Below are 57,671 nucleotides of genomic sequence, written 5' to 3'. Positions count from 1 at the left end.
AATTAATTGGAATCTAGAACTTCCCAAGACTTTTCGAATTCCGATTTCCTTGTTGCGCTTCACTGCAGAAGCTGTGGTCAGGTTGATGAAATTGATGCTGCACGTAAGCAATAAGAAGGTTCCAATCACAGAAAAGGCTACCTGAGCCATAAATGGCATCTTTGTATTATAATTGCCAAACCGCATGTCAGAATGAAGATCTGCAAGTGGCTGAATCACGAAGCTTTTGCCTTCTTTGTTCTCATCGCCGTTTCCATAGTGTTTTGCCACAAATGTTGGAAGTGCTGATTTTACTGCGGAGATATCGCTTTCTTCCTTGAGTAGGAAATAGCAGTTATCCGAATCCGATAGGCTTCCCCATCCCCTTTCCTCCATTTCATCCTGGATCGTAGCATAAGAAAGCATCAAGTCGAAAGGTAGATCGGTAGTAATCGGATAATTTTCGACCAATCCCTCTATCTCGTAAGTCACATTGTCATATTGAATTTCTTTGCCCAGTACATCTTTCGACTTAAAAAATTTTTCTGCCCAAGCTTCAGAGATCAATGCTGTATTGGGTTCAGTAAGGACTTTTTTGTCATCTCCGCTTAGCAGCTTTCTGTCAAAAATTTTGAAGAAAGAATTTTGGGTGAAAGCCACCCCTTTGGCTTCCTTCTGCCTGTTTACAGTCCCATCTGGCTTTGTGATGCCGATCAGATTATTCCTGTGATAGGAGGTAAAGACAACTTCTTCAATTTCCTGAAAATCCGATTTGAGAGATGCCGGTAGTACTGGGGGCACGGCCTGAGTGAATGATTCTCCTCCATTTGCTTTGGATGTGGAAACCATCCGAAAAATTCTATCCTTGTTTTCATGGTGTTTATCAAATTGGTTTCCCTGGTGGACCATCAGGAATAGAATTAGACTACCGGTGATGCCAAGTGTAAGTCCTGCGATATTTAAGATAGAATTAGTGCTTTCTCGGAAAAGATTTCTGAAAGCAGTAATGAGGTAATTGCGTAACATAGGCTGTCCAGCTTTTATTTCTTGAACAACTGCAAAGTGAACGCCAAGTAAAAAAATTGTTTGAAGGACTGAAATGAAGGATAGTTGAATTTAGCTTGTTCGAAAGCGGAGCCCATCGTCCTCTAACGGACAAAATTATTTAGGGAAAAGCAGGTTTGTTGTAAAAAGAGTGAATTAAGAAATTGAACCTTACCCGACCTTCATTCGGAGCTCACCTTGACGCTTCACCACTTTGCATTCGAAGTGCTGGTTGATGAAGGCTTTGCAGTGGTTTTCTGCCCATTCGGCGCGAGACTCAGTGTCAAAAAGCAATGTCATTCTCAGCATCGTTTTCACGTATTGTCCATGAATGCCTAATTCACGCACATATGAAATAAAAGCGACGGACCAATCGTCTTGGAATTTTTCCAAATGCGTGCGTCCATCAAAAAGCATTTCCAGCTGATTATCACCATGTTTGTAGCGATAAATGCCGCAAAGTTGCCGATAGATCATCCTTACACGCTCACGGGGAAACTCAAACGTATCAAGAATCTGGGCGTAAGTGGTATCCATTAGCTGAAGCGGATTATACAGGGAAGTGTAAGAGCGCTTCAGTTCAAAAATCATCCGATCAATCAACTCCTCTTCAAGCACAGATTGCGCTTGGCGCAAAATGTAATTTTTGTCGAGTGGGAAGAGTTTCTGGATCATAACTGTGCAAAAATAAGAAATTATCTTTTTAGGATGATTTTAAATTATGGATTTAATATCCGCGGTGTTCAGGAGGGTATCGCAGGAGAACGCAGATGTCCTGCTTCCCCGGAAGTTGGATTTACTTTCCATCATTATGCTACCTTCCTACAGCATGCTAGTTTGTTGCCCTAGATTTCCCACTAAGGGAAACTACTCAGCCTGCCAACTGATCAACTGATATCCAGCATCTGGCACCCTGCATACAAGAAAAATCACAGGGGTGTAGGAAGAGCCAAGAATCAGGTAAAAAGGCAATAATGTGGTGATAAGTGAAAAGTAACCAGTGTCCGTTCTCAATCATCAATGCTGTGCCTTTTGCTGCTGACTTTAACCACTAACAGCCTACTATTCACCGCTATATTCAGCTTTTATCAAATCGGACACCCTACTTCCGGTACCGAGCCATCCCATATTTCACCAATCTGCCGGTCTCCTTGCCTCATAGGCTTCAATTTGATCCAGCAAATCCGAGGGATCATCGGAAACAATCAATAGCTCCTCCTGTTCTGGATACATAAATCCCTCTTCCATGGCGTGATTCAAAAAAGCAAGCAGTTTATCAAAGTAGCCATTCGCATTATAAAGCGCCAGCGGTTTTTGGATATAATGAAGTTGATTTAGCGTCATGATCTCAAAAAGCTCTTCCAATGTCCCGATTCCGCCAGGCATCGCAATAAATGCATCTCCACGTTCAGCCATCAGCCACTTCCGATCACGCATAGTCTCGACAATAATTAGTTCTGTACAACCGCGGTGGGCTACTTCCCGATCTACCAGTTTCTGGGGAATTATCCCTAATACTTCCTTGCCCGCTCTTAACATTTCATCTGCAATCACTCCCATCAAACCCACTCTTCCTGCCCCGTAGATCAAAGAATGATCGCGTTTGATCATCTCTTGTGTCAATGCTTTCGCGGCTGTTTCATAGACGGTACTGTCTCCCTTTCGGGAACCACAATAAATAGTGATTTTCTTCATAGGACTGAATTCAAAGTGAAAACCGAAATTAAGGGATTCCGGTTTTAATGCACAGAGAAGCCTTAGGTTTTACAGAAGCTTACTTGGACAAGTGTGAAGAAGCCCGGAATTTTGGAAAAAGGAATAGCTCAGGTGAGCATTAAACCGTATTTTTGAAACATGAAAATCTGCTTTGCAACCAACAACCCAAATAAAATCATGGAAGTAAAGGCTGCTCTTGGGGAGCGGTTTGAAATTGTCTCCCTTCAGGATATTGGTTGCCTGGATGAGCTTCCGGAAACCGGTGATACGCTTGAGCATAATGCTTTTCAAAAAGCGAAGTATGTAAAAGAAAATTTTGGAGTGGATTGCTTTGCGGATGATACAGGTCTGGAAGTAGATGCGCTGGAGGGAGAGCCGGGTGTGTTTTCCGGAAGATATGCAGGAGAGCCCCGAAGTGATGAGCGAAATATTGATCTCTTGCTCAAAAACCTTGGAGACTCCTCTATCCGGACCGCCAGATTTAAAACCGTCATTGCGTTATTGTTAAGCGGTGAGGAATACAAATTTGAGGGCGTGGCAGAAGGGGAAATCCTTTATGAACGAACCGGAAGCGCTGGATTTGGCTACGATCCCATTTTTCTTCCAAAAGGCTACACGAGGTCTTTCGCGGAGCTAAATCTCATAGAAAAGAATGCAATCTCTCACAGGGGAAAAGCCGTCAGCGAGCTTGTTGCCTTTCTAAGCCATATATAATTCTGTGAAAAGCCGAAAATCACTATAACTTTGCCTCATGAAAAAACCATTCATCGTTGGCATTACTGGTGGTTCTGCTTCAGGAAAAACACTCTTTTTAGAGCGGTTGCTTAGTTCTTTCGAAGACGGTGAAGTTTGCCTGATTTCACAGGATAACTATTATAAACCCAGAGAATTGCAGCCAGTTGATGATCATGGGGTGTATAATTTTGACCGGCCTGAGAGTATAGATTTTGAAGAATACGCGGCTGATATCCGTAAAATCCAGGCAGGAGAGACCATTCAGCGTGAGGAATACACATTTAATAACGCTGCAAAAACACCGAAGATGCTGACCTTTGCTTCTGCGCCCGTAGTGGTGGTAGAAGGGATTTTTGTACTTTATTATCCAGAATTGGCTAATCTACTCGATTTGAAAGTTTTTATTGATGCCAAAGATCATATCAAGCTAAAACGGAGAATCATCAGAGACAAGGTAGAGCGTGGATATGATTTGGATGATGTGCTTTACCGCTATGAGCAGCATGTGATGCCTACTTACGAGAAATACATCAAGCCATTTATGAATGATGCAGATTTGATCGTACCGAACAATCAGAATTTCGATAAAGCACTGGAGGTCATCCGTACCTATTTGAGGGCGAGAACAGTATAATTTACCAAGGGTATATTTTGGTAACTGATTGATTTTTAATAATATATTTTGATTTTATTGTCAGCTATCAGAAATTTAAGGAAGAGAATCACTCATTTTAAATAATTGGCTATATTTGCGCCGCATGAAAGAAAGAAACAGAAATAGTAACTTATTCCAACAGCGCCTGACGGTGATGCTGGCATTGCTGCTATGTTTGTTTATTTCCAGTGTGGAGTATATTCCTGAGGCAGGGGGAGCAGATAAAGTCGAGAAGCATGACAAGACTCCTTCAGGTGATCAGGATCAGACTTTTTTGAATGTGGCAGTGGATGCGGTAGTTCCATTTTTGGTGCATGTATCACAAAATGCCCTTCACCTAATTTATGAATTAGTACATTTTGAGGAATCTGGTTTCATTACTGAATCCACTACGGTTTTTCAGCCAAATCAGCTCGTTGAAATACTTTTTGAGCGGATAATCTCCACCAAAGGACCCTGAGCCTGAGGTATTCCCTATTCTCCAAGTGCTTTTCTGATATGCAGTTAAGCTACAAATCTGTATTTACTATCAATTAATAATTTCAATTTCTCATGCAAAACAAAGGTGTCATTGTGTTTCTGACAGTGATTGTTACGGTGCTATGCCTGTACTATCTGTCATTCACATTTGTATCAAACAATATCCAGCAGAAAGCCCAGGCATACGCCACCGACGAGTCCGGAAATGTGGATTTTTCAAAAAGACAAAGCTATCTTGATTCTATCTGGAGAGCTCCGGTGTATAATTTCCTTGGCGCTGATTACACTTTTCAGGAAGTAAAGGAAACTGAACTGGGATTGGGTCTTGATCTTCAAGGGGGTATGCACGTTACGTTGGCAGTTTCCCCTGTGGAAATTGTAAAAGGGCTTGCCGGTAACCCAAAAGATGCTGCATTCAATAAAGCTGTAGAGGAGGCTCGCGAGGAAGCGAAAACATCTACTACCAAGTATGTTGATCTATTCTATGCTGCTTACCAGAAAAATAATCCCGGCAAGAAGCTCAGTTCGATTTTCGCTACGGCAGCAAATAGAGGACGTATTTCCCTGGAGTCTTCAGATGCTGAAATCCTTGAGATCATCGACAACGAAGTTGAGAATGCCATTGAACGTTCATTCAATATTTTAAGAACGCGTATCGATAGATTTGGTACTTCTCAGCCAAACATCCAAAGAATTCAAGGTTCTGGCCGTATCCAGATCGAATTGCCGGGTGTGGACAATCAGGAAAGGGTAAGAAACCTGCTACAGGGCGTGGCCAAACTACAGTTCTGGGAAGTGGCAGAAACAAATGAAATCGGTGCTGCTTTAGAGGCTGTGAACAGCGCTTGGGTAGCTGCCAATCGATCAGCAGAGCCTGCTACTGCTGACACACTTGCTACAGAGGATCTTTCTGAAGAGGATTCATTGAAGAACGCGTTGGAAAAGCAATTGGCAGAGATAGACCCTTCCAATTCAGGCAATACTGGAGTTTCACCCTTATTCAGCTTGCTTAAGCCAAATTATGGCTTGGCCTATGAGCTTCGCGATACCATGGCGATCAATCGTATCCTGAAGAATGAGGATTACAAATCCCTGTTGCCTAGAGATATAAAATTGCTTTGGGGCGTGAAGCCGTTCAAAGCAGAAGATGGCACTGAAACGTTGGAGCTTTATGCAATTAAAACTGAAAGAGGAACAGACGAAGCACCCTTGGAAGGTGATGTGGTGACAGATGCCCGTCAGGCATTGGACCAATCTTCAAGACCTGCTGTGTCCATGCAAATGAACGCGGAAGGAGCTAGAAAGTGGAGGAAACTAACTGCTGAAAATATCGGCAGAAGAATCGCTGTAGTATTGGATGACTATGTGTATACAGCACCGGTGGTAAACGGTGAAATCCCATCTGGTCAGTCTGAAATCTCGGGTAACTTCACTCTTCAGGAGGCACAGGATTTGGCAAATATCCTCAAATCAGGTTCTCTTCCTGCGCCTACACAAATCGTGGAAGAAAGCATCATTGGCCCAACTTTGGGTAAAGAAGCGTTGAACCAAGGATTGATATCCATGGTAGCAGGTCTTGCGATTGTTGTACTTTTCATGGTCGCTTACTATTCCAAAGGTGGCTTGGTAGCCATAGCTGCTTTAGTATTCAATATCTTCTTTATCCTTGGAATTTTAGCTCAGCTTGGTACGGCCTTGACCCTGCCAGGTATTGCAGGTATAGTATTGACGATAGGTATGTCCATCGATGCGAATGTTCTGATTTTTGAGCGTATTAAGGAAGAACTTCGGAGCGGAGTCGGTCTGTTGGCTGCAATCAATGCAGGTTATAATAAAGCATTCTCCGCAATTCTCGATTCAAACGTGACAACTTTCCTTACTGGGGCTATCTTGTTTGCTTTGGGACAAGGGCCTGTAAAAGGCTTTGCAATTGTATTGATGATCGGTATCGCGTCTTCTTTCTTCTCTGCTGTATTTATTACCCGGGTGATTGTGTCTTGGATGAGCAAAAAAGGAGATAAAAGCTCCATCAGCTTTGCTACTCCTTTTGCCAAAAATGCATTGAGTGCCTTGAATTTTGATTTTCTGGGCAAAAGAAAAGTGGCTTACCTGATCTCTTCCGCAATTATAGTAATTGGTCTGGGCATCGCTGCTGTCAATGGATTGAAATTCGGTGTTGACTTCACAGGTGGTCGTTCTTATGTGGTAGCTTTCGATGAGCCTATGGCTGCATCAGATTTGAAGTCCGGTCTGGATAGAGAGTTTGACGGATCTGTGGAAGTAAAAACTTACGGTTCTAACAATACATTGAAAGTGACTACTTCCTATTTGGTAAATGAAGATGATGCTGAATCCAATCTTGAAGTAGAAAGCAAAGTAAAAGAAGGAATTGCCGCAGTTACCGGATTGGCATTTACCGAAGATGCAGAATCATTGACATCCGGACAATTCGCGATTACAGGTTCTTCCAAAGTGGGAGCAACTGTGGCAGATGACATTAAAGCATCTTCAGTTGAGGCAATGATAGTGGCATTGATCGCCATCTTCTTATATATCTTGCTGAGATTCCGTAAGTGGCAATTCTCTTTGGCGTCTATTATTGCCTTGATTCACGATACCTTGTTTGTGATTGCAGCTTTTGCTATTGCAAGTGCATTTGGAGCTACATTTGAAATTGACCAGGTATTTATAGCTGCGGTGCTGACTGTGATCGGTTACTCTATTAACGATACTGTGATCGTATTTGACCGTATCCGTGAGAATATCGAAAGCAGGGGGACTAATAAACTGGTGAAAGTCTTCAATGACTCCATCAATCAGACACTGGGACGTACCCTGATTACTTCATTTACCACTTTGATTGTGGTGATTGTACTGCTGGTATTCGGTGGCGAGGTCTTGAGAGGATTCTCCTTTGCATTATTCATTGGAATTCTGGTAGGTACTTATTCTTCCATCTACATCGCTACTCCGATTGTAGTGGATTTGATGAAGCGGGAGATCGACCAGGAAAATGCTGCTAAGGAGGCCAAAAAACTTGCATAACAAGCATTTTGATAAATTTTAAAAGGAGCGGGATACGATCTCGCTCCTTTTTTATTGCCTTCTAGCAGAGAAAATCCGTATCTTTTGGGATGAAATTTATGCTTTATTCTATTTCTTAATCTTATCAGCAACCCAATACATGAAAATTGACAAAAAAGACTTCGAAGCAATGAAAGGTAAGTATGATACCGAAGTCAAAAAAGGCAAACCGGCAACAGGAACTAGAAAGAAAGACAAAAATAATCAAACCGACTGGATATTCTTAGATAGAGAAACACTAGAGGGGCTATTGGCTAAAGCTGATAAAGACCCAAAGGTGGGGGGAATACAGTTTTACTTCACCGAATACACCGAGGAAACTGCTGAAAAAACCCATCCAAAAGAGGGAGCGGCCTATTGCGGGCAGTTAACTTTAGTGATGCGGGCAGCTAACCTAAAAGGGAAAATGCCTTTTTCAGTCGAGCGGGGTGGCATGGGAGATGAATATGAAAATGGAGGAGTCACATGTCCTTTTCACTGTGAAGATGAGCCTACCGGTTCATAAGAATGGGAAGTAGGTTTGTTCAGGTGTTCTTAAAGGAGTATATGATAATAATAGACATACTCGCATTATTAGGTATATTCTTCTTTTTCCGACTTTCAAAGGAGCAAAGAGTTCAATTGTACTTTTGGCTTCCCTTTTTGATCTTAATGTTTACGGTGTTCTATTCAAACATGGGAGCCTATACCCTGTATGATCACGAGTTTAACAGGTCGGTTAACGCCTACCTTGGGAATACGGAATTTCCTAGATATAATCTATGGCTATTTAATGTTACCAACAAGCAAGTATTGACCATACTCTATCTTTTCCTAATAAAATCCTGGCTTGAACCCTCGAAAAAGAAATATATAAACTGGATGCTGACAGGGTTTGTGGTAAGCAGTCAGGTCATACAATTTTCCGGACTTGAGCCTATTTATTGGTTTCAGCCCTTAATATTCACCATAGGGGCTAATATGATTCTGGTGGGTAGTGGTCTCTATTTTGTCGGGTTGATGACAAACGATAGATACCTCAATTCGAATCCCCTGAGACTAACCTCCTTTTGGCAAATGACGTTTATTCTTTTTACCTACTCTTTAACCTACATCAATGACGTCACTAAGCTTTACTTGGTAACTTACAATTATGAGCTTGGCAAATCACTTTCTTATACAGAAATAGTAATGGATGTTTTTAATTTAGCAATACTAATGCTCACTATTGCCTCGCCACTATTGCCGGGAATATTTGAAAAAGAACCATCCTATGAACTTCAGGGACGAAAGAGCGCTTAATTGATGGACAGTAAATTGATACAGGCTTATTCGCACTGGTTCACCATTATTTCTAATCTACTTTTAATTATCGGAATATTTAGTTTTATCAGGTTATCAAAGGAAAGAAGAACGGATATTCACTATTGTCTCCCTTTTTTGATAGTGGTGTTTACTGTCTTTTATGAGAATCTAGGAGCATACACCAATTATAATTTTGAATTCAAAAAAACAGTAAATGCCTATTTGGGGAATACGGAATATCCCAAGTTTAACCTTTGGCTCTTTAATCTTACAAAGAGACAAATAGGTGTAATCCTCTATTTAGTACTGATCAAATCCTGGCTTGAGCCTTCTGAAAGGAAATACATGACCTGGATGATTTACATTTTCATAGCTGTGACAGGTGTAATTCAATTATCAGGTATTGAGCCTCTTTATTTGAATCAGCCTATTATCTTTACTATTGGGGCTAATATGATTTTGATCGGAAGTGGGTTGTACTTCATTGGGTTGATCACTGTTGAACAATATTTGATACGCAACCCATTGAGGTTACTATCATTTTGGCAAATGACTTTTATTATGTTCGCTTTCACTTTGTCATATATCAGTTCAGTGGCCTTATTGTATCTTTATCAGGTAAACCCTGTTTTAGGTAATACTTTACAAGAATTAGGTATGGCGGTACAACTCTTCAATTTAGGAGTTTTTACCCTTACGATAGCATCTCCTCTTTTGCCAACAATATTTGAAAAAGAACCATCCTATGAGTTTTCTTGAAAGCCAAGTTTACATAATTATCTTCTCTACCTTGTTCCTGGGAGGGATTATGTCAACTTTTGTAATAGCTATGGTATTTATCCACAGACAGAGACAGGCTCAAAACCGGCAGAAGGTGGATCAGATCAAATCGGAGCATGAGAAGACCTTGCTGAATATAGAAAATGAAATCCAGCAAGATACCCTTACCCGGATTGGAAGGGAATTGCACGACAATATCGGGCAGCTGCTTTCTTTGGCCAAGCTTAATTTTGGCTCCATCAAGCCGGAGAAGCATGAGGAGGGGAAAATGATCCTAAACCAGACGATTCAGGAGGTTCGTAGCTTGTCCAAAATGCTTAACCTCGACTGGGTGGAGTCAATTAGCATCAATGAATTTATCGAGCAGCAGCTTGAACGGATCAAGGCTACGGGTTTTTGTGAAACCATGTTGGAAGCAGACTTTGAACTTGTTGATTTGCCGAAGGAGCAAAAACTGGTGCTGATCCGGGTAATCCAGGAGTCTCTAAACAATTCAATCAAGCATGCGTTGCCGGATAAAATTCTGATAAGAATCTGTGAGAACGGAAAGGGAAAACAAATCCAGATACTGGATGATGGTAAAGGATTTGACCCTTCCCAACAGACCAACGGCAGCGGAATGCACAATCTCAAGAAGAGAATGAATACGATCGGTGGCGAGTTTGAACTGACTTCTGCTGTCGGAAAAGGAACAGAAATAACTTTAATCTTGCCAAATTAGATTTAAGGGTATAATTTGGAGCTTAATCTCCCCAAAATACTAATCTCCCTACTCATGATCAGGATTGCCCTGGCTGATGACCATAAATTATTTGCAAAAGGAATAGAAGGCCTCCTTGAGGAAGAGCACGACTTGATAGTCGTCGGTGTCTTCCCAAACGGCAGTGAGCTTTGTAATTATATAGCCGAAAATCAAGTGGATGTGGTTCTTACCGACCTGAATATGCCGATAATGGACGGCTTTGGGGTTTTAACCCATTGCAAAAATGAACATCCGGATCTGAAGGTTGTAGTTCTTTCCATGTATGATGAGGAGAAGATTTACAAAAAATGTATCAATCAGAAAGCCGATGCATTTATCCTCAAAGATGCCGACCCTGACGAATTGATTTTTACAATCCGTGAAGTTTTTGAAGGGCGCCATGTCCTGAATTTTGACCGGGTAAAAAAACAAGCTATCCAGGGAGCCTACTATGATGCTTTTAGGCTGAAATATAAACTTTCACGCAGGGAAACCGAAATCATCCAATTGATCAGAGATGGGATTCAAAATAAAAATATTGCGGAAAGACTAAACTTAAGCAGGCAAACTATAGAAACACATCGCAAGAATATCCATCAAAAACTTCGGGTCAGTTCGCGCATTGAGCTGGTAAATAAGGCACACGAAATGAATCTCTAATTATGGGGAATACTATTAAAACTGCCATTATTGGCTTTGGCTCAGTAGCTGAAAAAATGCATGCACCACTTATTGATGTTTGTCCTGACCTTGAGCTTGTAGCTTCTGTGGAGCGCCGTACCAATCGATGTGAAGAATTGTATGCTGGCGTGACTACGTATAGAAGTTTGCAAGAATTGCTGGCTGCAGACGCTGCTGACCTACTTGTGATTACTACTCCAAATGAATTTCATTTTCCTATGGCGATGCAGTGTCTGGAAGCAGGAAAGCATGTGGTGGTAGATAAGCCTGTTACAATATTTTCTCATGAGGCGGCAGAGCTAAATAAGCTAGCTGAAAAGAAGGGTTTGATTTGTTCTATTTTTCATAACCGCCGTTACGATGGGGATTTTATGACCTTGCAGAAATTAGTGCGTGAAGGGGACTTGGGAGATCTGGTTTATCTGGAATCTCATTTTGACCGTTTCCGTCCGGATGTTTCGGAGAACTGGCGGGAAATGGAAGTGCCTGGAAATGGAATCACATTTGATCTCGGGTCACATTTGATCGATCAGGTAGTATTGCTTTTTGGTTTACCAAATTGGATTCAGGCGGATATCCGTAAACAGCGGGGAGGAGCTATAGCAGATGATTATTTTGATATTATTCTGGATTACGGTTCGCTCAAAGCCAGAGTGACAGCGGGCGCCTTGGTGAATGCACCTACTCCAAAGTTTTTGTTATTGGGAAAAAAAGGGGCGTATCAGAAGTTTGGGCTGGATGTTCAAGAAGCAGCTTTCAAGGCGGGCAAAAAGCCTGAAGGATCATCGTGGGGTGTGGAAACTGAGGAGAAGTGGGGAGAAATTTTCCTCAATGAGGAAACAAAGCCCTATGAAACCATTCCCGGCAATTACAGAGTCCTGTATCAGAACGTCGCCGATGCGATCTTGAAAGGAACTACTCTGGACATCACCATAGCTCAGGCCATCAGCGTTTTGAAGATTATTGAAGCCTCTTTTATAAGTGCTGAAGAAGGTCGGAGAATTTCTAAAGAAGAGGGAGGTTGGTAATAATATAAGTTTGGCTCTTTCTTGGGATATAGTATTAGAAATATTTCTAATAACTATGGAATCGAGCATGCCGTAAGCGACACACACCGGGATGATTATTCATCGTGCGAGATTCCATGTGACCTATAAAAATCAAAATATAAACACATGAAAAAAGTTTTCTTATTAGCATTTACTCTAGTTGCTTTTATATCCATTTCTAAGGCGCAAGTATCAGTAGGGATCAATTTCCAGACTTCTGATACTTTTATTACCGTAGGCACGGATACTGATAAAGAATTTTTCGGAGAAGCCAGACTTGGTATCGGTCATGACTTGGGTCTGGAGCTGATGGGAGGCTATAATTTCGTAAGGAAAAGTGAGGTCAATGCTTATGTGGGAGCAGGATTGGGCCTACTGGGGGATCATCATCACAAGCATCATGACGACCATAATGATATTTATGTGGCTATCCCGGTGGGCGTACTGATCAAGCCTTTTAATACCAAAAATCTGGGTTTTTTGATAGAAGCCGCACCAGTAATAGCAAATCATTCCCATTCCTACCTCAGAGGGGGGATTGGAGTGAAATATACCTTTAAGTAAAACAATAGAACCACCAACAACCAAAAGGTCAGCCCAGCGACGGGTTGGCCTTTTAATGTTTTCAGGGATTTTTACATATTGTTTAAAAAGAAGGAGACGCCGAGATTGATGGCGGATGCATTCAGACCAAAATCGAAGGAATTTGAATTTGAGTCTGCAATTATATTATCTGAGTGCGTTAAAGTGACCAGGTTGGTTGAAAGTTCCGTAGCCGGCCAATTTTTAGAAAAGTAAGTAAGACCTGCAAGGAAGAAGCCTTGAAATACAGTATACTTCCCTTCTGACTCGTCAGTAGTTGCGGTTTTTCCAGAAACACTTTTTGTTAGAGTTAAGGTTTTTATGCGGCCTGCGCAATACTCACCTCCCCGAAAGCCGAAAAGTGCTCGCTGAAGGGTATCTATTTTCTTGTAAATACTTCTCCCCCATCAGTTTCGTTTCCTTGGGAATAGTATACAGAAGTAGCGCCTCCCCAGTCTAGTGATTTTTTCAGAGATGGTTTCGAGGCAGACACATTTCCATATACCCCAAAATCCGGTTGTTGTTGAGTGTAAATCCTATTTGGGGGATGAAGGTAAACTGGTTCATCTTTCCATCTGAAAAAGTTGAAAAATCTTCATAACTGGCATCAGAATTTAAGTTACTCTTATTATAAATGATTTTTCCGCATTATGCTAGTTGCATGGTGTTTTGATAAACTCTAAGACTTTGATTTTTCTGCGAGGATTCATTCATTTTCCCTATTTTTGCGCCTATGGCAAAAACTGAAACTCCTGCGGAAAACGCGCAATTGAAAGATATTATTTCCCATGCCAAAGAGTATGGATTTGTTTACCCAAGTTCCGAGATCTACGATGGCTTACAGGCGGTGTATGATTATGGGGCTTATGGTGTCGAATTGAAAAACAACCTGAAACGTCTTTGGTGGGAAACAATGACGCGGGTACAAGACAATATAGTGGGGATCGATGCGGCTATTTTTATGCATCCTACTACCTGGAAGGCTTCCGGTCACGTGGATAGCTTCAATGACCCAATGATTGACAACAAGGACTCGAAGAAGCGTTACCGTGCTGATGTACTCGTTGAAGAGCATGCTGCAGTTTTCGAAAGAGCTGGAGATATAGAAAAAGCGAATGCACTGACAGGTGCTTTGGCGAGATTGCTGGAAGCAGAAGATCTTGCCGGCGTGAGGGATTTGATCGTGAATGAAGGTATCAAATGTCCGATCAGTGGTACTACTAACTGGACCGAAGTCCGTCAGTTCAATTTGATGTTTTCCACTCAAGTGGGTTCTGTAGCTGAGGATTCTACGACGATTTACCTGAGACCTGAGACGGCCCAGGGGATTTTTGTCAACTTCCTGAATGTGCAGAAAACTGCAAGAATGAAGGTTCCTTTCGGAATTGCACAGATCGGTAAAGCGTTCAGAAATGAGATTGTAGCCCGTCAGTTTATCTTCCGTATGCGAGAATTTGAGCAGATGGAGATGCAATTCTTCGTGCGCCCCGGCACCGAGCTGGAGTGGTATCAGAAGTGGGCAGAGACCAGAATGAAATGGCATTTGGCACTGGGAATTCCTCAAGAAAAACTGAGAAAGCATGACCATGAGAAGCTTGCCCACTACGCCAATGCGGCAATGGATATCGAATTTGACTTCCCTTTTGGTTTTAAAGAAGTGGAAGGAATCCACTCCAGAACGGATTTTGACCTGAAATCCCATCAGGAATTCTCCAGAAAGAAGCAGCAGTATTTCGATCCGGAAGTGAATCAGAATTACATCCCTTATGTGATCGAGACGTCCATCGGAGCAGACCGCTTGTTCTTGTTGACACTTTGCAATGCTTATACAGAAGAGAATACAGGGGAGAAAAGCAGAACTTACTTGAAGCTTCATCCATCAATTGCACCGGTGAAGGCGGCTATCCTTCCTATCACGAAGAAAGACGGCTTGCCTGAGAAAGGACAAGAGATCGTTGAACTATTAAAGTATGATTTCAATATTATCTACGAAGATGCGGCATCTATCGGTAAGCGCTACGCACGTCAGGATCTGATCGGAACGCCATTCTGTATCGCTGTCGATCACCAGACTTTGGAAGACAATACCGTGACTATCCGCCATCGAGATACTACCGAGCAGGAGCGAGTACCTATCGACGAACTTCATGGAAGGATCGCTGAAGCCACGAGTTTTAGAAGGATTTTCGAGAAGCTGTAAGAGTTATACAGCCTTATTGAACTATCCACAATAGTCATTTTGGCTTCTCAGGTTTGCAATCCCGAAGCAAAAGCTTAAGATTTTAATTCCACAATTTTAACTTCAGCAACGACTTCTCGGGTTGGTTTAGGAATGATTGGAAATGCTACTATTAAAACCTCTGGATTCCAAGTCCAGAGGAGCATCCTTTATTTGACCCATAAGGCTCCATCCCGTTCATTTCGAAGAGTAGAATTATCCATATAGCGAAATATTATCTGATCGATAACTTCATCAGCCTTTGCTACGATTATTTTCTCACCTCTGATTTTGTAGGTAGTTCTATAGACTATATCACCACTGGGCAAGATATCGGCTACGCCATCAGCAGATAAAGTGATAAAACTGCCGCAGTTTAGTTCAGGATTGTCACCTGGGATGCAACCTTCGGGGATATAAGAATAGGTGCCTAATATATCCGGTTCATCTAGTTTTTCGCAGGAAAAGAATATAAATCCCAGTGCAGAAAGTAGGAGTAGGTTTTTCATAAAAAAGAATTAAGTGTACTATAAGTACGATTACTAAAACAATTTCGCTACAATGATGTTATTCCTGAATTCATAAGGTTGCCTTTGAAGCCATGGGAAAGAAGCATAGGTAGCCCAATTCCCTCTTGCCACATATCGACTTCCAGATGCCCAGGCAGTCTCTTCCTGATAGCATTTCTCTTCCTCTACAACACATTCTCTGAGTGTGTAGCATACTCTAAGATTGCGAAGGCAAGCAGCATCTCCACTGGCATTTTCGGGTGAAGTAAACCCATAATCCTCATAAATACCAGGACCATAGTTGTAAACATTTGCGCCAATGCTGCCTTTAACTATAAAAGCGATAGATTTAAGGCAAAAGCCAGGAGGAGGTATAAAGCTCCAACTCACATTTGTGCCATCCGTCTCAATTGTAAAACCTTCAGGGAAGGCTCCCGAAAATCCCCCATTGTAATCGAATTTACCAGTTGTAAAGTCAAATCCAGGAGAACCAAAATATGCTGCCACCTCATCGCATGTCCTATTGCCGCCAGCGTTTTCTCCAGGAATAATGACAGGTTCCACATTTCCGGCCTTAGGGGATATCCTCTTGCTTCACCCAAATAGTGTTATCCCCTTCCTCTCTAAGCGACCCATCCTCTAGCTTTTTGAAGGTCAGATTCAAACCGAACTGATCATTTTTCTCAATTTTGATTTTATCCCCTTTAATCTTGTAGGAAGTCCGCGAAAAAATATCACCGCCATACAAAACTTCAGCAACTCCCCCGGCAGAGAGTATAATTAATCGGCTACAGTTAAACTCAGGATTTTCTCCGGGATTGCACCCTTCGGGAGTATTAATGTAGTTGCCCAAAATATCGGGTTCATCAAGTTTTTCACAAGAAATAAATAGAAGAGCAAAGAGAGAAAGGAGTAGTAAGTTTTTCATAAAAAAGCAGTTAGGCACTTTACCCTTACGAAGAAAATCATGGGTCTGCTACAGGAACTTTAACTTTTATAAAATTTGCTAGTTTAGAGGTTAGAACAAAAACCCATGACTGGAAAAGCAATTATCATCGGTTCGGGAATCGCGGGAATTGCCGCGGCAATCCGGTTAGCTGTCAAAGGCTATTCGGTGGAGGTTTTTGAGGCTAATTCTTACCCTGGTGGGAAGCTGAACGAAATCCGTTTAGGGAGCTATCGCTTTGATGCCGGCCCTTCACTCTTTACGCTACCTGAGCAAGTGGATGAGTTGTTTCAGTTGGCTGGCAAAAAACCGAAAGATCATTTTGACTATGAAAGACTCGATGTGATCAGTCAATACTTTTGGGAAGATGGTACGAGATTGAAAGCATATTCAGATCTAAATCGCTTTGCAGAAGAAGTAGAGGCAAAATTGGGAGAACCTGCATCCAATATTGAGGATGCGCTAAAACAATCAGCATTTATTTACAATAGCTTGTCACCGCTATTTATGAATCGCTCCCTTCACAAGCTAGATACCTGGACAAATCCACAGGCACTTAAGTCTTACATGAGAATGGGGAAATTGGGAATTTTCTCCACTATGAATGAGGCAAACAGAAAGCATTTTTCCCATCCTAAATTGGTGCAGCTATTTAACCGCTATGCGACATACAACGGTTCAAATCCTTTTGAAACTCCTGCTACTCTTAATATCATTCCTCATCTCGAATTCAATATAGGTGCATTTTTTCCTAAGAGAGGAATGGTTGACATTACTCAAAGTCTCTATAAATTATCTGAAGAACTTGGAGTGAACTATCATTTTGGGGAAAAAGTAGATCAGGTGCTTGTCGAGAATGGGAAAGCTATCGGAATACGGGTAAGAGAAATTGATCACTTTGCAGAGATCGTGGTCAATAATATGGATATGGTCAATGCCTATAAGACTATTCTAAAAGATCAAAAGCAACCTAAACTATTGCTCAACCAGCCTAAGTCAAGTTCTGCACTGATTTTTTATTGGGGAATCAAGCGGGATTTTCCTGAACTGGATCTTCATACTATTTTCTTTACAGATAATTATCCAATGGAATTTGAGCACATTTTCAAGCGCGGGAGGATTTTCAACGATCCCACGATCTATCTCAATATTACTTCTACCCACAAAAATGAGGATGCTCCGCCGGGCTGTATGAATTGGTTTACGATGATCAATGTCCCTAATAATCAGGGACAGAATTGGGATGAAATGATAGCTGAGGCCAAAAGAAATATACTCCACAAGCTGAATAGAATACTCAAAACTGATGTTGAATCTTTGATTGAAGTAGAGGAGATTTTAGATCCGAGAACCATTGAATCCAAAACTTCCAGCGCTCAGGGAGCGCTTTATGGCAATAGCTCAAATAATAAGTTTTCAGCTTTTCTACGCCATGCGAATTATTCTTCCTCAATAAAAAATCTGTATTTCTGCGGAGGTTCTGTACATCCGGGAGGAGGAATTCCGCTTTGCCTGCTTTCGGCAAAAATTATGAGTGAAATGATTAAAAACTGATCAGAAGACTATAGTCGAAGGTCTAAAACATAGTAGGCTCAAGGTATCTTGACTTGGGACTAAAATAATTGAAGTCTGCATGGATAAAGGCATAAGTCTGGCTTGCGCCAAATCTGGACCTGCACTCATGGACTCACAATTTCGACTGACTACTGATCACTAATTAAACTCTCCACAGCTTCCTTCACCAGATCCATCTCAAACCCTTTGTTCATCAAATACTGCGTGACTTTGAATTTCTTTTTGTAGGTATCAGACTCGTGCGTGCTTTCCCACTTTTTCTCAGTCTGAGTTAAAAGAGTGTCATAGTATTCACCAGGATCGATTTCTGATAGTCCTTTTCGGATGAGATCCTCGGAGATTTCCCGCATTTTTAGCTCCATACGTATACGGGTTTTGCCCCAGTTTTTTAGCCTGAATTTACCTCTGGCGAAAGACCTGGCATATCGCTCTTCATTTACAAATTCCTCTTCAATCAGCTCTGCAATCAACTTTTCCGCGGGTTCGTCTTTAATGCCTTTTTCGTGGAGCTTGCGCCGGATTTCCCAGGAACAGCGATCCTGGTAGGCGCAGAAGGTTGTGAGCTTTTCAAAAGCTTCTTCCTGCGACCAGGAGTTTTTTCGCGACTCATTTGGCTTATATTTTCCCCAACTGGACATTTTCCGTAATTTTAGACCAAATTATCCCTAGATTCTTTTTTATCAAACCTTATTAAATTTTCAAAACAGATTATGCGTAAGAAAATCGTAGCCGGAAACTGGAAAATGAACATGACTTTCGAAGAAGGTCAGACGCTTACTTCCGAAATATTGAACATGATCAAAGACGAGCATTCTGGTAATGCTATCGCTGTGCTTAATCCTCCTTTCCCACATATTTTCCCGGTTAAGAAGCTTATCGGAGAGGCAAAAGGCGTTTTTATTGGAGCCCAAAACTGTTCCGACAAGGAAGCTGGTGCATTCACGGGAGAAGTTTCTGCAAAGATTCTTGCTTCCTTCGGCGTACAATATGTGATTATCGGTCACAGTGAGCGTCGTGAATATTTCAAAGAAAGCAATGAGATGCTTTCCGCTAAAGTTAAAATCGCTTTGGCAAATGGCCTGACACCAATATTCTGCTGCGGAGAATCTCTTGAGATCAGAACTGCAGGAACTCATGAACCAAATGTGAAATTTCAATTGACAGAAGGTCTTTTCGATTTGAGTCCGGAGGATTTCTCTAAAATCGTGATTGCCTATGAGCCGATTTGGGCGATAGGGACCGGCAAAACCGCCAGCTCTGAGGAAGCCCAGGATATGCATGCTGCCTTGAGAAGACACATTGCTTCCAAGTATGGCAAGGACGTCGCAGACAATACTTCAATCCTGTATGGAGGAAGCTGTAATCCAAAGAATGCTCAGGAGCTTTTCGCAAAACCTGATGTGGATGGCGGATTGATCGGTGGAGCGTCGCTGAAGTCACGTGACTTCGTAGATATTATCAAATCTTTCTAAGAAAAATGGATTACCTGGAGTTTAAAATCACCTGCCTGGAGCAATTCAGGGAAATCCTTATAGCTGAATTAGCCATGACAGGCTTTGATTCCTTCCTCGAAACTGAGGAGGGAATCGATGCTTATACGCTGGAGTCAGATTTCGATCGCGCTGCTTTCGATGAAGTGATCACCAAGTATCAGGATGATGCAAAGATCATTTTGGAAGAGGGTGTAATGCCGAAAGTCAACTGGAATGAGGAATGGGAGAAGAATTACGATCCTATTGCTGTGGACAATTTGGTGTACGTTCGTGCATCTTTTCACCCAAGTAAGCCTGAATTCAAGCACGAGATAGTAATCAATCCCAAAATGTCCTTTGGCACCGGCCATCATGCAACTACTTTCCAAATGCTCCGTCATCAGGGACAGATAGACCACTTTGGAAAAAGGGTTTTGGATGTTGGATCAGGAACAGGGATTCTTGCAGTAATGGCACATTTGCTTGGAGCCCGCGAAGTGGAGGCTTTTGATATTGATGATTGGTGTGTGAATAATGGCAACGAGAATTTTGATTTGAACGGTTTGACTACCCGAATGGATTTGGGGACGATCCGAGAAGTAAATCCTCAAGGAGAGTTTGACATAGTATTGGCCAATATCAACAAAAATGTCTTGCTTGATGAAATGAGCATTTATGCCCATTTGCTGAAGGCAAATGGGGTTTTATTGTTAAGCGGCTTTTATACAGAAGATATAGAGGATCTAACTGAATGTGCCAAGCCATTAGGATTGGAGCTAATTTCCCGGCAAAGCAAGGATAATTGGGCGGCGCTGATATTGCAGAAAGTTTAATAAGACATCAGACTTAGGAAGTAAGGTATTGGAAATCAAAGTTATGGTTCTTCCAGTCAGCGATAGGACAACCTTGCAACTTTAACACGTTACAACTTTAATGACTGAATTGATTATTTACGCCGTTGTTTTTGTATTGCTGATCGGCCATTGTCTTTTTGCAGGGAAGATGTATCGGGCGGTGCATGCTGATTCCAGCCTGACATTGACGCAGAAGAACGATTGGAAACTCAAAGCGCTTATTTTCCCGATCTATTTTTGGGGAAAATATAAGAAGGGAAAAGGTTAGCTTTTTTTCCTTTCAAGTAAACTTTTAGGCTTCGGGAGCCGATTATAGAACCAGTACTTTTAATTAATAAAACCACAAGAAACTTAGTTTACTATATTAGCTTCATGGAGTACCTCTGGAAACAAAAACCCAAAACCTCTCAATCGGCAATAGATCAACTGAGCAAGGAGATCAACGTCAATCCGACATTGGCCAATATGCTGATTAATCGAGGGGTGGAGAGTTTCGAGCAGGCAAAGAGTTACTTCCGCCCGTCTTTGGTGATGCTTCACGATCCTTTTCTGATGAAGGATATGGCGGAGGCTGTGGATAGGATCCAGTCTGCCGTGTCGAATGGGGAAAAAATTATGGTCTATGGAGACTACGATGTGGACGGTACTACCGCAGTAGCTTTGATGTATGGTTTCCTGAAAACTTTTTATCCTGATGTGGTTTTTTATATCCCAGACCGGTACAAAGAAGGGTATGGGATTTCCGAAAAGGGCGTGCATATCGCTGCTGAGAATGATATTAAGCTGATTATCGCGCTCGATTGCGGAATAAAAGCGATCGAGAAAGTTGCATTGGCCTCAGAGCTTGGAATTGATTTTATTATTTGTGATCACCATACACCTGGCGATAAACTTCCCGCAGCAGTAGCAGTATTGGATGCCAAACGCAGTGATTGCAACTATCCCTACAAAGAACTTAGCGGTGCAGGAGTTGGATTTAAACTGATACAGGCAATAGCTTCAAAACGCGGAATTGATAGTTCCCATTTGGATACCTATTTGGATCTGGTAGCAGTAAGTATCGCGGCAGATATAGTACCTATCACAGGAGAAAACAGGATTTTGGCTTATTACGGACTTGACCGGATTAATAACACACCTCGGCCGGGGTTAAAAGCTTTGATGCTTAGCAGCAATCTTGAAAAGGACATTGGGATATCTGATGTGGTATTCAAAATCGGGCCGAGAATCAATGCTTCTGGAAGATTGGAGCACGCTAAAGCTTCGGTAGAATTGCTGATTTCTTCAGATTTGGAAGGTGCGATGGAGCGGGCGAAGGTCGTGGATGAAGTGAATGCAACCCGAAGGAACTTTGATGAGAACATCACCAAGGAAGCTTTTGAAATGATCGCTTCCCGAGAGGAATTGACCATGTGGAATTCCACTGTGCTTTTCAAGGAAGACTGGCACAAAGGAGTAATAGGCATCGTAGCCAGTCGTTGTATTGAGAAATACTATAGACCTACCATCATTTTGACGGAGTCCAATGGGAAAGCCACAGGTAGCGCGAGATCGGTCGTGAATTTCAATATCTACGAAGCAATAGAGGAATGTGCCGATCTACTTGACCAGTTTGGCGGCCATATGTATGCGGCTGGATTAACGTTATCGGTGGAAAATGTTCCTGCCTTTCAGGAGAAATTTGAGGCAGTGGTGAAGAGCAGAATTGAGGAGGTTCATCGCAAGCCAGTGATAGAAGTTGACGATGAATTGCTTTTAGATCAGATAAATTACAAGTTTTATAATATCTTGAAGCAAATGGCGCCATTTGGACCGGGCAATACCGAACCTGTCTTCCGGATTGCCAATGTATATGCTGAGGATGTGACCGTGCTTAAGGACAAACATTTGAGATTTAAAATCGTCCAGGATGGTCAGGTTACTACACCTGTCTGCTTGGGTTTTGGGATGGCAGATCGGGCGAAAGACCCTGATTTGACGACCGTGAATATGCTTCGTGGGAAAATGCGATTTGATATAGTTGCAGAAATGAGGGAAAATGTATTTCGCGACAAGAGCAGCTTGCAACTCTACGTGAAAGACATCAAATTTGATTGATATGATTCTTCGTGCCGAAAATTTAGTAAAAATCTACAAAAGCCGCCGGGTGGTAAATGACATCTCAGTGGAGGTGAGTCAAGGAGAGATAGTGGGGCTCTTAGGTCCTAATGGAGCTGGTAAAACCACATCATTCTATATGATAGTTGGATTGATCCAACCAAATGAGGGCAAAATTTTTCTTGAAGATAATGATATCACCAGCCTTCCAATGTATCGTAGGGCAAAGCAAGGAATTGGATATTTGGCTCAGGAAGCGTCGGTTTTCAGGAAGCTATCTGTAGAAGAAAATATCATGGCAGTGCTGGAAATGACTAAAATGCCAAAACAAGAGCGTAAGGAAAAAGTAGAAAGTCTGCTGGAAGAATTCAGTTTGACCCACGTGCGTAAAAACCTGGGGATGGTTCTTTCCGGTGGAGAGCGAAGAAGAACTGAAATCGCCAGAGCTCTGGCCGTTGACCCTAAATTCGTCTTGTTAGATGAGCCATTTGCAGGAGTGGATCCCATAGCTGTGGAAGAAATTCAGACCATAGTCGCCAAGCTGAAAACCAAGAATATTGGTATATTAATCACTGATCACAATGTAAACGAGACACTTTCCATTACCGATAGAGCTTACCTGATGTTTGAAGGGAAGCTTTTGAAAGCAGGTACAGCTGAGGAGCTGGCGGCTGATGAACAAGTACGAAAAGTGTATTTGGGTTCTAATTTTGAGTTGAAACGAAAAGTTTTTAATTAATGGCCGTTCTGAATTCCTTTATGACTTGGATCTTTAAGAGCCGTTTGGGTCAAATTGAAAATTTTAAGCAAAATCCTATTTCTGTCCAGGAGACTATTTTTAAAGAGCTGATAGAAGCGGGAAAAAATACAGAATTTGGTATTGCCCATGGGTTTGCAGATATAAGAAGCTATGCTGATTATGCAAGTAAGGTACCAATACGGAATTATGATAAGTTCAAGCCCTTCATTGACAAAGCGATGGAAGGGAGTGATAATGTGATATGGAACCGGGAAATAGAATGGTTTGCCAAATCATCTGGTACTACCTCAACCCGCAGTAAATACATTCCGGTGACGAATGAGAGTCTGGAGGAATGCCATTATAAAGGAGGAAAGGACATGGTCGCACTTTATATGGCCAATTATCCGGATTCTAGGCTTTTTGCTGGGAAAACCCTTACGATTGGGGGGACATTGGAAAATAATCCACTCAATCCTCTAGGAACTGCCAGAGCGGGAGATATCTCTGCGGTAATCATGGAAAATCTGCCTTTTTGGGCGTATTTCGTCCGTACTCCATCGAAGGAAACTGCGCTAATGGGAGAGTGGGAAGCCAAGATTGAAAAAATGGCCCGGGAGACCATGGATGAAGATGTGACTTGTATGGCTGGAGTTCCTACCTGGACAATCGTGCTGCTGCAAAAAGTCTTAGAATTGAAGAATGCTAAGAATATCCTGGAAGTATGGCCAAATCTAGAGATTTTTTTCCATGGAGCAGTTGCTTTTGGACCATACAGAAGTCTTTTCAAAGAACTTATTCCTTCTGAAAAAATGCGATATATGGAAACATATAACGCATCTGAAGGTTTTTTTGGAATTCAGGATCAGAAAGATTCGGATGAGTTGTTACTACTGTTGGATTATGGGATTTTCTATGAGTTTATTTCTATGGAGGAGTGGGAGTCTGAAAATCCGGAAGTGATACCCTTAGCTCAAGTGGAAGTGGATAAGAATTATGCATTGGTGATTACTACCAATGGAGGACTATGGAGGTATAAGATTGGAGACACCGTCAGGTTCACCTCCACCTCACCTTATCGGTTCAGAATTTCGGGGCGTACAAAGCATTTTATCAATGCGTTTGGAGAGGAAGTGATTGTGGAAAATGCCGAAAAAGCAATTCAATTTGCCGCTGAGCAAACGAATGCAACTATTGCAAACTTTACTGCGGCTCCTGTTTATTTTGATGGATCGGGATCTAAAGGGGCCCATGAATGGATTATAGAATTTCAAAAAAGACCATCCGACCCAAAGAAGTTTGATCAGCTTTTGGACCAGCACTTGCGAGAAATCAATTCGGATTACGATGCGAAGCGCCACAAGGGGTTGGCTTTGGTAGAACCCATTATTCATCATGCTCCACATGGAATATTCGAAAATTGGATGCGTAAAAGGGGGAAATTAGGTGGCCAGCATAAAGTACCCAGGCTTTCTAATTCCAGAGAGTATCTGGATGAGATATTGGGTTTGTTGCAAAAGTCAGAGCCCTCAGACCTTGTATAGAAATGCTAAAGCCCGCCTAAACGGGCTTTGGCATTTCTATAAACTTCAATTTTCTGAATTTACACTTCCAGTCCTTTATCTCTCATTTTTTTGAACTCATCAAAACGTCTAAAAATTGCCACGGTAAATCCGGCAAGCATAATGAGTGTTCCGATCCAAAGGATGTTGATATAAGGCTTCACTATTGCCTTCATTACCACGTAGTCTTTTTGGTATTGATTGACCTTAAAGACAAATTTGTTCTCTTCCGGTAAGATATTTTCAAGGCTAACTTTAATTCCCAACTCATTATCTATCACTGGCAATTTTCCGACCTGATTGTTGCGGATAATGAAAGTTGGCTGAAGTAATTTCTCAACGTCGTAATCCAGGATTCTAAGATTAGCTCGTACCGCTACGTCACCTTCCTGAAGCACGTAGCCGTCAAGCTCTTCCAGTACGTCTGCTCCGTCAAAATAAGTCACATAATCCGCCACATGGAATTGCTCTCCTGGAGCTACCTCATAGATTTCGTCTTCTTTCCAATCCGGATCCTCAGGGTCATTCATGGCGGCTACATAAGTATAAAGATCTTTGTCGATGAAAATTCTGGAAGCGGGGGAGGAGATTAATCCGCCCATTCCCTCATTGAACTGAGACATAGGGCTGAGTGAGAATTTCAGCACCTCATTTTGATAATACTCAATCTGGAAGTAGTCATTCTCCTCAAGTACTATATCCACTTTATCGCCCTTTTTGAAGTGATCCTTATAGTCCTCCAGCGCGAGGGCTTCATTTACTTTTCCTGTAGGTTCTAGAATTTTGGCAGGCACATATTCTGAGATGCCTTTGACCTTCTTCTGACGGCCACGGTAGATCACCGTATAATCTTTCATCTGGGTAGGCTTATTGATCCAGAGCAGCACATGCTCTTTGTTCAGTTCATCCTCCCAGCTATTGCTGTAGGTCAATCCTGACATATTGATAGAAATAGTGTCAGAATAACCAGAGCTGAACATGATCCCAATCAGAATCATACCCAAGCCTATATGTGCCAAAGAGCCACCTGCCAATTTGAAAGTGGATTTTCTTAGGATCTTAAATAGAATCACCGAGTTGGCAGTAATGGTAAAAGTACCTGCCAGGACTAAAATTATGTATTGCCAATCATAAACTTTGGCCAGGACAATAATCCCCGCAGACAGTAAAACAGAGATGATATAAGGTGTTAAAAGCGCATCTTTCAGTGCCTTCTTGTCCATTTTTTGCCACCAGAAAAATTGCCCGATAGCAGTAAGCATAGCTAAAGCTACTGCAAACCATAGCTGGAATTTGGTATAAAACTCAATCTGATCCGCAGGAGGCGCCATATTGGATATGCCTCCAAAGCTTTCTATCATCGCATTCCATGCAGGAATAGAAGTAGGAAGTATTACCTGGAAAGCCATCAGAGCCATTGTAGTAGCACCTATAAACACCCAGAACTCCCGGGAATAAACAGAAGCTTCTTTCTCTGAAGTCGGAATATGTTTCCAATTTATCACACACAGGACTATGGCCACCACAAGGAAGAAAAGCATGTAGAGCAGCAACTGACCAGAAAGTCCAAGGTCAGTGAAGGAGTGCACTGAAGCATCTCCCAATACACCTGATCTCACTAAGAAAGTGGCATAAAGAACCAGTATAAAGGTCATTATAACCAATACAATGGAGGTCTTCAGCGCTGTGGCGCTTTTCTTATAGGTAATCATGGTATGGATGGACGCGACAAGAATCAGCCACGGAACATACACCGCATTTTCTACGGGGTCCCAGTTCCAATAGCCCCCGAAGTTCAATGTCACATATGCCCAATAGGCACCCATGATAATTCCCATTCCCAGGATCATAGCCGAGAAAATTGCCCAGGGCAAAGCCGGTCGTATCCATTCAGAATATTTTTTGGTCACCAATCCGCCCATCAAGAAGGCGAAGGGAACCAATGTAGATGCATAGCCCAAGAACAGGGTAGGAGGATGTATTACCATCCAGATGTTTTGCAAGAGGGGATTTAAACCCGTTCCATCTTCTGGTATAAAATCAGGGTTCATTTGGAAGATAGGTGCCTGAGTTGCATCTCTCAGTAATATAAATGGAGAACTGCCGATTTTCAGGTCGACTATCACAACTCCCAATATCATAGACACCAAGAATGCCTGCACCAGAGCAAAAACGATCATTACAGGTGCTTCCCAATACTTATTGGTGAAAATAAGGATGGTTCCCAGTACCACATTCCAGAAAATCCAAAGAATAAAAGCGCCTTCTTGACCTTCCCAGAAACTGGAAATCATATAGTGTACAGGAAGCGCTTCCGAACTGTGGGAATAAGCGTAAAAATACTCAAAACGGTGGTTGTAGATAATTTCAAAAAGTGAAAAGGCAATCATCACTGCCGAAATGCCGTGAATAGCGAAGCTGATTCTGCTGAATTTTCTCCAACTGGCTTTTTCAAGTTCGTTAGCCCTGAAATACTGGATGTAAGCGTATGCGGTAGTCAGTGCGCTGACAAAGGCCACTATGGTCATGAAGTGGCCAAGATTACCGATAAAGGTATTGATCATGGATTTTTTATTCTAACTGCCCTAACTCACATTCCTGCTGTCTGCACTTCAGTTTCCTGATATTTTGAAGGGCATTTCATCAGGATTTTATCGGCAATAAATATTTCGTCATTCTTATATGATCCGATTACTACTACGGATTCTGAGCGGGTGAAATCTGCAGGTACTGGCTCATTGTAAAAAACCTCCTGCTCTACCCCTTCATTATCCACAAGCATAAAGGTGAAGGAGACTTTGTCCTCCCTTACATTTAAGCCGGTCACTTCACCGCTTGCATCTTTTTTTAGCTGACCTACTACGTGGATGGCTTTATCCTCCCCATTTTGCTTCATTTCTTTAGCAGTGGTAAAGCTTTCGTAGCTACTGGCATCACCGATAGAAGTCATTATGATTACTATCGCTACTGCAATTATACCTAATCCGATAAGATGTCCTTTTTTCATTTCAGCGAAGTGTTAGGAGAGGAGATTTTTTTCAAGTTTACTGATCTTGCGATCTGTATTGATGAGGTAAACGGTAATACCGGCGAAGATGAGTACAATCACTCCTACCAAAACATAAATTTTTCCGTTTGCCCTCATCGTGTCGGCCATTTCAATTGAATTGTTGGAATAGTCAGCTTCAGTTACCGGGATTTTATCCTGCGCCAGTGCAGATAGACTAAAAACCAGGAGTGCTATGGTAAGTAATTTTTTCATCGATTCAGGAATTAATCATTCTATCTTCAATTGTCCTCTCCACCCTACGCATTCTAACGCGTACGGTTGCGATCCAGCTGCCAAATAATGTCCAGGCAATAATCGCGGGATAGAATACTGCCCGTAGTTTGGAGTCCAGATCATAGGCATTAAAGCCGGGATTCCCACCGTTTCCGGGATGCAAACTGTCTGTTAATCTTGGTAATACAAAGATAAGTGGTATGAAAGCCGCAAATGCGAATATGTTATAAATAGCTCCGATTCGGGCTCTTTGTTGAGAATCGGTAAGCGAGTTTCTTAGGATCAAATAAGCGAAATACATCAAAATCCCAATGGCTGATGCATTCTGTTTGGGATCACCACTCCAGTAATCTCCCCAGGTGAATTTTGCCCAAAGCATACCTGTAACTATTCCCAATACCCCAAAAAGAATAGCTGCATTGGTGAATTCTATCGCCATATCATCATTTTTGATGTCGTTGGTTCGAAGGTATTTGATGCTGTAGTACACAGCAATTACCAGCATGAGGATCATCCCAAACCACATCGTGACATGGAAGTGAAGGGCCCGGATAGTTTCGTTGAGGATCGGAAGTCGCGGTGCTTCCATCAGCAAGCCTGCGATTAATGTGTACAGCAGCAGGGCTATTGCAAGAATTTTCCACCAGGATTGGCGCATAGGGTATTTTTGCTAATTCAAGTGCAAAAATAAGTCATAAGTTCCTGAAAACGCTTCTTTTTGTGAAGTCTTTTAACCATAAAGATTCAAGGAGGTAAGCGCAGAGTTCACTCAGGATGTAGCATTTTGCAGATCTCTAACGTCTTGATGCAAAATGTTAGCCATGAAACCATTCTTTTTAAAAACTAACAGGAATGCAAAAACTGTCGAGAACCTATTTGTTCTTTCAGTATTTATCTTCTGCTTTAGCTGCATTTCCGGTGAGGAGAATTCCCCTTCGGGAAAAGTAGAAGCAAATTTGAGGGAGTTGTCTTTGGATGAAAACAGACTCTCTGAATCAAATACCCGGTTTGCAACAAACCTTTTCCAACAGCTGGTCTCCAATGGGGACTCCAAAAATCTATTTTTCAGCCCATATTCGATACACCAGGCGCTGGCTATGGCGATGAACGGCAATGATGGGGAGGTTTTAGAAGAATTTATCCAGGTTTTGCAAATGGAGGGCATGAGCCTGGAAGAAGCAAATCAGGCAGTCAAAGACCTAACTTCATTCTTACTTGAGGTAGATCCAAAAGTACAATTAAGCATAGCCAATGGCATTTGGTATAAAGAGGGCTATGAAGTAAGAATCCCTTTCAAGGATGCTGCCAAGCACTACTTCAGTGCTGAAATTGCTCCACTAGATGTGTATGACCCAAATTCTGTGGACATCATCAATCACTGGATAGAAAAACAGACAGACAACCTCATCAAAGATATGCTGGACATTATTCCTGAAGATGCTGTGATGTATTTAGTCAATGCGATTTACTTCAAAGGGGACTGGACCTATAATTTTCCCAAAGAGAATACCCGCAAAGAAAAGTTCACCCTCGGCAATGGTCAAGAAATCCTAGTAGATATGATGAATTTGGGCGAATCTGCGGGATTCAAAGCTTATGGTACTTCTGAATACACTTATTTGGAAATACCCTATAGTTCAGAACAGTATTCAATGGGGATACTAATCAATGAAAGCGGTAATCTTTCGGAACTGTACCCTCATTTCACCTTGGAAAATTTGACTGAATGGAGAAGTAATCCCAGGGATGTGAATTTGATATTGAAAATGCCAAAATTTAAAATTGACTATAGAATCGATAACCTTTCGAATGACTTACAAGCCATGGGCTTGGTGAGACCATTTAGTTTTCATAAAGACAATTTCACACAATTATTCTCCAATCCAACTGATGATTTGAAAATCAGCAGAGTAATCCACCAAGCGCTTATAGAAGTAGATGAAAAGGGTACGGAAGCTGCCGCTGCAACTATTGTTGAAGTGGTTGAAACAGTCAGTTTACCTCCCGATTCAACACCAACAATCTTCACCTTGGACAGACCTTTTATCTTTTTTATCCAGGAGAAACACAGTGGAGCAATTTTGTTTATGGGGAAATTGGAGAATCCTTTAGAAGATGATTGATTTTGTAACCCGACTACCCGGCCGGCAGGAAAGAAGACTAGGATCTCCATAAATAAGGGAACAAAATATATCCCGTCACGGCCACAATCGCATTGATTGCTAAAAGCGTCAAAAGCTTGTCTATACTTACACTCCAATCCAATCCGTCCATGGCGTTTTTGGAAATGCGGATAGCCATCAGCAGGATCGGGATAATTACAGGAAAGCTCAGAATAGCCATCAGTGTGGCATTATTGCCTGCTTTGGAAGCGATGCCGCTAACCATGGTCAAACTTGCAGAAAAGCCCATTGCTCCCAGAACCAAATTGAGCAGGAATAAGCCCTGGTCCTGGATTGGGTTGCCAAGGATAACTGAAAACACTCCATAACCCAACAATGCCAGAATGAGGGTGAGGCCAGTGTTATAAATTATTTTCGAAAGAATAATCGCCTCGGGTGAAGCGATCATGTAATAATAGAGTTGACGTCCTTGATGCTCCTGGACGAAGCTTTTTGCCACGGCATTTACCGCCGAGAAAAGAATAATAATCCAGTATAATGCATTCCAGGTGGGAGGGGAAATGTTCCCCTGCTTAGCCCCTACACTCAAGTAGGTGATGAAAACTGCCGAAACCACATACAGTAAAATCCCATTCAGCGCGAATTTCTGACGCCACTCCAGCGTAACTTCCTTACTGATCAGAACTGAGATTTCTTTCCACATGCCTCAAAGATAAGAGGATTGTAAAATTGGAAGGTTGAAAAATTCAGGTATTCTTAAAGATGACAGTCTTTTATAGTAGAAGCGTTGTAAGGAGGCGAAGTTGTAAAGTCTGGTAAATCCTTAGCTATATTTTTTAAGTACATGGTCAATTTGGAAAAACCCGAAAACGTCTATCAGAATTCCGAAATCGAAGCTGCCAAAATGGCACCAATTCTCCTTTGGAACAACAGTTGTAATCCTGTGCCCGACAAACCATGTGTTTAACTAAACTAATTTATAGCCATGCAGGAAAAAGGCACGATCTCGATCCATACCGAGAACATTTTCCCGATTATCAAGAAGTTTCTCTATTCTGATAACGAGATTTTTCTAAGAGAACTTGTATCAAATGCAGTTGATGCGACGCAGAAAATCAAGCGACTTGCGACATTAGGTCAGTATTCCGGTGATCTTGGTGACACTACGGTGGAAGTGAGTTTTGATGAGAAAAAGAAAACCATCACTATCTCTGACCGAGGACTGGGGATGACTGCTGAGGAGATTAAAAAGTATATCAACCAGGTGGCTTTCTCCGGTGCAGAGGAATTTGTGGAGAAATTTAAAGACGCCAAAGATGCCAATGAGATCATCGGTAAGTTTGGTTTAGGTTTCTATTCGGCTTTCATGGTCGCCGACAAGGTAGAAATCAATACGCTTTCCTACCAAGAAGGAGCAGAAGCCGCTAAATGGACCTGTGACGGATCTACTTCGTTTGAGATTTCCAAAGGAAAGAGAAAAGAACGCGGAACGGAAATTATCCTTCATATCAATAAGGATTCCGAAGAATTTCTGGACAAATGGAAGCTTCAGGGAATCCTGGACAAATACGCTAAATTCCTTCCTGTTCCGATTAAATTTGGTACAAAAACCGAATCTGTAGAAGATGGTGTTGATGACAAAGGGGAGAAGAAATGGAAGTCTGTGGAAGTGGATAACCTCATCAATACCACTGCTCCAATCTGGACCAAATCCCCAAGCGACCTGACAGACGAAGACTACCTGAAGTTCTACAAAGAGCTATATCCTATGTCTGAGGATCCGCTTTTCTGGATTCACCTGAATGTGGACTATCCGTTTAATCTGACGGGAGTATTGTACTTCCCGAAAGTGAAAAATGAGTTCGAGCTGCAGCGCAACAAGATCAAATTATTCAGCCGTCAGGTATTTATCACCGACGAGGTGAAAGACATCGTGCCTGAGTTTTTGATGTTGCTTCATGGAGTGATTGATTCTCCGGATATTCCTCTGAACGTATCCAGAAGCTTCTTGCAGGCAGATGGTAATGTGAAGAAAATCAATTCCTACATCACCAAGAAAGTAGCGGATAAGCTGGCTGAACTTTACAAGAAAGACCGGAAAGCCTATGAGGATAAGTGGGATGACATTGGGCTATTCGTAAAATATGGAATGATTTCAGAAGAGAAATTCTACGAAAAAGGAAAAGACTTTGCCTTGCTGAAGAACACCAAAGGTGAATTTTACACGATTGAGGAATATCAGTCTAAAGTAAAGCCTGTTCAGACAGATAAAAATGAGCAGACTGTTATCCTGTATGCAACGGATGTAAATAAGCAGGACAGTTTTATCCAGTCAGCCAATAAGAAAGATTACGACGTGCTGGTGATGGACTCGCCGATTGATAGTCACTTCATCCAGAATTTGGAATCAAAACTGGAGAAAACCCAGCTGAAGCGGGTGGATGCAGATGTGGCAGAGAAGTTGATCCAAAAAGAGGAAACATACGCCAACTTGCTGACCGAAGATCAAAGCAAGAAAGTGAAAGAAATCTTTGATAAGGCGATCAACAACAAGACGTACACAGTGGAAGTGGAAGGCTTAAGCCCAGAGGAACTTCCCGTGACGATCACCATGGAGGAATTCATGCGTCGAATGAAGGAAATGGCTGCCACAGGCGGAGGGGGAATGGGCTTCTACGGTTCACTTCCTGACGCTTACAAAGTAGCGATTAACGGAAATCACCCGGTAGTGGATAAAGTCTTGAAAGCAGAAACGGAAGAAGAGAAGACCAAACTTGCCAAGCAGGCATTTGATCTGGCACTTCTTTCCCAGGGCTTGCTTACCGGGAAAGACTTAACGGCTTTCGTAAAGAGAAGTGTGGAATTGCTGTAAATAGCATCCATTCATTGCAAATATTAAAATGGGTATGGCGACATGCCCATTTTTTTTGCCAAATCCATTAAAGCCTACTTCTGTACTAGGGTATTAACCGAAAAAGCTTATTTTTGTCCATGCTTTCTAAAAAGACCAAATACGCCCTTCATGCCCTGACTTACTTGGGCAAGCACAAAGATGAGAAGACAGTGCTGATTCAGGAGATCGCCGAAGAGCATGGTATTTCTCACAAGTTTTTGGAGAATATACTTTTAGAACTCAAAAAAGCCGGAATGCTGGGAAGCAAAAAGGGTAAAGGAGGAGGTTATTATCTGATCAAAGAACCTAAAGACATTCCACTTTCCAAGGTAATCAGATTGCTGGACGGACCGATTGCTTTGCTTCCCTGTGTGAGCTTAAACTACTACGAACCCTGCGATGAATGTAAAAATGAAGCGGTTTGCGGGATAAATCGCGTCATGATTCAAGTTCGGGACGAGACTCTTAAAATACTGGAAAACAAGACGTTAGAAGATATTTTAAAAGAAGAGTAAAATTTTTTTATAATTAACCCTATATATTTTATAGGGTTTATATACTTTTGTGCTTTACTCTCGTAATAACCTAGTATGATTTTAGACCAACCCCTTAAGAAGCTATTTGCCGGCAAGCCAGGAAAGGATAGCAATATCAAGAGCTTGCTGAAATCGATCTCTTGGAGAATCGTCGGTACGATTGATACGATCATTATCTCGTATTTTATTACCGGACAGTTTGTGATGGCAATCTCTATCGGTTCGGTTGAAGTCTTCTCTAAAATCATTCTGTATTATTTCCACGAGCGAGCGTGGGAAAGCGTCTCAAAAGTAGAATCCAATGACACAGATAAAGAATTTGCATGAGTTAGAAGCTCAGTTGGAGCAACTGGGGGCACAAGAAGGATTGGCATTGATTGCGGATTTATTTCCGGGAAAAGTCACTTTTTCTACTTCCCTGGGTCAGGAAGACCAGGTGATCACACAGCTAATCGCGAGCGGAAATATTCCAGTTCAGATCTTTTCTCTGGATACAGGACGGCTTTTTCCGGAGACGTTGGACCTGCTTTCCAGGACAGAAGCCAAATACAAGCAGCATATCAAAGTATATTATCCCACTACCGATTCTGTAGAGAAGCTGGTTACCGATATTGGAATCAACGGGTTCTATGAATCAGTAGCTAATAGAAAATCCTGCTGTTTTGTCCGCAAAGTGGAGCCTCTAAGGAGAGCTTTGGCAGGAAATGTGGTGTGGATTACTGGTCTTCGTGCAGAACAGTCTGCAAATCGGAGTGATATGAAACGCGTAGAATGGGATGAAGCCAATCAGATCATTAAGTACAATCCTTTGCTGGACTGGACTTTTGATCAGCTGATCACGTACATCAACGAAAAGAATATTCCATATAACCCACTTCACGATAAGGGATTTATCAGCATTGGCTGTGCTCCATGTACCCGTGCGATTATGGAAGGTGAAGACGCCAGGGCAGGGCGCTGGTGGTGGGAAGACTCCAAAAAAGAGTGTGGATTACATGCTAAATAACTTGGATGGGAGATGCCCACTTCGGTAGTAGAAAAGATTCAAGATTCAGGACATAAGAACTTCATTATTCAATAGTTGGCTTTGGTACTAAAAAATCCACAAAGATGATTGCGATTATTGAAGTCAATCAGAAGAAATAAACAGAAAGGAAATGAACAACCTATTAATACCTAATCCAAAAGAAGCAGAATCCATCCACATCATCAGAGAAGTGGCGGCGCAGTTTGAGCGTCCGGTTTTGCTTTTTTCTGGAGGAAAAGACTCAATTACACTGGTTAGATTGGCTCAAAAGGCATTTTACCCGGCGAAAATCCCTTTCCCTTTATTACATGTGGATACAGGGCATAATTTTCCGGAGACCATCGAGTTTAGAGATAAGCTAGTGGAAGAACTGGGATTGGAACTTATCGTACGCAATGTGCAGGATTCCATAGACCAGGGAAAAGTGCGTGAGGAGCGTGGTAGATATTCCAGCAGAAATTCACTTCAGACTACGACTCTTTTGGACGCGATCGAAGAATTTAAATTTGATGCTTGTATAGGTGGTGCCAGAAGGGATGAAGAAAAAGCCAGGGCCAAAGAAAGAGTTTTCTCTGTTAGAGATGACTTTGGCCAGTGGGACGAGAAAAACCAGCGTCCTGAGCTTTTTGACATGCTAAATGGAAAAATCCATGTAGGTCAGAATGTTCGATGTTTCCCTATTTCCAACTGGACTGAATTGGACGTTTGGGAGTATATCAAAACTGAAAATATCGAGATCCCATCGATCTACTTTGCGCATGAGCGAGAAGTGTTTTTCCGTGACGGAATGATCTGGACTGCCAATGAACATGTCTATAGAGAGGAGCATGAAGAGGTGATGGTAAAGATGGTACGCTTTAGAACAGTGGGTGATATGACCTGTACTGCCGCTGTGCTTTCAGAAGCTGTTTCTCTGGATGATGTGGTGGGTGAGATCAGAGAATCCACTATTTCTGAACGGGGAGCCCGAATCGATGATAAGCGTTCTGAAGCAGCGATGGAGACAAGGAAAAAGGTCGGATACTTCTAGAAAAGTACAAGGTATCCTGAAGAGCGTACCGAGTATTCGTAGCAAACAGCTTTCACTCTACTGCTTCTGGTGAAGCAGTATGAATCACAAACTCTAGATTACCCTTTAATAAGAAACAACATGTCTGAAAATAGAAAACTTATAAAAATTGCCACTGCTGGTTCTGTTGACGATGGAAAGAGCACGCTGATTGGGCGATTACTATACGATACGAAGTCATTAACTACGGATAAGATCGAGGCGATTGAGCGTAGCTCCAAGCAACGCGGGTATGATTACCTGGATTTTTCCCTGGCCACAGATGGACTGGTAGCAGAGCGCGAGCAGGGAATCACAATTGATGTTGCCCATATTTATTTCAATACGGAGAAAACCAATTTCATCGTAGCCGATACCCCCGGTCATGTGGAATACACCCGAAACATGGTGACTGGTGCCTCTACCTCGCAGGTAGCAATTATCCTGATAGATGCAAGAAAAGGTGTGATCGAGCAGACATATCGCCATTTCTTCATTGCCAATTTACTTCGGATCAGCCATGTGGTCGTAGCGATCAACAAGATGGATCTGGTGGATTATGATGAGGAAGTATATCTGAAAATCAAAGCGGATTTTGACGCGTTGGTGGCTAAATCAGATTTTACTGAAGATCAGATTACCTTTATTCCTGTATCTGCTTTGAAAGGCGAAAACATCGCCCGGAAGTCAGAAAAGATGCCTTGGTATGTGGGAAATACACTTTTGGACCACCTGGAAGTACTGGAGCCGGCAGATTTGGAGCCGAGCTCTGTAGCAAGATTTCCTGTGCAATATGTCATTCGTCCCAAAACGGAAGCTTGGCATGACTTCAGGGGTTTCTCCGGAATGCTCTATGGCGGAAATCTGAAAGTTGGGGATGAAGTAACACTTTTGCCTTCACTTAATACCTCGACGATCAAAAGCATTCACTATTTCGACCAAGAAATTCAAGAAGCTGCTCCCGGCAGTTCCATAGCGGTCACCTTAGCTACAGAAGTGGATTTAAGCCGTGGGGATATGCTGGTGAAAAGCGGAGAATTGCCGAGAAGCGATAAGCGCTTGACAGCTACCATCTGCCAAGTAAATAACAAACCACTCAGAATAGGTGGTAAATATATATTGCAACATGGTGTCAACCGTGTGATGGCAAAAGTAGACCAGATCGAATCCAGAATTCACACAGATTTCACAGGTATGGAAGAAGCGGTACAACTCAAGTTGAATGATATCGGAAGAGTTCATTTTCGCCTGAGCAAGCCCATCCATTTTGATTCCTATCATTCAAATAAATCAAATGGAAGCTTCATTCTAATAGATGAAGCGGAATATGATACAGTTTCGGTTGGATTTATAGAATAGCCGGATTTTGGTTCAGGGGTATTCTTCCTGTTTCCAACCTCCAATTTCCAGCCCTTACCATTAAACCTATTACAGCCATGCAGAGCTTTAGAACCGAACTAGAAAATCCAATAGTAGAACAAGATATCATCGATTTAGAGAAGAAAATTGCTCTTTTCAACGGTGGTAATATCGACGAGGAAAAATTCCGTAGCCTTCGTCTGGCGCGCGGTATTTATGGCCAGCGTCAGCCAGGTGTGCAGATGATCCGTATCAAATTGCCTTATGGCCGGGTCTCTTCTGATCAGCTTCGCAGGATCTGCAAGGTTTCCGATGAATATTCTACCGGAAGATTGCACATCACAACGCGCCAGGATATCCAGATTCACTATGTAAGTTTGGACAGGACTCCCGAGCTATGGGCCGAACTGGAACGTGATGATGTTACCATCCGTGAAGCTTGTGGAAACACCGTGAGAAATGTGACAGCTTCTGAGACTGCTGGGATTGATGCCAATGAGCCATTTGACGTGACACCTTATGCGGATGCCACTTTCAAATACTTTTTGAGAAATCCTATTTCGCAGGAAATGGGGCGTAAGTTCAAAATTTCCTTTTCCTCTTCTGACCAGGACACCGGCTTAAGTTACCTTCACGATTTGGGCTTTATCCCAAAAGTGAAAATGATCGACGGCACCGAAGTTCGCGGATTCAAGGTGATGCTAGGCGGAGGATTGGGCTCCCAACCTAGACATGCAGATGTGTTCTCTGAGTTTGTGGAGGCTGATCAGATTATTCCGTTTGCAGAAGCCGTGATCAGAATCTTTGACCGCCATGGGGAGCGGGCGAAGCGAATGAAAGCCAGAATGAAGTTCCTGATCAAGGATATAGGATTAGAGGCATTCTTGGAATTAGTAGAAAAGGAGAAAAAAGCACTCCCTTTCAAGTCTTATCCTATTGAATTCGAATCTTATGATGCTGCGCAAAAGCTTCCAGATGCTCCTGCTGCCACTGTGGAAGAAGAGCTTGGATTAGATTTTGAGCACTTCAAACTAACTAATGTTTTGCCCCAAAAGCAAAAGGGATTTGTCTCTGTAGGGGTGCGTGTGCCACTTGGGGATTTCTATACAGATCAAGCAAGGAAATTAGCTGATTTGGTAGAGAAGTATGCCAGTGCAGAAGTACGCTTTACCCTTCGTCAGAATTTCCTGATCCGTGACGTTCGCGAGGATTTGGTGCCATATTTCTACAAAGAACTAAAGGAAATAGGACTTGCTGCTGCTGGCTACAATACCCTTGGAGATATCACTGCCTGCCCCGGTACAGACACCTGTAATCTGGGAATTGCCAGTTCTACGGGTATAGCAGCGGAGTTGGAAAAAGTAATCTTGGCAGAGTATCCACAATACCTGAAAAATCAAGACTTGGTCATTAAAATTTCCGGCTGTATGAATGCCTGTGGTCAGCATAACATGGCTCACATAGGCTTTCAGGGCATGTCCATGAAAGCCGGGAAAGTAGTAATCCCAGCACTTCAGGTGCTGCTTGGTGGTGGTAACATGGGGGATGGGAATGGCCGATTTGCTGATAAAGTGACTAAAATCCCAAGTAAAAGAGGCCCTCAGGCATTGAGGATTTTACTGGATGATTTTGAAGCCAATGCAAATGGACAGGACTTCTTGGGTTACTACGATGAAAAGGGACAGATCTATTTCTATGAATTGCTCAAGGAACTTGGAGATGCTTCTACGGTGACTCCGGCCGATTATGTAGATTGGGGTAACACCGAGGAATATAAAATCGCAGTGGGTGTGGGTGAATGTGCCGGAGTCGTTCTTGACCTGGTGGCTACGCTCTTGCTGGAAGCCAAAGAGAAAATTGACATCGCGCAGAAATGCTTGGAGGAAGGGCGTTGGTCAGATAGCATCTACCATCACTATGCGGGCTTGATCAATGCTGCCAAGGCGATATTGCTAAGCGAAAACTTAAGCGCTAATTCCTACGCAAACATAATAGCCCAGTTTGATGAAGCATTCATTGCAAGTGGCAAAATTGATTTAGGGGGGACTTTTGCAGAAAAGATCTACCAGATCAATCAAAACGAGCCTACTGAAGAATTTGCAAATGCGTATGCTGCTCAGGCATTGGAGATTTATGGATTGCTGAAAAGCTATCGTGAGGAAGAGGTGACTGCATGAACCCTATTATTCAACCGAAAGTAACGCTGGTCGGAGCGGGGCCGGGTGATCCTGATTTAATCACACTCAAGGGTGTTTTGGCTCTGAACAAAGCCGATGTGGTCTTATATGATGCCCTCATCGATCCGGTTTTGCTTGATCATGCACCTGCTTCTGCTATCAAATTATTTGTTGGCAAGCGTGTAGGAAAACATTCCCTCCCCCAGGAAGACACCAATCAACTTTGCGTAAGCCTGGCCCGAAAACACGGGCATGTCGTCCGTCTGAAAGGAGGAGATCCTTTTGTCTTTGGGCGCGGTGCGGAGGAACTTGATTATATAGAAACTTGCGGTATCTCCACTGAAGTAATTCCAGGCATTACCTCAGCTATAGCCGTACCGGCAGTAGCTGGCGTACCGGTGACGAAACGTGGCGTTTCGGAGAGCTTCTGGGTAGTTACCGGTACTACTTCATCTGGTGGTCTTTCCCGTGATTTGGCATTGGCAGCCCAATCTACGGCTACGGTAGTGATATTGATGGGGACTAAGAAATTAGCTGAAATCGTTTCAGTTTACCGAAATTATGAGCAGCAGGATTTGCCGATAGCGATCATCCAGAGTGGAACCACAAGAGATGAAAAGATTACCGCAGGTTATATACATGACATTGAGGAAAAGGCTTTTGAAAACAACGTAGAAGCTCCGGCAATTATCATTATCGGGGAAGTTGTCCGCGAAAGCACTAAATTAGCTGAGGTCTATCGGGAGGCAGTGAAATATACCCTTTGAGGCATAATTGCTTAACCTTCGAGGTTTAAAAAACCTCGAAGGTTTTATTAGATCGTTATTTTAAAGCCAGACGGGAAATCTCTCTCGTTCTTCGCGTGAAATGACATCTAGAGGTATAAAAATCTACTTCGTACTTTCATTCTGTCTTAATATCGAATGAAGAATGCTGGATTTCGCCATTCGAAATTCAATTTGTCTATTATCTTGTCGCTAACATCTTGATACGTTAAAAATGAATCACCTCTATCCCATATTTCTGAAAGTTCATGAACTTAACGTGCTCCTGATCGGTGGAGGAAATGTGGGCACGGAGAAGCTGCAGTTTTTACTGAAATCCAGCCCCAAGGCTCAGGTTACGGCAGTGTCGAAAGAATTCTCCCAATCCTTTTTGGATCTGGCATCGACTACTGATTCTGTGACAATTATCGAAGATCTCTACCATGAGAAATATCTTGGAGGCAAGCATATTGTTATTGCTGCCACTGATGATAAGGCAGTAAACAGACAGATCCGTGACGAAGCCAAAGAGCGGTTTTTATTGGTAAATGTGGCTGATACTCCTTCGCTTTGTGACTTTTATCTAGGTGGAATTGTAACAAAAGGCAACCTGAAAGTGGCTATCAGTACCAATGGGAAATCCCCTACAGCTGCCAAGCGACTTCGTCAATTATTGGAAGATGTGTTACCTGAAGAATTGGATGATCTGCTGGATAATCTAAATGCTTACCGCGAAACGCTCAAAGGAGATTTCGAATACAAAGTCAAAGCGATGAATGAGATTACGGAGGGGTTGGTGAAAAAGTCAAGTTGATTTTTTAGAGTTTTTGACTACTTCTTTAATTTAGAAGGGCTTTTCATCTGTTTATAATTGTTTTAAATGGTCAGATGGAATCTCGCATGGATTATAATCATCCCAGTGTGTGTCGTTTGCGACATGCTCGATTTCATCTTACTTTTTTACTAACTGGGGCGAATTCAAAAGAGGAGTAAGAAATGAGCCATCTCAAGAAACAGGATATAGGCATAATCACTAATGGGTTTACCTGGATTCTAATGCTTGTTTTGCATTGGAACTCGGTGTATGTTGTTCTATACATCTGCCAAGGATGATTTCCTTGTATTAGGGCTTTTTAAGGTAACCAAATGGGCAGCAGGATTTTTATATTTAGGAATAGCTGCGATTTTATCTATACTTAAGAGTTGAGAATAAGAAGTTTAAAAATTGAATTTAGGTTGGGTGACTAAGTATTCTTTAGTAAATAGTGGATGTTTACTTGTTTTTCGTTGACACAGAACTCTTTCAAATGATTCACCCTATTTTTCAAGATTTTCTAGCATTCTTAAAAAATCCAATTAAGTCTGAGTCCTACACTAAAATGTCGGCAAAAAGTTTTTTTGTTTTGCTAGTGGTTGCATTGGCTTTGGTAATTCCCTTTTCAGTTTTGCTGAAATGGTTGGGTGTGGACCAATTTGATTCGATAATGGAGGAGATGCTTGCAGAAAACAAATGGCTGGTAGTTATTGCAGCTATTTTTATGGCACCTTTACTAGAGGAACAGATTTTTAGACTTCACCTTGACTTAAAAATAACATCTATTTGGTGGGGACTAGGTATGTCTATTCTATTGATTAGTCAGCAATGGTATGTATCAGCTTTATTTATTATTTATCTAGTTTTTCTACTTGTAAAAGTATTTCGCGATCGACCGCCCAATCTCAAATTTGTAATCTATACGTCCTCAATTTTCTTCGCTCTAATCCATTTGGGAAACTTTTCTAATTTTGAATTAGCAGACCACTTTTACTGGATTCCTGTCCTGGTAGCAGCTCAGTTTTTCATAGGGCTGATTCTTAGCTATATCCGTTTAAAGCATGGGATCTGGTTCTCGGTATGGTTTCATGGTGCATATAATGCAATTCTCATTATACCTTCGGTTTATTTTTATGAGCCGTAAGCATTAGGAAGGAAATTTTAAAAAAATATGAGGCTCACTAGATCCAGTCAATCTTCAATAGCGATAAAAAGGAGTTTTTCGTTTATCTCTTTTGATGTCAAATAGAGTTTGTTGCTTTTTATTTCATAGGATTCTACCGACTCGCTCGCTTTTAAAAAGGCAGCTTCAAATTGCAATACAGGGAAAGTGCTAGAAGCATGATTTGGTATAAATTCTATTCCTTTTTCGGGAGCAACAATTGAGAGTTGTCCTGGCTCATTGCTGGAATACCACCCCGTGATTTTATTTATTAATGTTCTGAGGTTGAAAGCAGCCAAATTCTGGCATTCTGACAAGTCGGAGGCCTCTTTAGAAAGCTGAAAAGTTACTTTAAAAAGATTCGCGTAATCTTCACCTCCACCTGCAAATACAGCTGTTTTTGCCAGGTAAGTCAGATTGTCCAATGTCCTTTGATCGGTGGTGATGTCCTGAAATCCTTTAAACTCCCAGCTGCTAAATAAATCATTGGCTCCGGACTTGTCACTCAGATCATAGTGGCAAATGTCTTTAGGATTACACGTTGAACCGACGGGAAGTGGCTCTTGCTCTTCAGTTTCTTTCGAACAACCAAACAACAGAAGGATCAAAATTGTTAAAAGTAGATTTCTCGTACAACCCAGAAGATTAAAAGTTCCTTTTCAGATATGAACAGTTACAGAATTTCAGTTGGGATATTAAATTATGCACACTTTAAAACTCCCCCAGTTTTAAGTTTTCAATTTTTTATTTCACCCAGTTCACGTATTTTTGGGCTTCCTTTATTATACGCATTACCAACATTTATTTATGGCATATCTATTTACCTCAGAGTCCGTTTCTGAGGGGCATCCGGATAAAATCGCAGATCAAATCTCTGACGCGTTAATTGACAATTTTTTGGCTTTTGACCCTAATTCCAAAGTAGCTTGTGAGACGCTGGTGACGACCGGGCAGGTGTTTTTGGCTGGAGAGGTAAATTCTGATATCTACCTTGATGTGCAGAAAATCGCCCGTGATGTGATCAATCGAATTGGCTATACAAAGAGTGAGTACATGTTTGAAGGTAACTCTTGCGGTGTGCTTTCTGCAATCCATGAACAATCATCTGAAATCAACCAAGGCGTAGTCCGCCAAAGCCCAGAGGAGCAAGGAGCAGGTGATCAGGGAATGATGTTCGGTTATGCTACCAATGAAACAGAGAACTACATGCCTTTAGCCTTGGATCTTTCGCATATGATCCTCCGTGAGCTGGCTGATTTAAGAAGAGAAAATAAAGACATCACCTATATACGCCCTGATTCTAAGGCACAAGTGACTATAGAATACAGCGATGATAATGTGCCTCAGAGAATTGAGGCAATTGTAGTCTCTACTCAGCATGATGATTTTGATGAAGAAAAGGCAATGCTTGCCAAAATCAAGTCAGATATTATCACAATTTTGATCCCTCGGGTCATTGCGAAATTGAAGCCGGAAATCCAGAAGCTTTTCACCCCAGAGATAAAATACCACATTAATCCGACCGGTAAATTTGTAATCGGAGGGCCTCATGGAGATACAGGTTTGACAGGAAGAAAAATCATTGTGGACACTTACGGCGGTAAAGGTGCTCACGGAGGAGGAGCTTTCTCTGGGAAAGATCCTTCAAAGGTTGATCGTTCTGCTGCTTATGCTACGAGACATATTGCAAAGAACATGGTAGCAGCAGGTCTTGCGGATGAAGTGTTGGTGCAAGTTTCCTATGCTATTGGAGTTGCTAAGCCAATGGGTATTTACATCAACACCTACGGTACTGCCAAAGTGGATATGAACGATGGAGCGATTGCCAAGAAAATAGAAGAGCTCTTCGATATGCGTCCTTATGCTATCGAGCAGCGCCTGAAGTTACGTAATCCTATATATGAGGAAACAGCGGCTTACGGTCACATGGGAAGACAAAATGAAGTAGTGACGAAAACTTTCCTTTCTCCCTACAGAGATGAAATTACCTTGGATGTGGAACTTTTTACCTGGGAAAAACTAGACTATGTGGATAGAATAAAGTCCATATTCGATCTTTAATTTGAAAAATATCAAACCAAAAAAAATGGCAGTTGGAAAACCCCAACTGCTATTTTTTTGAGCTTTATTTTTCGGTTCTACCCTTAAGTTAGTTGGGATATAGATCTAAACCACCATGAAAGAATAGTATTTCGCTTCTAAAGTTTATTACCAAAGAAAATATCAATTGTTTAACTTATTACGTATGTATTTTTTGAGAATTAATCAAAAAATCAAAACATCTCCTCTATCAACTCTGTATAAAAGTCCCTCACTTCCATTCCAACAGCCCTAACTTGTTGGGAAATAAGACTGGTTTCAGTTTGGCCAGGCACGGTGTTTACTTCTATAAAGTAAAATTTCCCTGTTCCATTTTGGAGGAAGTAATCTACACGGATTGCTCCTTTGCAGTTAAGTTTAGCATATATCTTCGGGATGATACGATTTACCCGTGCGATCTCTTCTTCATTCATTCGGCCTGGAGTAATTTCCTCTGTTACTCCTGCAACGTATTTGGCTTCGAAATCAAAGAACTCCTTACTGCTTACTATCTCAGTTGCGGGAAGAACGGTGATCTCCCCTTTACCTTTGTAGCAACCAATAGAGAATTCACGACCGGACACGAATTCTTCCACCAACACCTGCTTATCTTCTGTAAAGGCTTTTTCCAAGGCTTCCGGCAATTCTTCCCAGATTTTTACCTTAGACATTCCAATAGAACTGCCGCCATTATTCGGTTTGATGAAGAGAGGTAAAGTCAACTCATCCTCCACTCGCTTGAGATTTTCAACTGAGTTTTCAAAAAGCTGAAGTGATTTGGCAATATGCAGTTCCTCAATGTCATCCACGATAGCTTTAGTGTAGCCCTTATTCATCGTAATGGCAGAGCTCAGTTGGTCACAGGTAGTGTATGGGATACCGATCATGTCGAAATAACCTGCAAGTTTCCCGTCTTCTCCAGGTGAACCATGCAGGATATTGAAGACTCCGTCAAATGTGATTTTGTCATCGCCAATCCTAATACTGAAATCATTCAAATCCACGGGGATTTTTTCTCCTGCCGCACTTAGGAAATGCCAATCGCCGGGATAGATCAGGATTTTATATACATCATAAAGACCTTTATCGATGGTTTTTTCCACTACAGCGGCACTTTTCAATGAGATCACAGACTCTCCGGTATATCCGCCTGTCACGAGGGCAATTTTTTTCTTCATGGGTATAAAATTTACTATACGAATTACTAGAATTTTCTGTGATTTCCCGCAAATTGTCACGGATAACTAACATAGATCAGCGCAGATTAGGGATAGCTTGAAAAGAATCTGCTATCATCAGCGTATTATTCTTCATACATCTGAGGAAAATATCACGCCAGCTTAATTTGATCCAAATAGAATTTCATTCGGGTATGATCACGTGGCAAAAAGTCAATTTTATCGATTTTGTCCTGCTTATGGTTGTAGAAGACTTCCACATATTCATTTTCCAACAAATACAAATTCACCTTGTGTTTGTAATAACGAATGCCCACTACGAAGGTGCCTTCTGAGTAGAGGGTGGTTATTTTTTTGTGGAAAGGAAGGTTGGCGAATTCTTCTTTGCTCATAATCTTCAATTGCTTTCGTTAAGGTAAGGAAATGAAACGCTTTTTTTGTCAAAAAAGATTGATTCCTGTTCGGCTTCGGCTTATACTTGAAAGAACAAAAACCACTATGCTGCGCAAACAATTCCGGTTTACCGCCTTTTTTCTTGTTTTGGGATTGATGCTTGCAGCATCTTGCGCATCCAAAAAGAAAGCAGCGAATGAGCCTTTTAATACTGTGATCCAGACTGCTAGAAGCTATACAGGAACTCCTTATAGGTATGGCGGAACTACTCGCTCGGGGATGGATTGCTCCGCTTTAGTATATCATTCTTTCTATTCCGTAGGGGTTACAATGCCTAGAATTTCGGCAGACCAAAGCAAAATGGGCAAAAGCATTCGTAGCAATGAGATCAGGCCAGGGGATGTCCTGTTTTTTGCGACTGGTAAAAGAAGGAAACAGGTCACTCACTCAGGAATTGTGACAGAGACCTCGCGTGGAGATGTACGTTTTATCCATTCTTCTACTTCTCTGGGTGTATCCGAGGATTATTTGAGCAATAATTACTGGGCAAAGGCATTTTTATTTGCGAGAAGAGTGTTGGATTGATGGTTTAACCACTAAGGGGACAAAGTTTTCCGCAGAGAGCAAATTCACTAAATGGTCTAATTGCAAAGACAACCATCTTGATTTGGTATTTAACAAGGAGATGCTAGTGAAAGTCCAGCTTCTGGAAAAGCAGGATAACTGTAAATTGGCATTCCCCTGCGCCAAACTCCGCGACCCCTGCGGTAAAAAAATGGCATAAAAAAACCAAGAACAGCTTTCGCTATCCTTGGCCTTTCCGAAATATTGAACCTAATAATTATTATTTGGCATCTGATACAAGCTCAAATTCCAAGCTTGGCCTGCCTCTTTCTCCGTCTTTGGTGAGTGAAAGGAATCTTACTTTGTAGATGTTGCCTTCTGCGTCTTTTACTATATAATATATTGTATCAAAAGCTTGCGGAGGAGTAGTTTCTGAAGGCTGTGTTGTCCTCCAGCTCGAACCGATCGTCAATCTATCAGCGGTACTAAAAGTCAAAGTTTCAGCATCTTGTTCTGTAAAGTTTTCGTAGGCGATATCCTCTTCAAGTACTTCTGCAGCAGCTGATCCTCCATAGATATTATGATAAACTAAATCCTGATAGAAATAGGGTATAGGTCCTCCGCCAAAGTTCGTGGATGAGGTTCCCGCAGTCCAAGCAATATCCCAAGAATTCTTACCCGGTTCTACATTTACGATTCCATCTTCAAAACTGAAGTAGACAAAGTTGAGATCACTGTCTTTTGTGATGTCCACAGATATAACGTCAGTTCCGTCCGCGTTGGCATGCTGAAGCGTATAGCCCTCACCGTTTCTGATAATTCTGATTTTTTTCCAGGGTCTTTCTGTTGCCGCACTAGAACCCCTATTTAGGATATAAACTTCATTGCTCGCTTCGGTAGAGCTGATTGCTGAGATGACAGGGGCGGCGAGTGGATTAGAAACATCATCCACATGTACAATCCCAACGCTATTAGGAACAGAAAAAGTAATAGCTGCGGAGTCAGCTGCACTCATATCCGCAGCAGATACCGCATTGATATCAGTTTCTCCGGTGGCAGAAGCCATTGCCCCTGTAGTGCCGTTGATCAACACTTTGAAGTCAGATCCGGTAGCGAAGGCAAGATCCCATGATTCTCTGGCTACTGCAGTTTGGGTTCCGGTACGGAACTGTATATAAGCTGTGTTTGGATAAGTGGCTCCGCCACCGTCAACTTCGATTATTCCGGATTCTGTAGGAGGCACTACTATCGGGGCTGGATCATCTTCACCGCAGGAAGAAAGGAGTGTTACGCCAGCCAGCAGGGCTGTAAGAGTTAGAAAACGATACTGTTGCATTGTGTTTAAGTTTGGAGAATTAGTTATTTATTTAAATTATAGGTGAGGCCGAGGAAATATGATCTTCCATAGCCTACCGGTCTTTGTGTGCCTGTTCCATGAGCGTCACTTCCGGTGGAAGTGCTGCTTATTTGCTTCACATCGAGAATGTTTCTTGCTCCGGCATTGACCGAGAGATGTTTGCCTATGTCTTTTTTGAGAGAAATATCCATCCAATGGTATCCGTCCAACATGATTTCTCTGGCTGAGGGATTGCCGTCTGAATCGGTGACGGTCTCGTATCCGGGAAGCTCACCTGTCCATTTATAGTAAAGGGTCGCTGTGGTTTTCCATGGCAAGAACTGATAAGTCAGGTTTGTATTTACTTCTGGAGTCCAGCTCATTTGAGGTACGATAACCTGTTGTTCAGAAAGGAGATTGTATCTGCCGATGTATGAGAATCCCACATTGACAGAGAGATTTTTGAAGGACTCCGTATGGTTGAGCGTAAAACCTGCGGTCTTATACCTTTCTACATTGAAAAGCGTAGTGACTTGAATATTGTTGGGATCCTGACCATAGGCGATTCGGTCTTTTACATCGTTGTAGAAAGCTCCTAAAACTGTGGAAATCTTCCATTCCGGATTTAGCTGGGTTTTCCAGTCCAGGGAGCCATTAAAGCTATTGGAAGTTTCTGCTTTCAGATCTGGATTGCCCGTGATGCTGTGACTTGCATCAAAGAAGTTGAAATACAACTCGCGGATAGAAGGGGCTCTAAATCCATTCGCATAAGCCAATCTGAAATCCAGGTATTCATTCAGCGCAAATTTGGTGTTCAACGACGGGATCAGTGCCGGTGCATCGTAGGCAGAATTCCAGCTTTTGCGAAGACCTGGCTTGATTTTTACCGATGCAAAAGGAGACCATTCTCCAGAGAGGAATATCGCATAGTCCTGAATACCTTCATTTTCAACAATTCTTTCACCGGACCCGGTTTCGGTGTTCAAATCGATCCCGGGCTGTAGTTTGAATTTTTGTGAAAGCTTCCAATCCCCGATCACTCTCCAGCTAAATCCAGCGTAGTCTAAGGTTGTATTCGCTCCGGGTGCCTGGGACTGGTAGTGTTCTCCGGTTCGCACATTGCTTACCCAGGTCTCAGTGTCTCGGGTATACTCAGTGAATGCCCCTTGCCAGGTCAGTCCAAAGTTGGAATGGGAATCCCATCTTCCGCTCAGTCTATGCATCCATCGACTAGTGATAAATTCCTGATCCAGTACCTCCAATCGTGCATCAGGCCCATAAGCGAAAACTGTTTCATCCAGAAAGTCCAGTTGATATTCCAGATTTAGAGATTCATTTCCCCAGCCAGCTTTTAGGTTTAGGAAGTTCTGATCTTTTGGTAGCCATTCGTAATCTCTTCCGGTTTTTTCGCCTTTCCATCCTCCGAAATTGTTCTGTGAAAATGAAGCCCCAAAGTCCCAGTTTTTTAAGCTATAGCTTCCTGTCACACTTCTGATATGAGTGCCTTTCCCATCAAATGGGTTGTACTCATTACCGACGGTTTCTTCCTGAATTCGGGCTTTTAGATCGAATGTTTTTGATGCGTCTGACTTGGTGATAATGTTAATGACACCAGCTAACGCATCTGCGCCATAGACCACTGACATCGGACCTTCCACGATCTCCACTCGGTCGATGCGGTTGATGTCTATCTGGTTGATGTTGATTTCGTTGGAAGTTCCCTGACGTCCGACCATCGGAATGCCGTCAATCAGGATTTTCACGTTTTGACCAGACATACCAAGTAGCTCAAGATTGCTTGATCCTAGCGCATTGTCCTGTGAAAAGCGAATGCCTAATTCTGTGTTGAGTACCTCCTGAATAGTGCTTGGAGCACGGTTTTGGATGACTTCCGAGCTAATTGCCCGTACCTGATAGACCGACTGTCTGGCAGATTGTGGTTCAAAACTTCCCGTTACAACCACGGTCTCCAGATCAGAGGTTGCCGCTACAAGTGGAAAGGTTGCCGCGGTTACTCCTGCTGGCCAGTTTGCTACGATGGTTTCAAATCCTACGGCAGAGATTTTGATTCTACCATCTTTAGGGGGTTCTGTTAGTGTAAAATTACCCTGCTCATCAGCCACTTCTCCTTTGGAATCTTGTAGCCAAATCGTGGCATGTGGAACCCCAGCTCCATTAGTATCCACCACTTTGCCTTTCCATACCGATTGGGCGTATACGCTAATTGGCATTGCCAACATCAGGAGTAGCAGAAGGGAGGAGTGTTTATTTAGATCAAATCTATGCATGTGCATAAAATTTTTTGAAATGACGGGAGCCGAAACTCCCGTCCGATAATTAGTTAAAGACTATCCACCAATGCTTTCCACTCAGGTTTTTGGGGAAGTCCCGGTTTTCTCAATCCGAAGAATTGAGCGACCATTTCACCTTCTTTGTCGAAAAGCTCCACGGCAGACACCAAGCCGTCTTCTGTGTTCTTATGGACTACGTAGGCTTTGTCCACTACATTTTCATTCAGGTGCATATAGAAATCCGGATCAAGTACATTCAGCCAATCACCCATCTGACGGATAGTCTGCACCTTACCTTGGTGGATTTGGATATTGCCTTTGTTTCCTGCGAAAATCATAATCGGAAGCTTGGTCTCAGCGGCAGTTTCTACGATTTTACGTGCGGAAAGTCTGTCCACTTCATACGCCCATTTATCATCAATCCACTTTACTGCATCTTGCCTGTTCAGTTTGTATTTGCGGAGCATTCCGAAGAAGTCGTGCGTATCTTTCATCGTTTCCCAGTCTTTGGAAAACCCCTCGAAGTCCAATTCTTCTTTGCTTACGTATTCAGGGGCTGGGAAAGTCTCCAGTTCCAGTTCCATCGACTGATCCGGAGCGGTATTGTTTCTCACCAATTCCTCATAAGCTTCCGGGTTAGATTTTTCCTGCAAGTAGACTTTCATGATCGCTTCGCCGGCTTTATCAAAGTACTGCAAGCTTTTCATGGTGCCGCGAGGAGTTTCGGTGACCACCGCAAAACCAAATTTCCAGCCTGCGAAAAATACCCGCTGCTCTATAGGTCCAATCACGGTAGCAATCTTATGCGGTCCTGCCTGGTGCATTTCTATTTTCTGAAATGGGCCTTTATGCTCCAATACACAGCCCTCGCTTCTGGTCAGGGACATCACCCGACCCAGCTTGGGGAATTCTTCCAGTTGCTCAGTAAAGTTATCGGTCAAGCGGATCACGTTGGCCCCGATGCCTGTAGCTAAAAGTTGGGCTTCAGACGCACCAAGTTTGGCAGCTGCATCACGTATTCTCAGTTGCGGCTCGGTTTCTTTTAGGTTATCCCATGCTTGCTTCAGGGATTGTGCGGATTCTTGGATAGTTTCCATTTTAGGCTTGTTTAAATGTTGGTATTGGTGTATGTGTCTGTGCAGCCGCGGATATGAGCACTCCGCCGGTGACAGGATTTTTAATTAATTGAATGGGGTGATCAAAGACATATTCCAGGATTTTTTCTTCCAGAACTTCTTCCACAGTCCCGGTTTTTGCGATCAGACCATCCTTGAGCAAGGCAATTTTATCTGCGTATTGGGCAGCAAGATTCAGCTCATGTAGAATCACCAGAATACCGATGTTTCTTGCTTTCAGCGTTTGAAGGATCTTTAGCACGGCATGTTGCTGCGCAATGTCCAGGCTGGAGGTTGGTTCGTCCAGAAGTAAATACCTTGGAAAAGGTTTGGTTTCCCAGATTTGCACCAGTACTCTGGCAAGCTGCACACGTTGTTTTTCTCCTCCGGAAAGATTGTTGAACACCTGCTCTTTCAGATGGAATGTATTTGTCGCCTCCAACACTTCTTCGATCAGCTTGGCTGGCTGCTTTACTTTGGTGCTGATCAAGCCTAGTTCCACTACTTCCTGAACTGTAAAGGCGAAATTGACCTGTGTATGTTGCGGCATTACTGCCCGGACAACAGCGAGATCGCGGGCTTTGAGTTTATGGATGTCGTGTCCATTATAGCCTACTGAACCATGGTTGCATTTGATTTCTCCTGAAAGGATTTTGAAAAAAGTTGACTTACCGGCTCCATTTGGCCCCAAAACTGCCAAGATTTCTCCAGGGCTCAATTCCATACTCACCTCATCTAGGATAGGTCTTTGGCGGATGCAAAAATGTACTTGTGAAGCTTTTAGCATCAGTTTTTGGATTTATTGAGATTGAAAATAAGCCAGATAAAGAAAGGTGCACCGATCAGCGCGGTAATCACACCGATCGGCATTTCGGCAGGAATGACAATTATTCTTGCAATCAGATCCGCGAAATTCATAAGTATTGCTCCCAGAAGAAATGAACCTGGAAGCACCAATCTATGGTCTGCTCCGAATAGTATCCGGATCAAATGAGGGACCACCAGGCCTACAAAGCCAATCATTCCTACCATGGAAACACCGACACCTACGATCAAGGCACTGCAAATAAGTAGGCGTATTTTTACCTGCTGCACGTTGACCCCCATATGGAAAGCCTCCTGTTCACCAAGTGCCAGTGCATTGAGTTGTCTGGAATTAAACAGTAATAAAATTGAAGGAACTCCTATTAACGTCAGACTTACGGGGATTTTGCTCCAGATAGCCCCTCCCAGGTCACCTAAGCTCCAGAAAGTAAAGCTTCGCAATGCCGTATCGTCTGCAAAAAAAAGTACAAGTCCAATAAGAGCTGCTGCGAGTGCATTGATGGCAACTCCTGCCAAAATCAGGGTGGCAGCATCCGTTCTTCCCTGTGATTTGGAAAGTTGGTACACCGAAGTCACACAGATCAGCCCTCCGATAAAAGCAAATAGAGGCAAGCCAAGCATTTTGATCCAGGCCAATGAAGAAACTGTAGGTATGAGCACCATAAAAATCACGGCAAACAAGGCGGAACCAGTACTCACTCCGATCAGCCCCGGCTCGACTAAAGGATTTCTGAACATGCCTTGCAGTGCTGCCCCCGCTATGCCTAATCCTCCGCCCACCAGCATAGCCATAAGAACTCTAGGAGTACGGATCTGCAATAGCACGTTGGACTGTTGCATTTCGTAACTTCCTAAACTTATACCAAGTTGATCAAGTAAGATTGCAAGAGTCTGGGGGAATGGGATACGATAAGCCCCCATAGAAAGGGAGGCGATCAGAACCAATACCAAGCCGAAACCGAACCCAATCAGGATGAGGTTTTGACTTTGGATCTTCGTATGGTTCAAGGCGAAATTCATACTTAATTATTGGCGGACGGCTTTGGCCAGGTCTAATGCTGCTTTTCCTACTCTAGGTCCAAAACCTGAAAGATATTGTCCATCTAGGGACACGATATTCCCTTCTTTATAAGCTGTGGTCTGATCGATTCCCTGGATAGAGGCCAAGCCCTCACTTCCACCTACACTTTGAATCCCTGATTCAAAAAACACCAAATATTCAGGATTCATAGAAACAAGGGATTCCGGAGTCATCGGTGCGAATTCGTCGAAGCCCGTGGCGCTTCCTTCAATTTCTGCCAATTTGAACATTTCTGAAGCGAAGGTCTTGTCGCCTGCGATAAATACTGTCTCTGGACCACGTGCCATTAAAAAAATTGCTTTCGGTTTAGTTTCTTCAGATTCTAAATAGTCGTTCAATGTTGCAATATCCTTGTCAATTGCTGTGATTATTTCTTTGCCTTTTTCCTCCTCTTCAAAGAATCCAGCTAATTCTGTGACCAGTTTTTTAGTGCCTTCGACTGTAGTAGGTTTAGCGAAAACCTCAATGCTCACCTGAGCGGCTTGGAGCTGATCAACTACAGCGGGATTCAAATAACCTTCTTCTATCAGAACTAGGTCTGGCCCTAGTGCGAGAATTCCTTCCGCTTTGATTTGATTTCTGTATCCAATGGAAGGGAGATTCTGCATAGTGGCAGGATAGGTGGAGGTAATGTCTGTAGCGATGATCTGATCGCTGTAGCCGAGTGCGTCTACTACCTCGGTGATAGTGCCTCCTGCAGTGATGATTTTACGTGCGAGGATAGTTTCTTCTTCCTTAGAAGAAGATGAGCATGCGGCAAAAACTATAAGCATCAATGGTAAAAAGCCTCTTATCATTATTTAGATTGATTTTAAATACACTGCAAATGTACTCTTAACTAGATTGAATCCAAATAAAAACAGTGCTGAAATTCTTTAAAATAGTTGGCTTTTACAGGAATGGCGAATGTTCCTGTCCCTGCTTTAGCAGTTGGCAATGCTATTGGAAGACTGAATACGTAGAAGCAATTGAAATTTGAGCCTTAGCAGATTAATTTCCCAAATATCCTTTGGTATTCGTCTTTTCTGCTTAATTTTGCGGTCGAATTCAAAAAGCATATCCTTTTTACATTTCAATTATCAAATGGCAAATATTGGAAAGATAACTCAAGTGATCGGGCCCGTAGTGGACGTTTCCTTTGAAGGCGGTAAGCTGCCAAACATCCTTGACGCGGTAGAAGTTACCAAAGAAAATGGCCAAGTGGTCGTAATGGAAGTTCAACAGCACTTGGGCGAAGATCGGGTGAGAACTATCGCAATGGACTCATCTGAAGGGATGGTTCGTGGCATGGAAGTTAGGGATCTTGGTCTTCCTATTTCAGTTCCAACAGGAGAAGGCATCAAAGGACGTCTTTTCAATGTGGTTGGAGAAGCTATTGATGGTTTGCCAGCTGTGCCAGCCGGTAAAAGACTTCCTATTCACAGAGCTGCTCCCCGTTTCGAGGATCTTTCTACAGCAACAGAAGTACTTTTTACTGGGATCAAAGTAATTGACTTGATCGAACCTTATGCAAAAGGCGGTAAGATCGGATTGTTCGGTGGAGCCGGTGTAGGCAAGACTGTATTGATCCAGGAATTGATCAACAACATTGCGAAAGCATATGCCGGTCTATCTGTATTTGCAGGTGTAGGTGAAAGAACAAGAGAAGGAAATGACTTATTGAGAGAAATGATCGAGTCAGGCATCGTGACTTACGGTGATGACTTCGTCCATAGCCTTGAAGAAGAAGGTGGATGGGATCTTTCTAAAGTTGATTTGAAAAAATTAGAAGACTCTAAAGCAACCTTTGTTTTCGGTCAGATGAACGAGCCTCCGGGGGCACGTGCACGAGTTGCCTTGACAGGTTTGACTTTGGCGGAATATTATAGAGATGGAGACGGTGAAGGAGCAGGTAAAGATATCCTGTTCTTTATTGACAACATCTTCCGCTTTACCCAGGCAGGTTCTGAAGTGTCAGCACTTCTTGGACGTATGCCTTCTGCGGTAGGTTATCAGCCGACCTTGGCTACTGAGATGGGTACCATGCAGGAGCGTATTACTTCTACTAAGAACGGTTCCATTACTTCGGTACAGGCAGTTTACGTACCAGCGGATGATTTGACTGACCCGGCTCCGGCGACGACCTTCGCCCACTTGGATGCTACTACGGTTTTGTCTAGAAAGATTGCCGAGCTAGGAATTTATCCTGCGGTGGATCCTTTGGATTCTACTTCTAGAATTCTTTCTCCGGATATTTTGGGTGAAGAGCACTACGGATGTGCGCAGCGAGTGAAAGAGATTCTTCAGCGTTACAAGGAGTTGCAGGATATCATTGCAATTTTGGGTATGGAAGAACTTTCTGAAGAGGATAAGCAAGTTGTGCACAGAGCAAGACGTGTACAGCGTTTCCTTTCCCAGCCATTCCACGTAGCAGAGCAGTTTACGGGCTTGAAAGGTGTATTGGTAGATATCAAAGACACCATCAAAGGCTTCAACATGATTATGGACGGTGAGTTAGATCACCTTCCTGAGGGAGCTTTCAACCTGGTAGGTAGCATCGAAGATGCCATCGCCAAGGGAGAGAAAATGTTGGCAGAAGTTAAATAATTAAACAGCAGAGCAGCGGCATAGGATTTCCTTAGTCGCTTGCTTTTTATATTCCGAATCAGATGCATTTAGAAATCGTCACACCGGACAAAAAAGTATTTCAGGGTGAAGTATCCGAGGCCAGTTTTCCTGGTGCCAATGGATCATTTCAGGTGCTGAACAATCACGCTCCGATCGTTTCGGCTTTGGCAAAGGGCACTGTTTCCTTTACCACTCCGGAGGGTAAGCAATCCATGATCGTGGATGGTGGAGTAGTGGAAGTAAAAGATAATGTGATAGTATTGCTAGCTGAGAAAGTGGTAGCGTAAGCAATTTCATCCAAGTAATAGAAAAAGGTCTCCTGTGTAAATGGGAGACCTTTTGGCTTTTAATTGGTATCAAGGAAAAAGGAGGTGTAGTGATTTGGAACAATTTTTAATTCAGCCTCTTTGGATGGGGTTGTTCAATTATGAATATCGAACGTTAAATGTTGAATAAAGGAAGTCCTCACATTTCTAAGAGCGAATTTTTCCTAATTACTCTCAATTACCTGCCCTTTTTCACGATAGAGATCCACTGGTCCATCCAGTAATACAGCCAAGACAGTGATGTCTTTGTCGTAGGCATTATCAGGAATGTCTATGTATTTCATACCAGGCACCGCACTCCAGTATTGTTTCCCTACTTCTCTAGCTTGAAGTTTAGTACCGTTGCCGACCACCCAGACACGCTGGATTTTATTTTTCAGACCTTTGATCGCAAGGGATTCATTTACCTTATAATCCAAATAGATATAAAGTATGGTCTTATCCTTTGATAGTGTGGTAGGGGCATAGACGTGGCCATCTGGAATTCCCGCTTGGGTAGTGTAGATGGCAGATTCATGCTTGGATGTCCAGCGTCCAAACTCATTTAGAATGTTTTCGGCTTCTTCCGGAATACTTCCGTCTGGTTTGGCCCCGAAGTCTAGAAGAAGGTTGCCTCCCATGTGCAGGCAGTCCACAAAGATGCGGAGCAACTCACTTGGTGATTTATACGCATGATCGTTATCCTGATAGCCCCAGCTGTTGTTCATCGTCATACAAAGTTCCCAGTACTCGCTGTTGGGATGTGTGACTGGTACTCCCTGCTCTGGTGTATCGTAATCTCCGTAGCCTGGTCCCAATCGGGAATTGATAATCAAATCAGGGTTATAGGATTGCAATTTCTTCTTCAACTCAGCACTTCTCCATTCTTCAGGTGAGTGTTCCCAATCTCCGTCAAACCAGTACAGATCCGGATTGAATTGAGTGGAAAGTTCTTCAAGTTGTTGGAAGTTGAAGTCTACAAATCGCTGAAAGCGTTCTGGATCATTTTTGTAACGGTAGATCTCTCTCGTATTTCTATCGTAATCCGGGTGGGACCAGTCCAACACAGAGAAATAAACTCCTTTTTTTAAGCCCTCTTTTTCCAAAGCCTTTATAAAGGGAGAGACTAAATCTTTTCCGGCAGGAGACTTTTTCACGACAGAGAGATCATTGGCTTTAGTGTCCCAAAGCGCAACACCATCGTGATGCTTTGCAGTGAGTACAGCATACTTAGCCCCACTGGATTTAATCAGTTTCGCCCACTTTTCAGGATCATATTTGGATGCGTTAAAACCGGAAAGCTGCTTCATGTAGTCGTCATAGCTGATGTAATCATTGAAAAATGACCAGGATTCGTCTATGCCATTCACTGAGTAAATTCCCCAATGGATGAAGATCCCAAGTTTTGCTTCCTGAAACCATTCCATTTTCTCAGGGTTTTCTTGGGACAATCCTAGGGTAGTTTGTGTGAATAGTAGGGCAAAAATGACGAATGTTAGGGAATTGCGCTTGAGGGGGTTACTGATGTTCACGTTGTACTAAATGAGATTCGGGATAAAATTAGGTGAATAGCCCTAAAGATCCATAGGATAAAAGAAGTTTGATTAGTCTGTGCTGAATTTTTTGTTATATCTAGTATCTGTTCTCTCTTCAAGGAAAAATGAAGCTATTTTTTGAGGACTTTTCCAGTCAGGGTTTCATCTTCATTTTTGCAAAAAACTTAACGGCGTTAATTTCGGTCAAAAGATGGGTTTTATATATAGGAACGTAAAACCCACTCATCGCCTTAGCGTGTGTGGGATGTAAGTGACAAACACTAGCCTGGTGAAAGAATGTACTGACGGATCGTTTCCGGTGATGCTTCACCTATTGAATAAACGAAATTTCCATCAGACAAAAGTAGATCCTTGTTTTAACCTACGGACCAT

General features: G+C 42.5%; 56 protein-coding genes (1 of these 56 running past the window's edge). 34 read left to right on the top strand and 22 right to left on the bottom strand.

Translation table 11 applies throughout. The features are described from left to right. From AS141_RS06495 to AS141_RS06485, 3 genes are all read right to left on the bottom strand, one after another. Nucleotides 1-1,005, bottom strand: partial view of an ABC transporter permease gene (locus AS141_RS06495; RefSeq protein ID WP_057936837.1) — the 5' portion only. The gene continues 1,401 nt to the left of window position 1, outside the view; the window shows 1,005 of its 2,406 coding nt (coding positions 1-1,005); it begins with the start codon at nucleotides 1,003-1,005; its stop codon lies beyond the left edge, outside the window. A 189-nt stretch (nucleotides 1,006-1,194) separates the two neighbouring features. Beyond that, nucleotides 1,195-1,698: a hypothetical protein gene (locus AS141_RS06490; RefSeq protein ID WP_057936836.1), complete on the bottom strand. Its 504-nt coding sequence runs from the start codon at nucleotides 1,696-1,698 to the stop codon at nucleotides 1,195-1,197. Nucleotides 1,699-2,154: 456 nt separating this feature from the next. Beyond that, nucleotides 2,155-2,718 (bottom strand): LOG family protein, encoded by a 564-nt coding sequence (locus tag AS141_RS06485; RefSeq protein ID WP_057936835.1) that lies wholly within the window; start codon nucleotides 2,716-2,718, stop codon nucleotides 2,155-2,157. A 159-nt stretch (nucleotides 2,719-2,877) separates the two neighbouring features. On the opposite strand from AS141_RS06485, the gene AS141_RS06480 reads away from it, so the two are divergent. The 12 genes from AS141_RS06480 to AS141_RS06425 all read left to right on the top strand — a co-directional run bounded on the left by AS141_RS06480 (nucleotide 2,878) and on the right by AS141_RS06425 (nucleotide 15,011). Further along, nucleotides 2,878-3,453 (top strand): non-canonical purine NTP diphosphatase, encoded by a 576-nt coding sequence (locus AS141_RS06480; protein WP_057936834.1) that lies wholly within the window; start codon nucleotides 2,878-2,880, stop codon nucleotides 3,451-3,453. 37 nt (nucleotides 3,454-3,490) lie between these two features. Further along, nucleotides 3,491-4,108: a uridine kinase family protein gene (locus tag AS141_RS06475; protein ID WP_057936833.1), complete on the top strand. Its 618-nt coding sequence runs from the start codon at nucleotides 3,491-3,493 to the stop codon at nucleotides 4,106-4,108. A 124-nt stretch (nucleotides 4,109-4,232) separates the two neighbouring features. Beyond that, a complete protein-coding gene (locus AS141_RS06470; protein ID WP_057936832.1) occupies nucleotides 4,233-4,589 on the top strand; it encodes a hypothetical protein in 357 nt (118 codons plus the stop codon). A 92-nt stretch (nucleotides 4,590-4,681) separates the two neighbouring features. After that, complete coding sequence (secDF, locus tag AS141_RS06465; RefSeq protein ID WP_057936831.1) at nucleotides 4,682-7,654, top strand: protein translocase subunit SecDF; 2,973 nt, start codon at nucleotides 4,682-4,684, stop codon at nucleotides 7,652-7,654. A gap of 139 nt (nucleotides 7,655-7,793) precedes the next feature. After that, the gene (locus AS141_RS06460; protein ID WP_057936830.1) at nucleotides 7,794-8,198 is read left to right on the top strand and encodes a hypothetical protein; all 405 of its coding nucleotides are present in this window, start codon (nucleotides 7,794-7,796) and stop codon (nucleotides 8,196-8,198) included. Between the two features lie 170 nt (nucleotides 8,199-8,368). Next, complete coding sequence (locus AS141_RS06455; protein ID WP_232424837.1) at nucleotides 8,369-8,974, top strand: histidine kinase; 606 nt, start codon at nucleotides 8,369-8,371, stop codon at nucleotides 8,972-8,974. Nucleotides 8,975-8,977: 3 nt separating this feature from the next. Continuing rightward, nucleotides 8,978-9,736 (top strand): hypothetical protein, encoded by a 759-nt coding sequence (locus tag AS141_RS06450; RefSeq protein WP_057936828.1) that lies wholly within the window; start codon nucleotides 8,978-8,980, stop codon nucleotides 9,734-9,736. Continuing rightward, nucleotides 9,723-10,478 carry a sensor histidine kinase gene (locus AS141_RS06445; protein ID WP_057936827.1) on the top strand — a complete coding sequence of 252 codons (756 nt, stop codon included), beginning with the start codon at nucleotides 9,723-9,725 and terminating at the stop codon, nucleotides 10,476-10,478. The genes AS141_RS06450 and AS141_RS06445 overlap by 14 nt, the downstream gene beginning before the upstream one ends. 54 nt (nucleotides 10,479-10,532) lie before the next feature. Then, nucleotides 10,533-11,159, top strand: a complete 627-nt coding sequence (locus tag AS141_RS06440; RefSeq protein WP_057936826.1) for a response regulator transcription factor — start codon at nucleotides 10,533-10,535, stop codon at nucleotides 11,157-11,159. A gap of 2 nt (nucleotides 11,160-11,161) precedes the next feature. After that, nucleotides 11,162-12,208, top strand: a complete 1,047-nt coding sequence (locus AS141_RS06435) for a Gfo/Idh/MocA family oxidoreductase (RefSeq protein WP_057936825.1) — start codon at nucleotides 11,162-11,164, stop codon at nucleotides 12,206-12,208. Between the two features lie 147 nt (nucleotides 12,209-12,355). Beyond that, nucleotides 12,356-12,793 (top strand): hypothetical protein, encoded by a 438-nt coding sequence (locus tag AS141_RS06430; RefSeq protein WP_057936824.1) that lies wholly within the window; start codon nucleotides 12,356-12,358, stop codon nucleotides 12,791-12,793. 751 nt (nucleotides 12,794-13,544) lie between these two features. Then, entirely contained in the window at nucleotides 13,545-15,011 is a 1,467-nt protein-coding gene (locus AS141_RS06425; protein WP_057936823.1) for a glycine--tRNA ligase, read from the top strand. Between the two features lie 188 nt (nucleotides 15,012-15,199). On the opposite strand, the gene AS141_RS06420 is transcribed toward AS141_RS06425, so the two are convergent. The 3 genes from AS141_RS06420 to AS141_RS06410 are packed head-to-tail and all read right to left on the bottom strand — an operon-like array spanning nucleotide 15,200 to nucleotide 16,466. Continuing rightward, nucleotides 15,200-15,538, bottom strand: coding sequence for a hypothetical protein (locus AS141_RS06420; RefSeq protein WP_057936822.1), 339 nt, complete (start codon nucleotides 15,536-15,538; stop codon nucleotides 15,200-15,202). A 33-nt stretch (nucleotides 15,539-15,571) separates the two neighbouring features. Continuing rightward, the gene (locus AS141_RS06415; RefSeq protein ID WP_057936821.1) at nucleotides 15,572-16,102 is read right to left on the bottom strand and encodes a hypothetical protein; all 531 of its coding nucleotides are present in this window, start codon (nucleotides 16,100-16,102) and stop codon (nucleotides 15,572-15,574) included. A 10-nt stretch (nucleotides 16,103-16,112) separates the two neighbouring features. Beyond that, entirely contained in the window at nucleotides 16,113-16,466 is a 354-nt protein-coding gene (locus AS141_RS06410; RefSeq protein ID WP_057936820.1) for a hypothetical protein, read from the bottom strand. Nucleotides 16,467-16,571: 105 nt separating this feature from the next. On the opposite strand from AS141_RS06410, the gene crtD reads away from it, so the two are divergent. Further along, nucleotides 16,572-18,038, top strand: coding sequence for a 1-hydroxycarotenoid 3,4-desaturase CrtD (gene crtD, locus AS141_RS06405; RefSeq protein ID WP_057936819.1), 1,467 nt, complete (start codon nucleotides 16,572-16,574; stop codon nucleotides 18,036-18,038). Nucleotides 18,039-18,187: 149 nt separating this feature from the next. Here the strand turns inward: crtD and AS141_RS06400 are convergent, their stop codons facing one another. Next, complete coding sequence (locus AS141_RS06400; RefSeq protein ID WP_057936818.1) at nucleotides 18,188-18,697, bottom strand: regulatory protein RecX; 510 nt, start codon at nucleotides 18,695-18,697, stop codon at nucleotides 18,188-18,190. A 72-nt stretch (nucleotides 18,698-18,769) separates the two neighbouring features. Between AS141_RS06400 and tpiA the strand changes: the two genes are divergently transcribed. From tpiA to AS141_RS06370, 6 genes are all read left to right on the top strand, one after another. Beyond that, entirely contained in the window at nucleotides 18,770-19,531 is a 762-nt protein-coding gene (gene tpiA, locus AS141_RS06395; RefSeq protein ID WP_057936817.1) for a triose-phosphate isomerase, read from the top strand. A 5-nt stretch (nucleotides 19,532-19,536) separates the two neighbouring features. Further along, nucleotides 19,537-20,364, top strand: a complete 828-nt coding sequence (prmA, locus tag AS141_RS06390) for a 50S ribosomal protein L11 methyltransferase (protein WP_057936816.1) — start codon at nucleotides 19,537-19,539, stop codon at nucleotides 20,362-20,364. A gap of 100 nt (nucleotides 20,365-20,464) precedes the next feature. Continuing rightward, on the top strand, nucleotides 20,465-20,653 hold the full coding sequence (locus AS141_RS06385; RefSeq protein WP_057936815.1) for a hypothetical protein: 189 nt from the start codon (nucleotides 20,465-20,467) through the stop codon (nucleotides 20,651-20,653). 104 nt (nucleotides 20,654-20,757) lie between these two features. Further along, complete coding sequence (gene recJ / locus AS141_RS06380; protein ID WP_057936814.1) at nucleotides 20,758-22,482, top strand: single-stranded-DNA-specific exonuclease RecJ; 1,725 nt, start codon at nucleotides 20,758-20,760, stop codon at nucleotides 22,480-22,482. Nucleotide 22,483: 1 nt separating this feature from the next. Next, a complete protein-coding gene (gene lptB / locus AS141_RS06375) occupies nucleotides 22,484-23,221 on the top strand; it encodes an LPS export ABC transporter ATP-binding protein (RefSeq protein WP_057936813.1) in 738 nt (245 codons plus the stop codon). Then, nucleotides 23,221-24,765, top strand: a complete 1,545-nt coding sequence (locus AS141_RS06370) for a GH3 auxin-responsive promoter family protein (RefSeq protein WP_057936812.1) — start codon at nucleotides 23,221-23,223, stop codon at nucleotides 24,763-24,765. The genes lptB and AS141_RS06370 overlap by 1 nt, the downstream gene beginning before the upstream one ends. Before the next feature lie 59 nt (nucleotides 24,766-24,824). Here AS141_RS06370 and ccsA (AS141_RS06365) read toward each other — a convergent pair whose 3' ends face one another. The 4 genes from ccsA (AS141_RS06365) to ccsA (AS141_RS06350) are packed head-to-tail and all read right to left on the bottom strand — an operon-like array spanning nucleotide 24,825 to nucleotide 28,724. Beyond that, nucleotides 24,825-27,347 carry a cytochrome c biogenesis protein CcsA gene (gene ccsA / locus AS141_RS06365; RefSeq protein WP_057936811.1) on the bottom strand — a complete coding sequence of 841 codons (2,523 nt, stop codon included), beginning with the start codon at nucleotides 27,345-27,347 and terminating at the stop codon, nucleotides 24,825-24,827. 26 nt (nucleotides 27,348-27,373) lie between these two features. Next, nucleotides 27,374-27,790: a cytochrome c maturation protein CcmE domain-containing protein gene (locus AS141_RS06360; RefSeq protein WP_057936810.1), complete on the bottom strand. Its 417-nt coding sequence runs from the start codon at nucleotides 27,788-27,790 to the stop codon at nucleotides 27,374-27,376. A 12-nt stretch (nucleotides 27,791-27,802) separates the two neighbouring features. Next, nucleotides 27,803-28,045: a CcmD family protein gene (locus AS141_RS06355; protein ID WP_198293506.1), complete on the bottom strand. Its 243-nt coding sequence runs from the start codon at nucleotides 28,043-28,045 to the stop codon at nucleotides 27,803-27,805. 4 nt (nucleotides 28,046-28,049) lie between these two features. Then, nucleotides 28,050-28,724 (bottom strand): cytochrome c biogenesis protein CcsA, encoded by a 675-nt coding sequence (gene ccsA / locus AS141_RS06350; RefSeq protein ID WP_057936809.1) that lies wholly within the window; start codon nucleotides 28,722-28,724, stop codon nucleotides 28,050-28,052. A gap of 163 nt (nucleotides 28,725-28,887) precedes the next feature. Between ccsA (AS141_RS06350) and AS141_RS06345 the strand changes: the two genes are divergently transcribed. After that, nucleotides 28,888-30,189: a serpin family protein gene (locus AS141_RS06345; protein WP_057937224.1), complete on the top strand. Its 1,302-nt coding sequence runs from the start codon at nucleotides 28,888-28,890 to the stop codon at nucleotides 30,187-30,189. 37 nt (nucleotides 30,190-30,226) lie between these two features. On the opposite strand, the gene AS141_RS06340 is transcribed toward AS141_RS06345, so the two are convergent. Continuing rightward, nucleotides 30,227-30,892 carry a heme exporter protein CcmB gene (locus AS141_RS06340; RefSeq protein ID WP_057936808.1) on the bottom strand — a complete coding sequence of 222 codons (666 nt, stop codon included), beginning with the start codon at nucleotides 30,890-30,892 and terminating at the stop codon, nucleotides 30,227-30,229. 282 nt (nucleotides 30,893-31,174) lie between these two features. Between AS141_RS06340 and htpG the strand changes: the two genes are divergently transcribed. From htpG to AS141_RS06290, 10 genes are all read left to right on the top strand, one after another. Continuing rightward, entirely contained in the window at nucleotides 31,175-33,061 is a 1,887-nt protein-coding gene (htpG, locus tag AS141_RS06335; RefSeq protein WP_057936807.1) for a molecular chaperone HtpG, read from the top strand. Between the two features lie 119 nt (nucleotides 33,062-33,180). Further along, nucleotides 33,181-33,597 (top strand): RrF2 family transcriptional regulator, encoded by a 417-nt coding sequence (locus tag AS141_RS06330; RefSeq protein WP_057936806.1) that lies wholly within the window; start codon nucleotides 33,181-33,183, stop codon nucleotides 33,595-33,597. A 75-nt stretch (nucleotides 33,598-33,672) separates the two neighbouring features. After that, nucleotides 33,673-33,945, top strand: coding sequence for a DUF2061 domain-containing protein (locus AS141_RS06325; protein WP_057936805.1), 273 nt, complete (start codon nucleotides 33,673-33,675; stop codon nucleotides 33,943-33,945). Then, nucleotides 33,920-34,624 (top strand): phosphoadenylyl-sulfate reductase, encoded by a 705-nt coding sequence (locus tag AS141_RS06320; protein ID WP_057936804.1) that lies wholly within the window; start codon nucleotides 33,920-33,922, stop codon nucleotides 34,622-34,624. Before AS141_RS06325 ends, AS141_RS06320 begins: the two co-directional genes overlap by 26 nt. 151 nt (nucleotides 34,625-34,775) lie before the next feature. Continuing rightward, nucleotides 34,776-35,675, top strand: a complete 900-nt coding sequence (cysD, locus tag AS141_RS06315; RefSeq protein ID WP_057936803.1) for a sulfate adenylyltransferase subunit CysD — start codon at nucleotides 34,776-34,778, stop codon at nucleotides 35,673-35,675. 120 nt (nucleotides 35,676-35,795) lie between these two features. Beyond that, complete coding sequence (locus AS141_RS06310) at nucleotides 35,796-37,052, top strand: sulfate adenylyltransferase subunit 1 (RefSeq protein ID WP_057936802.1); 1,257 nt, start codon at nucleotides 35,796-35,798, stop codon at nucleotides 37,050-37,052. A 77-nt stretch (nucleotides 37,053-37,129) separates the two neighbouring features. Then, nucleotides 37,130-39,229, top strand: a complete 2,100-nt coding sequence (locus tag AS141_RS06305; protein ID WP_057936801.1) for a HEPN domain-containing protein — start codon at nucleotides 37,130-37,132, stop codon at nucleotides 39,227-39,229. Beyond that, entirely contained in the window at nucleotides 39,226-39,996 is a 771-nt protein-coding gene (gene cobA / locus AS141_RS06300) for a uroporphyrinogen-III C-methyltransferase (protein WP_057936800.1), read from the top strand. The genes AS141_RS06305 and cobA overlap by 4 nt, the downstream gene beginning before the upstream one ends. 232 nt (nucleotides 39,997-40,228) lie before the next feature. Then, nucleotides 40,229-40,807 carry a precorrin-2 dehydrogenase/sirohydrochlorin ferrochelatase family protein gene (locus AS141_RS06295; RefSeq protein WP_057936799.1) on the top strand — a complete coding sequence of 193 codons (579 nt, stop codon included), beginning with the start codon at nucleotides 40,229-40,231 and terminating at the stop codon, nucleotides 40,805-40,807. Nucleotides 40,808-41,258: 451 nt separating this feature from the next. After that, on the top strand, nucleotides 41,259-41,951 hold the full coding sequence (locus AS141_RS06290; RefSeq protein WP_232424836.1) for a CPBP family glutamic-type intramembrane protease: 693 nt from the start codon (nucleotides 41,259-41,261) through the stop codon (nucleotides 41,949-41,951). A 47-nt stretch (nucleotides 41,952-41,998) separates the two neighbouring features. On the opposite strand, the gene AS141_RS06285 is transcribed toward AS141_RS06290, so the two are convergent. Next, nucleotides 41,999-42,577: a hypothetical protein gene (locus AS141_RS06285; protein WP_157243406.1), complete on the bottom strand. Its 579-nt coding sequence runs from the start codon at nucleotides 42,575-42,577 to the stop codon at nucleotides 41,999-42,001. A gap of 199 nt (nucleotides 42,578-42,776) precedes the next feature. Between AS141_RS06285 and metK the strand changes: the two genes are divergently transcribed. Further along, on the top strand, nucleotides 42,777-44,030 hold the full coding sequence (metK, locus tag AS141_RS06280; RefSeq protein WP_057936796.1) for a methionine adenosyltransferase: 1,254 nt from the start codon (nucleotides 42,777-42,779) through the stop codon (nucleotides 44,028-44,030). A 212-nt stretch (nucleotides 44,031-44,242) separates the two neighbouring features. On the opposite strand, the gene AS141_RS06275 is transcribed toward metK, so the two are convergent. After that, complete coding sequence (locus AS141_RS06275) at nucleotides 44,243-45,226, bottom strand: D-alanine--D-alanine ligase (protein WP_057936795.1); 984 nt, start codon at nucleotides 45,224-45,226, stop codon at nucleotides 44,243-44,245. A gap of 152 nt (nucleotides 45,227-45,378) precedes the next feature. Further along, entirely contained in the window at nucleotides 45,379-45,618 is a 240-nt protein-coding gene (locus AS141_RS06270; RefSeq protein ID WP_057936794.1) for a hypothetical protein, read from the bottom strand. A 106-nt stretch (nucleotides 45,619-45,724) separates the two neighbouring features. On the opposite strand from AS141_RS06270, the gene AS141_RS06265 reads away from it, so the two are divergent. Further along, entirely contained in the window at nucleotides 45,725-46,204 is a 480-nt protein-coding gene (locus AS141_RS06265) for a C40 family peptidase (RefSeq protein ID WP_057937223.1), read from the top strand. 259 nt (nucleotides 46,205-46,463) lie between these two features. On the opposite strand, the gene AS141_RS06255 is transcribed toward AS141_RS06265, so the two are convergent. The 6 genes from AS141_RS06255 to AS141_RS06230 are packed head-to-tail and all read right to left on the bottom strand — an operon-like array spanning nucleotide 46,464 to nucleotide 53,628. After that, nucleotides 46,464-47,519, bottom strand: coding sequence for an HmuY family protein (locus tag AS141_RS06255; RefSeq protein ID WP_057936792.1), 1,056 nt, complete (start codon nucleotides 47,517-47,519; stop codon nucleotides 46,464-46,466). A 23-nt stretch (nucleotides 47,520-47,542) separates the two neighbouring features. Then, nucleotides 47,543-49,807: a TonB-dependent receptor gene (locus tag AS141_RS06250; protein ID WP_057936791.1), complete on the bottom strand. Its 2,265-nt coding sequence runs from the start codon at nucleotides 49,805-49,807 to the stop codon at nucleotides 47,543-47,545. A gap of 53 nt (nucleotides 49,808-49,860) precedes the next feature. Then, nucleotides 49,861-50,907, bottom strand: coding sequence for a hemin-degrading factor (locus tag AS141_RS06245; protein ID WP_057936790.1), 1,047 nt, complete (start codon nucleotides 50,905-50,907; stop codon nucleotides 49,861-49,863). Between the two features lies 1 nt (nucleotide 50,908). After that, nucleotides 50,909-51,712: a heme ABC transporter ATP-binding protein gene (locus AS141_RS06240; RefSeq protein WP_057936789.1), complete on the bottom strand. Its 804-nt coding sequence runs from the start codon at nucleotides 51,710-51,712 to the stop codon at nucleotides 50,909-50,911. Continuing rightward, nucleotides 51,712-52,770, bottom strand: a complete 1,059-nt coding sequence (locus AS141_RS06235) for a FecCD family ABC transporter permease (RefSeq protein ID WP_057936788.1) — start codon at nucleotides 52,768-52,770, stop codon at nucleotides 51,712-51,714. The genes AS141_RS06240 and AS141_RS06235 overlap by 1 nt, the downstream gene beginning before the upstream one ends. A gap of 6 nt (nucleotides 52,771-52,776) precedes the next feature. Continuing rightward, the gene (locus AS141_RS06230) at nucleotides 52,777-53,628 is read right to left on the bottom strand and encodes a heme/hemin ABC transporter substrate-binding protein (protein WP_057936787.1); all 852 of its coding nucleotides are present in this window, start codon (nucleotides 53,626-53,628) and stop codon (nucleotides 52,777-52,779) included. A gap of 286 nt (nucleotides 53,629-53,914) precedes the next feature. On the opposite strand from AS141_RS06230, the gene atpD reads away from it, so the two are divergent. Continuing rightward, the gene (gene atpD, locus AS141_RS06225) at nucleotides 53,915-55,417 is read left to right on the top strand and encodes a F0F1 ATP synthase subunit beta (RefSeq protein WP_057936786.1); all 1,503 of its coding nucleotides are present in this window, start codon (nucleotides 53,915-53,917) and stop codon (nucleotides 55,415-55,417) included. Between the two features lie 62 nt (nucleotides 55,418-55,479). After that, on the top strand, nucleotides 55,480-55,725 hold the full coding sequence (gene atpC / locus AS141_RS06220) for an ATP synthase F1 subunit epsilon (RefSeq protein ID WP_057936785.1): 246 nt from the start codon (nucleotides 55,480-55,482) through the stop codon (nucleotides 55,723-55,725). Nucleotides 55,726-55,928: 203 nt separating this feature from the next. On the opposite strand, the gene AS141_RS06215 is transcribed toward atpC, so the two are convergent. Further along, entirely contained in the window at nucleotides 55,929-57,170 is a 1,242-nt protein-coding gene (locus AS141_RS06215; RefSeq protein WP_082632231.1) for an alpha-L-fucosidase, read from the bottom strand. Nucleotides 57,171-57,671 lie beyond the last annotated feature (501 nt).

The sequence above is a fragment of the Algoriphagus resistens genome, assembly GCF_001442615.1.
GTDB classification, from domain to species: Bacteria; Bacteroidota; Bacteroidia; order Cytophagales; family Cyclobacteriaceae; genus Algoriphagus; species Algoriphagus resistens.
Note: the sequence above shows the minus strand (reverse complement) of the source record. Positions and strands in the feature narration are given on the sequence as shown.

Coding starts and splice junctions, on each gene's coding strand:
- AS141_RS06490 (WP_057936836.1), bottom strand. CDS start 1,698: ATGATCCAGAAACTCTTCCCACTCGACAAAAATTACATTTTGCGCCAA.
- AS141_RS06485 (WP_057936835.1), bottom strand. CDS start 2,718: ATGAAGAAAATCACTATTTATTGTGGTTCCCGAAAGGGAGACAGTACC.
- AS141_RS06480 (WP_057936834.1), top strand. CDS start 2,878: ATGAAAATCTGCTTTGCAACCAACAACCCAAATAAAATCATGGAAGTA.
- AS141_RS06475 (WP_057936833.1), top strand. CDS start 3,491: ATGAAAAAACCATTCATCGTTGGCATTACTGGTGGTTCTGCTTCAGGA.
- AS141_RS06470 (WP_057936832.1), top strand. CDS start 4,233: ATGAAAGAAAGAAACAGAAATAGTAACTTATTCCAACAGCGCCTGACG.
- secDF (WP_057936831.1), top strand. CDS start 4,682: ATGCAAAACAAAGGTGTCATTGTGTTTCTGACAGTGATTGTTACGGTG.
- AS141_RS06460 (WP_057936830.1), top strand. CDS start 7,794: ATGAAAATTGACAAAAAAGACTTCGAAGCAATGAAAGGTAAGTATGAT.
- AS141_RS06455 (WP_232424837.1), top strand. CDS start 8,369: ATGGGAGCCTATACCCTGTATGATCACGAGTTTAACAGGTCGGTTAAC.
- AS141_RS06450 (WP_057936828.1), top strand. CDS start 8,978: ATGGACAGTAAATTGATACAGGCTTATTCGCACTGGTTCACCATTATT.
- AS141_RS06445 (WP_057936827.1), top strand. CDS start 9,723: ATGAGTTTTCTTGAAAGCCAAGTTTACATAATTATCTTCTCTACCTTG.
- AS141_RS06440 (WP_057936826.1), top strand. CDS start 10,533: ATGATCAGGATTGCCCTGGCTGATGACCATAAATTATTTGCAAAAGGA.
- AS141_RS06435 (WP_057936825.1), top strand. CDS start 11,162: ATGGGGAATACTATTAAAACTGCCATTATTGGCTTTGGCTCAGTAGCT.
- AS141_RS06430 (WP_057936824.1), top strand. CDS start 12,356: ATGAAAAAAGTTTTCTTATTAGCATTTACTCTAGTTGCTTTTATATCC.
- AS141_RS06425 (WP_057936823.1), top strand. CDS start 13,545: ATGGCAAAAACTGAAACTCCTGCGGAAAACGCGCAATTGAAAGATATT.
- AS141_RS06420 (WP_057936822.1), bottom strand. CDS start 15,538: ATGAAAAACCTACTCCTACTTTCTGCACTGGGATTTATATTCTTTTCC.
- AS141_RS06410 (WP_057936820.1), bottom strand. CDS start 16,466: ATGAAAAACTTACTACTCCTTTCTCTCTTTGCTCTTCTATTTATTTCT.
- crtD (WP_057936819.1), top strand. CDS start 16,572: ATGACTGGAAAAGCAATTATCATCGGTTCGGGAATCGCGGGAATTGCC.
- AS141_RS06400 (WP_057936818.1), bottom strand. CDS start 18,697: ATGTCCAGTTGGGGAAAATATAAGCCAAATGAGTCGCGAAAAAACTCC.
- tpiA (WP_057936817.1), top strand. CDS start 18,770: ATGCGTAAGAAAATCGTAGCCGGAAACTGGAAAATGAACATGACTTTC.
- prmA (WP_057936816.1), top strand. CDS start 19,537: ATGGATTACCTGGAGTTTAAAATCACCTGCCTGGAGCAATTCAGGGAA.
- AS141_RS06385 (WP_057936815.1), top strand. CDS start 20,465: ATGACTGAATTGATTATTTACGCCGTTGTTTTTGTATTGCTGATCGGC.
- recJ (WP_057936814.1), top strand. CDS start 20,758: ATGGAGTACCTCTGGAAACAAAAACCCAAAACCTCTCAATCGGCAATA.
- lptB (WP_057936813.1), top strand. CDS start 22,484: ATGATTCTTCGTGCCGAAAATTTAGTAAAAATCTACAAAAGCCGCCGG.
- AS141_RS06370 (WP_057936812.1), top strand. CDS start 23,221: ATGGCCGTTCTGAATTCCTTTATGACTTGGATCTTTAAGAGCCGTTTG.
- ccsA (WP_057936811.1), bottom strand. CDS start 27,347: ATGATCAATACCTTTATCGGTAATCTTGGCCACTTCATGACCATAGTG.
- AS141_RS06360 (WP_057936810.1), bottom strand. CDS start 27,790: ATGAAAAAAGGACATCTTATCGGATTAGGTATAATTGCAGTAGCGATA.
- AS141_RS06355 (WP_198293506.1), bottom strand. CDS start 28,045: ATGAAAAAATTACTTACCATAGCACTCCTGGTTTTTAGTCTATCTGCA.
- ccsA (WP_057936809.1), bottom strand. CDS start 28,724: ATGCGCCAATCCTGGTGGAAAATTCTTGCAATAGCCCTGCTGCTGTAC.
- AS141_RS06345 (WP_057937224.1), top strand. CDS start 28,888: ATGAAACCATTCTTTTTAAAAACTAACAGGAATGCAAAAACTGTCGAG.
- AS141_RS06340 (WP_057936808.1), bottom strand. CDS start 30,892: ATGTGGAAAGAAATCTCAGTTCTGATCAGTAAGGAAGTTACGCTGGAG.
- htpG (WP_057936807.1), top strand. CDS start 31,175: ATGCAGGAAAAAGGCACGATCTCGATCCATACCGAGAACATTTTCCCG.
- AS141_RS06330 (WP_057936806.1), top strand. CDS start 33,181: ATGCTTTCTAAAAAGACCAAATACGCCCTTCATGCCCTGACTTACTTG.
- AS141_RS06325 (WP_057936805.1), top strand. CDS start 33,673: ATGATTTTAGACCAACCCCTTAAGAAGCTATTTGCCGGCAAGCCAGGA.
- AS141_RS06320 (WP_057936804.1), top strand. CDS start 33,920: ATGACACAGATAAAGAATTTGCATGAGTTAGAAGCTCAGTTGGAGCAA.
- cysD (WP_057936803.1), top strand. CDS start 34,776: ATGAACAACCTATTAATACCTAATCCAAAAGAAGCAGAATCCATCCAC.
- AS141_RS06310 (WP_057936802.1), top strand. CDS start 35,796: ATGTCTGAAAATAGAAAACTTATAAAAATTGCCACTGCTGGTTCTGTT.
- AS141_RS06305 (WP_057936801.1), top strand. CDS start 37,130: ATGCAGAGCTTTAGAACCGAACTAGAAAATCCAATAGTAGAACAAGAT.
- cobA (WP_057936800.1), top strand. CDS start 39,226: ATGAACCCTATTATTCAACCGAAAGTAACGCTGGTCGGAGCGGGGCCG.
- AS141_RS06295 (WP_057936799.1), top strand. CDS start 40,229: ATGAATCACCTCTATCCCATATTTCTGAAAGTTCATGAACTTAACGTG.
- metK (WP_057936796.1), top strand. CDS start 42,777: ATGGCATATCTATTTACCTCAGAGTCCGTTTCTGAGGGGCATCCGGAT.
- AS141_RS06275 (WP_057936795.1), bottom strand. CDS start 45,226: ATGAAGAAAAAAATTGCCCTCGTGACAGGCGGATATACCGGAGAGTCT.
- AS141_RS06270 (WP_057936794.1), bottom strand. CDS start 45,618: ATGAGCAAAGAAGAATTCGCCAACCTTCCTTTCCACAAAAAAATAACC.
- AS141_RS06265 (WP_057937223.1), top strand. CDS start 45,725: ATGCTGCGCAAACAATTCCGGTTTACCGCCTTTTTTCTTGTTTTGGGA.
- AS141_RS06255 (WP_057936792.1), bottom strand. CDS start 47,519: ATGCAACAGTATCGTTTTCTAACTCTTACAGCCCTGCTGGCTGGCGTA.
- AS141_RS06250 (WP_057936791.1), bottom strand. CDS start 49,807: ATGCATAGATTTGATCTAAATAAACACTCCTCCCTTCTGCTACTCCTG.
- AS141_RS06245 (WP_057936790.1), bottom strand. CDS start 50,907: ATGGAAACTATCCAAGAATCCGCACAATCCCTGAAGCAAGCATGGGAT.
- AS141_RS06240 (WP_057936789.1), bottom strand. CDS start 51,712: ATGCTAAAAGCTTCACAAGTACATTTTTGCATCCGCCAAAGACCTATC.
- AS141_RS06235 (WP_057936788.1), bottom strand. CDS start 52,770: ATGAATTTCGCCTTGAACCATACGAAGATCCAAAGTCAAAACCTCATC.
- AS141_RS06230 (WP_057936787.1), bottom strand. CDS start 53,628: ATGATAAGAGGCTTTTTACCATTGATGCTTATAGTTTTTGCCGCATGC.
- atpD (WP_057936786.1), top strand. CDS start 53,915: ATGGCAAATATTGGAAAGATAACTCAAGTGATCGGGCCCGTAGTGGAC.
- atpC (WP_057936785.1), top strand. CDS start 55,480: ATGCATTTAGAAATCGTCACACCGGACAAAAAAGTATTTCAGGGTGAA.
- AS141_RS06215 (WP_082632231.1), bottom strand. CDS start 57,170: ATGGAATGGTTTCAGGAAGCAAAACTTGGGATCTTCATCCATTGGGGA.